This window comes from Streptomonospora sediminis (assembly GCF_054778995.1).
Genome location: NZ_BAAGYZ010000102.1, coordinates 1 through 57,671, shown reverse-complemented (window position 1 = coordinate 57,671; position 57,671 = coordinate 1). Strand labels below are relative to the sequence as shown.

The window sequence follows — 57,671 nt, the reverse complement described above, 5'->3', positions numbered from 1 at the left end:
GGATCTTTGCTCTTCCCGGTGCTCTGTATGCTTTGTCCGGAAGCGGAGCGTTTGCGGCTGTTCCACGCCGATCGCCGCATGACCTGTATATTCCCCCTGGTTTTCGATCCTCGCAGGCGATTCTACGGCCGCCGGGTGGTCTGCGGTGGCCGTCGCCCGCAGACCGGACGTCCCCGAAGCCCCATCTGCCGAAGCATTAGGACACAACGGATATTTCGGTATGGCTGAATCGGGTCCGAACCCAGGGGGCCTGCGCCCGGGGCCGGTCGTTAGGGTCAGGGCATGTTCGCTATCACCGCAGCGCGTTTCGACAAGACGAACCCCCTGTCCGGACTGGAAGCCGGCGAGCGGCCCGACCCGGCCCCGCCCGAGGGCTGGACGACCGTGCAGGTCAAAGCCGCCGCGCTCAACCACCACGACCTGTGGAGCCTGCGCGGAGTGGGCCTGGCCGAGGAACGGTTGCCGATGGTGCTGGGCTGCGACGCAGCGGGCCTGGACGAGGAGGGCAACGAGGTCATCGTGCACGCCGTCATCGGCGACCCAGACCAGGGCGGCGGCGACGAAACCCGCGACCCCCGCCGCTCGCTGCTCTCGGAGGTCCACCCCGGCACGATGGCCGGGAAAGTGGCCGTCCCGCGGCGCAACCTGGTGCCCAAACCGGCGGAGCTGTCCTTCGAGGAGGCCGCCTGCCTGCCCACCGCGTGGCTGACCGCCTACCGGATGCTGTTCGCGCGCTCCGGCCTGGAGCCCGGTTCAACGGTGCTGGTCCAGGGCGCGGGCGGCGGCGTGAGCAGCGCACTCATCCGCATGGCCGTCGCCGCGGGCCACCGCGTGTACGCCACCAGCCGCGACGACGGCAAGCGCGAGCGGGCCCTGCGGATGGGAGCCTACGGCGCGGTCGCGCCGGGGGAGCGGCTGCCGGAGAAGGCCGACGCCGTGTTCGACTCGGTCGGCGAGGCCACCTGGCGCCATTCCCTGCGCTCGCTGCGTCCGGGCGGGCGGATCGTCACCTGCGGCGCGACCAGCGGCGACGCGCCCGCGGCCGAGCTGAACCGGGTGTTCTTCCTGCAGCTTTCGGTCGTCGGTTCCACCATGGGCAACCGCGACGAGCTGCGGCGCCTGGCCGAGTTCTGCGCGCGCACCGGAGTGCGGCCCGAGGTCGACCGCGTACTGCCGCTCGACCGGGCCCGCGAGGGGTTCGCGGCGATGGAACAGGGCGACCTGTTCGGCAAGATCGTGTTCCAGGTCTGAACGGCACCGGCGGGTCGGGTTCCCGCTGATGATCATGCAGAAGTGCCCATCTCAGCTTTGATAATTGGGCATGCCTGCAGGGTCGGCGCGCCCGGCGCCCCAGCCGCCTGCGGGCCGGGCCGGTGACCGCCCGCCCCGGCCGCAGGCGGCCGCCGTCAACGCGCGGGGCCGCCGCCGCGGTTGTCGGTGTCCTCGTTGATGGCCGTGCTCCAGGGGTCGGCGGAGTCGGCGGTACTTGTCGATCCGGTTGACCCGGTTGACCCGGTCGGCCCCGCTGGTCCCGCCGACTCGGCGCCGTGTCCGTCCGGGCCCGCACCGCTGCCTGCGGCCTTGCCGTCCTGCTGCTCGCTGGTGGCGGCGCTCCAGGGGTCGGCGGAGCCGGCCGCGGTCGGTTCCCCGGCGTCCGGGCCGCTCTGGCCGCCCTGTTCGGCCTGCGTGCCGCTCCCGGCGGTCCCGGCCGTCCCGGTGGTGGCCTTGTGCTTGCCGCCGTCGCCGGTGTGCTCGCCGCGGTCCGCGTCCTGCTCGGTATCGCGCGGTCCCCAGCCGCCGACGTCGCGGCGGATGGTCTCGAAGGCGTCGTCCAGGATCCGGCGCAGGTCATGTGCCGCAGACTCGCCCACGTGGCCGGCCTCGCGGACCACGTCGCGCACGCGGTCGGAGAAGTCGCGCAGCGCCTGGTCGAACTCGGGGCGATCGGCTCCTCCGGCCCCGCCGCCGGCGCGCTTGCCCCATACGCCGAAGCCTTGGGCGAACCGCTCCCAGTCGCGTCCCCACCACGGGCCGCCGCCGGAGGCATCCTCGCCCTCGGCGCCGCTGCGGTCGCGGTCGGACTCCGCTGTGCCTGCGGCGGTGTCCGATGTGCCCGTGCCCGCCGCTGTGCCGGCGCCCGCCTCATCGCCGGTGCCCTTGGCGGCCCCGGTGCCGGCCCCGGTGCCGGTACCGGCACCCTTGGCGGTGCCCGCGGCGCGTGCCCGGGCCTCCTCGTTGCGGGCGCGGCGTTCCGTGCCGCCGAACTTCAGCTCTTCGCGCAGCGAGCTGATCGTGTGGCGCACGTCCTCGCGGACCGCCTCGGCGACGTCGCGTACCGAGTCGGTGAGCTGGCGCTCCAGGTCGTCCAGGTCGGCGCTGCGGCTGTGCAGTTCCTCGCGCCCCCGGTCGGTGAGCCGGTAGACCTTGCGGCCGTCGACCTCCTCGTGCGTGACCAGGCCCTCTTCCTCCAGCCGGGCCAGGCGCGGATAGATCGTGCCGGGCGAGGGGGAGTAGACGCCCAGGAAGCGGTCGCGCAGCAGGCTGATGATCTCGTAGCCGTGCCGCGGGCTCTCGTCCAGCAGCTTCAGCAGGTACAGCCGAAGGCGTCCGTGGCCGAAGATGGTGCTCATGCGTCGTTCCCCCTTGGGATGGCGGCGGGGGCGTCAGGCTCGCGGCGCAGCAGCGAGACAGCGCCCGAAACGGTCGTTGCGGAGACTCCGGCGGGGTCGATTCCGCTGCCGATCTTGCCGCTGCGGCTGTTGTGGGCTCGCTGGTCGTGGCGGTCCAGACCGAAGTCGGAGTCCAGTTTGCCGGTGGCCGAGCGAAGTTCGACGGCGGCGGAGGTATCGGCGGGCACCCGCAGCGTGATCCCCCCTGAGACCGACCTCAGGCGGACACGGCCCGAGGGTGCGAGGTCCACATCGGCCAGGAAATGGCCCGAGGCGCTCTTGCCGGAGAGGTCGACGAGTCGGCCGCCGGCCACGGCCACCTGCCCGCTGACGGTGTTGAACCGCAGGCCGCCTTGCAGGTCGCGGGCTGCGACGTTGCCCGAGACGGTGTTGACCTCGGCCTCGCCGGTCAGGCCGTCCAACGTTACGTCGCCCGATGCGGTGCGCGCCTGGGTCTTCGCGCCGAGCCCGGCCACGACCACCGGCGCGGAGAGTGTGGTGACCTCGACGGGGCAGTCGCGCGGAACGCGCAGGCTCACCGTTGCCGAGCGGCGGTTGATGGTGCGAAATCCCGAGAGCTGCACGGGACGCAATCGGTCGAGCAGGCCGCTACCGGTGAGGTCGTCGTAGGTGATGGTCAGGATGCCGGCCTCCTGCACCGCCAGCACGGGTTCGCCGGAGATGTCCGAGACTTCGAAGGTGACCGGGTCGTCGGTGGGCAGGATGTTCACGTGACCGCCGATCATGCGGACGTGCAGCGCCACGATCCCGTCCAGGGTGCGTGTCATCGGCTGGTCGATGGTCCAACGCGCCATCGCGAAACCTTTCGGCTCAAAGGGCTGATGGTATTCACGATATGTCGCGATCGGCCGCGCTTCAAGATATGTCGCAAGAGAGGCGGGTGCGGGAAGAACCGGGGATCGCCCCGATGCCTTCCGGGCGCCGCAGACCGGTCGCCGACCCGCAGACGACGCGGCGGGGCGACCGGGCCGTGTCTCGGCCCGATGCCCCGCCCGCATCAGCGGCTACCGGCTGCGGCGGTATGCGCCGCTCAGTCGTCGCCGTCGTCCTCGTCGTCGAGCCGCGCCAGCCAGGTGGCCAACCGCTCGACAGGGGTCTCGAACTCCGGATGGAGGTCGGTGAACGTGCGCAGCCGGTCGGCCACCCACGCCATGGAGACCTCCTCGTCGCCGCGGCGCTGTTCCAGCTCTTCGATACCCCGGTCGGTGTAGTACATCGCTGACCCGCGTTACTCGGCCGGCGGGAAAACGGTGTTGACGAGCGCCTGCTGCTCGACTTCGTGCCGCTTGCCCGAGCCCGCCGCCGGGGCGGAGCCCGCCGGACGCGAAACCCGGGTGAAGGGGCGGTCGAGCTGCTCGGAGAACACCAGCGCCACAAACGGCCACGGGCCCATGTTGGCCGGTTCCTCCTGCACCCACAGCACCTCGCCGGCGTTGGGGTAGCCCGACAGCAGCTGGCGGATCTCCTCGATCGGCAGCGGGTATAGCCGCTCGACCCGGACCAGCGCCGTGCTGGTGTCGCCGTTGCGCTGCCGCGCGGCGTCGAGCTCGTAGTAGATCTTGCCCGAGCACAGCACCACGCGCCGCACGTTCTTCGGGTCGACCCCCGAGGAGTCGGGGATGACCGGCTGGAACGCGCCCGAGGTGAAGTCGGCGACCGGCGAGGTCGCGGCCTTCATCCGCAGCATCACCTTGGTCGTGAACACCACCAGCGGACGGCGGTACTGCGACTTCACCTGCCAGCGCAGCAGGTGGAAGTAGTTCGCCGGGGTGGTGGGCAGCGCCACGGTCATGTTCTCCTGCGCGCACTGCTGCAGGAACCGCTCGATGCGCGCCGAGGAGTGGTCGGGGCCCTGCCCCTCGTAGCCGTGCGGCAGCAGCAGCACGACACTGGAGCGCTGGCCCCACTTCTGCTCGCTGGCGGTGATGTACTCGTCGATGATGGTCTGGGCGCCGTTGACGAAGTCGCCGAACTGGGCCTCCCAGGCCACCAGCGCCTCGGGGCGCACCACCGAGTAGCCGTACTCGAAGCCCAGCGCCGCGTACTCGCTCAGCAGCGAGTCGTGCACGTAGAACTTCGAGGTGCCCTTGTCGAACGCCTTCAGCGGCGTGTGGACCGCGCCGGTATCGCGGTCGACCAGCGCCGAGTGCCGCTGGCCGAACGTGCCGCGCCGGGTGTCCTGGCCCACCAGCCGGACCGGGTGCTCCTCGGTCAGCAGCGAGCCGAACGCCAGCATCTCGCCGGTGGCCCAGTCGAGAGCGTCGTCCTCGACCATCTGGGCGCGGCGCTGCAGCTGCGGCTTGAGCCGCGGGTGCGGAGTGAACCCCTCGGGCAGGGTGACCTGGGTGTCGACCACCCGCTTGAGGACCTCGTGGGAGATCGCGGTGCTGACCGAAGCGTGGTCGATGCGCCCCTCGTCGAAGACCTCGGGCTTGATCACCGCGCCAGGCTCGACCGGCTTGCGCCCGGCTTCGCGGGTCTCGGTGAAGGCGCGCTCAAGCTGCTGCTGGTAGTCGCGCAGCGCCTGCTCGGCCTCTTCGATGCTGATGTCGCCGCGCCCGATCAGCGCCTCGGTGTAGAGCTTGCGCGTGGAGCGCTTGGCGTCGATCACGTCGTACATCAGCGGCTGGGTGAAGGCCGGGTTGTCGGTCTCGTTGTGGCCGCGGCGCCGGTAGCACACCAGGTCGATGACGACGTCCTTGTTGAAGGACTGGCGGTAGTCGTAGGCAAGCTGGGCCACCCGCACGACCGCCTCGGGGTCGTCGCCGTTGACGTGGAAGATCGGCGCCTGCACCATGCGCGCCACATCGGTGGCGTAGACGCTGGAACGGCTGTCGGCCGGCGAGGTCGTAAACCCGACCTGGTTGTTGACGATGACGTGCACGGTGCCGCCGGTGCGGTAGCCGCGCAGCTGCGACAGGTTGAGGGTCTCGGCCACCACGCCCTGCCCGGCGAAGGCGGCGTCGCCGTGCACCAGCAGCGGCAGCACGGTGAACCCGTGCGGCCCCTTGTCCAGCACGTCCTGCTTGGCGCGGACGATGCCCTCGGCGACCGGGTCGACGGTCTCAAGGTGGCTCGGGTTGGCCGCCAGCGAGATCGCGATCTTGTCGCCGTCAGGGGTCTCGAAGGTGCCTTCGGTACCCAGGTGGTACTTGACGTCGCCGGAACCGTGCGCGCTGCGCGGGTCGAGATTGCCCTCGAACTCGCCGAAGATCTGCCCGTAGGACTTGCCGCAGATGTTGGCGAGCACGTTGAGCCGGCCGCGGTGGGCCATCCCGATGACGACCTCGTCCAGATCCGCCTTTGCGGCGCGGGTGATGACCCCGTCCAGCAGCGGAATCAGGGACTCGCCGCCCTCAAGGGAGAACCGCTTCTGGCCGACGTACTTGGTCTGCAGGAAGGTCTCGAACGCCTCGGCGTTGTTCAGCCGGCGCAGGATGTGCAACTGCTCGTCGCGGTTGACCTTCTCGTGCTCGCGCTCGACATGCGCCTGGATCCACTCGCGTTCCTCGGGATCCTGGATGTGCATGTACTCGATGCCCACCGTGCGGCAGTAGGTATCGCGCAGCACGCCCAGCACGTCGCGCAGCTTCATCATCTGCCGGCCGCCGAAACCGCCGGTGGGGAAGTCGCGCTCCAGGTCCCACAGGGTCAGGCCGTGCTGGAGGATGTCGAGGTCGGGGTGGCGGCGCTGGTGGTACTCCAGCGGGTCGGTGTCGGCCATCAGGTGGCCGCGGACCCGGTAGGCGTGGATCAGCTCCTGGACCCGGCTGGTCTTGTCGAGCTGGTGCTCGCCCGCCGAGATGTCCTGGGTCCAGCGCACGGGCTCATACGGCAGCCGCAGCGACCGGAAGATCTCGTCGTAGAAGCCGTCCTCGCCCAGCAGCAGCTGGTGGATGCGGCGCAGGAACTCGCCCGACTGGGCGCCCTGGATGATGCGGTGGTCATAGGTCGACGTGAGCGTCATGACCTTGCTCACCGCGAGGCGGTTCAGGGTCTCGGGTGCCGCGCCCTGGAACTCGGCGGGGTACTCCATGGCACCGACGCCCAGGATGGCGCCCTGCCCCGGCATCAGGCGCGGCACCGAGTGCACGGTGCCGATACCGCCGGGGTTGGTCAGGCTGATCGTGGTGCCCTGGAAGTCGGGCACGCCCAGCTTGTTATTGCGCGCCTTGCGGATCAGGTCCTCGTAGCCGGTCCAGAACTCCTTGAAGTCCATGGTGTCGGCGGACTTGATGCTCGGCACGACCAGTTGCCGGGTGCCATCGGACTTCTGCAGGTCGATGGCCAGACCGAAGTTGACGTGCTCGGGCTTTGCCACGCCCGGCTTGCCGTCGATCTCGGTGTAGGAGTGGTTCATCTCCGGCATGGACTCCAGCGCCTTCACCATGGCGTAGCCGATGATGTGGGTGAAGGACACCTTGCCGCCGCGTCCGCGCCGCAGGTGGTTGTTGATCACGATGCGGTTGTCGAACAGCAGCTTGACCGGCACCGCGCGCACGCTCGTGGCGGTGGGCAGCGCAAGGCTGGACTCCATGTTGGAGGCGGTGCGCGCGGGTGCGCCGCGCAGCCGCTCTTCGTTGACCTTGAGTGACTCGTCGGCGGGCTCCTCAGCCTTGGCGTCCGACGCGGTTTCGGCCTTTTTCCCATTGCCGGCGGCCGGGGCCGCGGGCTTGGACTCGGAGGTCTTGGCGGACTTGCCGCCCTTGGTGGTTCCCGTTGCACCAGGCGCTGCCTGGGTGCCCGTAGCGGATGCACCCTTGGCTGCACCGTTGGCCTGGGGAACGCCGGACTTGTAGTCGGCGAAGAAGTTCCACCATGCCTTGTCAACCGAGTTGGGGTCGTTGAGGTACTTCTGGTAGAGCTCCTCGACCAGCCACTCGTTCGGGCCGAAATCTGTCAGGGGTTGAGACGCCTCAGACGACACGGCGGAGATCGCCCTCTTCCGCAGCTCGCTTGTGAATGTGTGTATGGCGAGATGGCCGTTTCTCGGGGCGGGCTCGAAAATGCGGCGGCCCCGCAGGGTCGCCGGGACACACGCCCGGTCAGCAATCTCGGGTAACAGGCTACTTGTCCAGGCACGCCGATGGGGACCCGAGGCCGGTAACGGACTGGGAGATTGCTAACAATGATTCACAAACTGATGGGGTCTACATGACCTGACCTGCGGTTTCGTTTCCCGCGAGGTTGCCGGGGCGACGGCGTGGGCCTCGCCGAGAGTTTGCAAGCGGCGCAGGGAGTGGCGGGAGTTGCCGGTACAGGGGGTTCATCGAGGCTGCCGAAGACTGCCGGGTACGGCGCAGACCCGCTTACCGGGGCCGCGCGTGCCGCTCACCATGCCCGCCCGCCGGCGCGCTCAATCCCCATATGCACCTGAAATCGCCTGGAACCGGGTGCCCCGGGCCGGCGTCTCATCCGGTGTGTGCGGTCGGGACAGGACGGCTGCTCCGCAAGCCCGGCGAAACACGGGGGTTTCGCCGGGTTGGGGAGCAGGTCCGGACCGCACACGTTGCTGCTTCCCCGATTCCCTGCCTCCCCTCCGGGAGGCCTTTCGTCGCGCACCCGCAGGCACACCCGCGTGCGCACCCGCGCGTCTCCGCCCGCCCCGGCCGCGGCTGTGCCATCCTGCCCAGCGTTCCCGCACAGCCGCGACCGCGCACAGAGCGGCCCCTGTCCGCCGCAGCAGCCGCGCGGGAGCGGGTAGGAACCCCGTATGGTGCGGCCCGGTCCGGACGGCACGCCGCGGAGCGGATCAGCGTGGAGGAGAAATGACGGAGTTGCGGTTCGACGGGCGCGTCGCGATCGTCACCGGAGCAGGCCGCGGTCTGGGGCGTTCCCACGCCCTCGAACTCGCGGCGCGCGGTGCCAAGGTCGTCATCAGCGAGAACGCCGACGGCTTGGGTGCCCCTGACGGCGGCGCGGATACCGATCCGGCCGCTATCGCCGAAGAGACCGCCGAGCGCATCCGCGCAAAGGGCGGCTCCGCGGCGGTCAGCGTCGAGGACATCGCCACCGAGGAGGGCGCGGGCTCGATGGTCGAGTCCGCCGTCGACACCTATGGGCGCGTCGACATCGTCGTCAACAGCGCGGCCATCCTGCGCGACCGCGCCTTCCGCAACATCGGCACCGCCGAATGGGACGCCGTGGTCGGCGTGCACCTGCGCGGCGCCTTCCTGGTCACCCGGGCCGCCTTCGGCTACATGCGCGGCAACGGCTATGGGCGCATCATCAACACCACGTCGCCCTCCGGGCTCTTCGGCAACTTCGGGCAGAGCAACCTCGCCGCGGCCAAGATGGGGGTCATCGGCCTCACCAAGACCCTGGCCATCGAGGGCGCCAAATACGACATCACCGCCAACGCCATCTCCCCGCTGGCGCGGACCCAGCACACGGGCGAGGTGTTCCCCGCCGATTCCGGGGCGCTGCTGGCACCCGAGCGGGTCAGCCCGGCCGTGGTCTGGCTGGCTCACGAGGACTGCGAAACCACCGGCGAGGTCTACACCGTGGGCGGCGGGCGCGTGGCGCGGGTATTCGTCGCCGAGGGCCCCGGCGCCGAACTGGGCGAGGGCTCCGCCGAGGACCTGCGCGACCTCTGGCCCGACGCCAACGCCGAGCAGCCCTACGTCATCCCGCGCGACTTTGCCGAGCAGGCCCGCACGCACCTGCACCGCACCGCGCGCCGCCCCTGAAGCGGCCCCCGCCCGGCCGCCCCGGCCCGCCACCCCGCCCGGCTCGTACCCCTGCCCCTGCCCCCGGTTTGCGCGCACGGTCCGTCCAAGCGGCGCCCGCCCCGGCGAAATCGCGGCCTGCGGGCGGCTGCGGCAGCGGAACGCGTCGTCGGCGCCGTTGCCGGGACCGTATCGGTAGACAACCTCCCGTTTCGCCGCGGCGCCACCCTTGGCGCTTCTACGATGACGGAACGAAGCCGGGGAGGGTGACGATGAGGGAGTTCGGCGAACTGGAGGCCGCCATCATGGACGCGCTGTGGCGGTCGGACCGCCCACTGGCCGTCCGCGAGGTCCGCGAATCCATGGACTACGGCCGCGACGTTGCCTACACGACCGTCATGACCGTGACCAACATCCTGTACCACAAGGGGCTGCTGGACCGGGAGAAATCCGGGCGCGCGTGGCTGTACTGGCCGCGGGAGTCCCGCGAGGAGCACACCGCGCGGGTGATGAGCGAGGTTTTCAGCGGCTGCGGCGACCCGGGCACCACCATGCTGCGGTTCGTCGAAAGTTTCAGCGACGAGGACATGGCGCGGCTGTGCGACGTGGTCAGCGAGGTCCAGGCCCAGCGCACCCGGGCCTGGTGAGCCGCGCCCGGCGGTCCGGGCCCGCCCGCCGACCTGCCGGGCCCGCCCGCGGCCCTGCCGGCACCGGACGTCTATGCTGCCGGGTGTGGACGAACCCCTAGTCACGCGCATGCAACCGTTCGGCGAGACCATCTTCGCCGAGATGAGCCGCTTGGCCACCGAGACCGGGGCCGTCAACCTCGGGCAGGGCTTCCCCGATACCGACGGCCCCCCGGCGCTGCTGGAGGCCGCCGCCCGGCACATCCGCGGCGGCGTCAACCAGTACCCGCCCGGCCCCGGCCGGCCCGAGCTGCGCGCGGCCGTGGCGGCCGACCGCAGCCGGCGCTACGGCATCGAGCTCGACCCCGACACCGATGTCCACATCACCGTCGGTGCCACGGCCGGGATCGCCTCGGGCGTACTCGGCCTGGTCGAACCCGGCGACGAGGTCGTGGTGTTCGAGCCGATGTACGACTCCTACGCCGCCGTGATCGCGCTGGCCGGCGGCGTGCGCCGCCCGGTCACCCTGCGCCCCGACCCCGCCGACGGCGGCCGCTTCACCTTCGACCCCGCCGAACTGCGCGCAGCCGTGGGCCCGCGCACGCGGGTGGTCATCGTCAACAGCCCGCACAACCCCACCGGCACCGTGTTCACCCGCGACGAGCTCGCCGCCATCGCAGCGGTGTGCCGCGACAACGACCTCATCGCGCTCACCGACGAGGTCTACGAGCACCTGGTCTTCGACGGCGCCGAGCACCACCCGCTGTCGACCTTGCCCGGTATGGCCGAACGCACCCTGGCGGTCTCCTCGGCCGGAAAGACGTTCTCGGTCACCGCGTGGAAGACCGGCTGGGTGATGGGCCCCGAACCCCTGGTACGCGCCGCCCGCACCGTCAACCAGTTCCTCACCTTCACCGCAAACGGCGCCCTCCAGCTGGCCGTCGCCGAAGCCCTGCGCGACGAGGGCCCTTGGATACTGCGCCAGCGCGACGCGCTGCAGAGCAAACGCGACCGGCTCTGCGCAGGCCTGCGCGCCGCCGGGCTGGAGGTGCTGCGCCCGCAGGGCACCTACTTCGTCATCACCGACATCCGGCCCTTGGGCTACACCGACGGCGTCGAACTGGCGCGGGCGCTGCCCCGCACGGCCGGGGTCGCCGCGGTACCCGCCCAGGTGCTCTACGACAACGTCGACGAAGGCCGCCACCTGGTCCGGTTCGCCTTCTGCAAACGCGACGAGGTGCTCGACACCGCGGTGGACCGGCTGGTCGGCGCACTGAACGGCTGACACGCCCGCCGCCCCCCGCTGCACCGCCGCACCGGCAGCCGCCGGGCGGCGGCGACGACAGATAGGACCGCGCTTGACCACGACCATGCCCGCCGACCTGCTCAGCGCGGCCGAGGCCGCGAAGGGCTTCATGCCCACCGGCGAGGGCCTGGCACTGCACGCCGCCGCGCTGGCCCACGCCCGCCTCGGCCCCCTCCTGGAGATCGGCACCTACTGCGGCAAGTCGGCGGTCTTCCTCGGTGCGGCGGCACGGCAGGCCGGCGGTACCGCGGTGACCGTCGACCACCACCACGGCTCCGAAGAGCACCAGCCCGGCTGGGAGTACCACGATCCCGGCATGGTCGACCCGGTCACCGGCAGGCTCGACACGCTCGGCGAATTCCGCCGCACCATGGCGGCCGCCGGGCTGGAGGACCACGTCGTCGCGATCGTCGGCCGCTCCGCCGACGTCGCCCGGCTGTGGGCGGTGCCGCTGGGGATGCTGTTCATCGACGGCGGCCACACCGAAGAGGCGGCCCAGACCGACTACGAGTCCTGGACCCCGCACCTGGCGCCCGGCGCGGTCCTGGCCATCCACGACGTCTTCCCCGACCCCGCCGACGGCGGCCGCCCGCCCTACAACGTCTACCGCCGGGCGCTCGACAGCGGCGCGTTCACCGAAACCGGCGCCCACGGCTCGCTGCGGCTGCTGCGGCACACCCGCTGAGGGCCGGCGGCCAAGCTCCGGGCGCCGGCGCAGCACCGCCCGCAAGCGCTCACAAGCGCTCACAAGACCTCCGGATGCGAATGGTGCCGGGACGCGTGCGCCTACCGGGACGCCCGGTCCCGCAGGGCCCCGCGGGATCCGCAAAGTCCGCCGAAACCGTAATTCCCGCGGGCGGTTCGGGAACAATGGATCCATGGGCCGACGCTCCCTCCCGAAGGCGCTGGCCGCCGGCGCGCTCGCCTGCGCGGTGAGCGGTTGTGTCACCGCGCCCGATGGCGGCGGTGCCCCAGCGGCGGAGTCCTCGGCGGCCGGCACCCCCACCGGCACCGCCCGCCCCTCCGAATCGCCGCAACCGCCCGCCGCCCAACCCACCGGCGGCCGCCCCGATACCCCCATCCCCACCCCCGAGTCCGTCCCCGAGGACCCCGCCGACCTGGTTGCGGCCATCGAGGAGGCCGTGCTCACCCGCGGCACCGCCCACTACTCCGCCACCGCCTCGCTCAACGGGCTGCGCCGCGCCCGCGCCGAGGGCGGCTACGCCTTCCACGGGCCCGACGACATCGACTTCACCGCCCGCCTCGACATGACCAGCCGCGAAGGCGACGACTACGGTGCCCGCGCCGTGGCCGCCGGCGGTTCGGTCTACCTGAAACCGCCCACCACCGAGGGCATGCCCGCGGGCACCACCTGGGTCCGGCGCTCCCGCGCCGACTTCGAGGACCCGCCGCGCCCGCGGGCCCTGTACAGCGAGGCCATCCGCTCCATCGCCGGGATCCGCGACTGGAGCATGATCGCCGGCGCCGCCGACCTCGTCCCGGCCGGCGGCCGCACCGTCGGCGGGGTGCGCACCACCGGCTACCGCGCCACCTTCGCCGTGCCCGAAGGCATGCGCCATGTCGGCGGTACCGGCGGGGCCTGGCGCGTCCTGCAGGACCTCTATGCCCAGGGCGTCGCGGAGATCTCCTTCACCGTGTGGGTCGACGACCACTACCTGCCCCGGGTGATCCTGGCCGACATGGACTCCGCCGAAGGCCCCGCCCACGTCGAGATGGAGTTCGACGACTGGGGCTCGCGGGTCGACCTGTCGGCGCCGCCCGGCGACACAGTGTGGCGGCGCTCATGACCGGGTTTCCCTACGGAATCGGTGTATCGGCACACGCGCTGAGGACATAGGCTCTGGCACAGACGCGACAACAGCTCAACGACGTGCGGACAAGGGGTGCAGGAACAGGTGACCACCAACGGCGCGGCGCAACGGGTCGACCAATTCACACTGGACAACGGACTACGCCTGGTGACCGCGCCGGCGGCGACCCCGCAGGTTGCCGCTGTCAACCTGTGGTACGGGGTCGGCTCCCGCTTCGAGTCCCCGGGGCGCACCGGATTCGCCCACCTCTTCGAGCACCTGATGTTCCAGGGCAGCGGCAACGTGGCCAAGGGCGAGCACTTCGACGCCGTTGAACGGCTCGGCGGCGACATCAACGCCTCCACCTCCACCGACCGCACGAACTACTACGAGACCGTGCCCGAGCACGCGCTCGACCTCGTGCTGTGGCTGGAGGCCGACCGGCTGGCCACCCTGCGCGAGGGCATGTCCCAGGAGGTCCTCGACAACCAGCGCGACGTGGTGAAGAACGAGCGGCGCCAGCGCTACGACAACCAGCCCTACGGCACCGCGCTGGAGCGCATCCTGCGGTTGGGCTACCCCGAGGGCCACCCTTACCACCACGCCACGATCGGCTCCATGGCCGACCTGGACGATGCCGACCTCGACTACGTGCTCGACTTCCACCAGCGCCACTACGGCCCCGACAACGCCGTGCTGACCGTGGTGAGCAACCTCGACCCCCACGACGTGCGCGACCGCGTCGAGCGCCACTTCGGCGCCATCCCCGCCCGCACCGCTGCGGCCGAGGCGCCCGACGCCTCCCTCACGGGCCTGCTCGGCGGTCCGGTCTCCGACCGCGTGAGCGAGAGCGTGCCGGCGCCGGGCGTCTTCCTGGGCTACCGGGCCGCCCCCTACGGCGAACGCGACTTCGACGTCCTGCACTTGGCCTCGGCCGTCCTCGGGCAGGGCCAGGGCAGCCGGCTCTACCGGCGCTTGGTGCTGGAGCGCGGCCTGGCCGCCGACGACGGCGGCTCCTCGGCCGACCTGCTCCCGTTCCGCTACACGCCCAGCCTGATGCTGGTCAACATGATCGCCCGCGAAGGCGTGAGCGGCGACGAGCTTGAGGCCGCGATGATCGAGGAGATCGCCACGCTGGCCGACGGTGTCACCGACGAGGAGCTGGAGCGGGCCCGCGCCGTCCTCGAACGCGACCACCTGCAGGCGCTGTCCCACCCCAGCGGGTTGGCCGACAGCATCGGTGCCAACACCCAGCTCTTCGACGATCCCGAACTCGCGTTCACCTGGCCGCAGCGCTGGAGCACCATCACCACCGACGACGTCGTGGCCTTGGCCAAGCGGCTGCTGGTGCCCGAGAACCGGCTGTCGGTGCGGTTCGACCCCGAGACCCGCGAGTCCGCCACTCCGCCCGCGGACGAATCCGCGGCCTGACCCGCCGCGGGCGGGCGCCGCGGCCGGTGCGGCCGTCGTGCGCGCCCGCCCGGCCGTTCGCCCCGCTCCTCGCCCGGACCGCGGTCAGGGCGCTATGCCAGGTCCTTCACATCCGCAGAGAGAGAGTCGTTACCCGCATGCTGCAGACCCGACCCGTACTCGGTGCCCCGAAGTCCTACGCCTTCCCCAAGCCGCGGCGGCTGTCCGTGGGCGGCGGCACGGTCGTCGCCATCGACGTCCCCGGCCAGACATTCGCCTCGGTGCGCCTTGTCCACCTGGCGGGGGGCGCCGCCGAGCCGGCGGACCGCATGGGGGTCGCCGCGCTCACGAACGAGGCGCTGGAGGACGGCGTACACGGCAACAGCTCGCTGGCCCCGGCGCTGGAACGGCACGGCGCGGAATGGGTCTCGCGGGTCACCTGGGACAGCTTCGTCACCGGGGTCGACGCTCCCGCCGGCCGGCTGGAGGACGCCACCGCGCTGCTGGCCGAGGCCGTCCGCGCCCCGGCGCTGCGCGACGAAGACGTGCTGCGCCGCCGCGACCAGATCCTGGAGCGCTTCTGGCTGGACGCCTCGGTGCCCGCCACCCTGGCCACCCGCGCCATCGGCGGGCAGCTGTTCTCCGGGCGCTACGCGACCCCGCTCAGCGGCGCGCCCGAGCGGCTCAAGCACATCAGCCCCGAAACCGTGCGGGAGTTCCACGCCGCCTCGGTGGCGGGTGTCGCCGGCACCCTGGTGGTGGTCGGCGACCTGTCCGGGGTGGACCTTGAGGCGCTCGGCAGGACCGTGTTCGGCTCGGCCGAGCCGGCACCGCGGCCGCAGCTCACCGTTCCCGAGCCGGCCGCTGAGGGCCTCCCGCGGGTGCTCATCCTCGACCGCCCCGACTCGGTGCAGTCGGCGCTGCTGATGGCCCACCGCGCGCCCGCACGCTCGCAGATCGACCTGCCGCGGGCCGACGGGGTCAGCGACGTGCTGGGCGGCATGTTCACCTCGCGGCTGAACATGGAGCTGCGCGAGCGCCTGGGCTACACTTACGGGGTGGGCTGCCGGTTCGACCTGCGGCGCGACAGCGGGGTTTTCCTGATCAGCACCCAGGTCGACACCGAGACCACGGCGCACTCGCTGACCGCCTCACTGGCCGAGGTCGCCCGGCTGCAGCGCGAGGGTGTCACCGAGGGTGAGCTGTCCGCGGTGCGCGAGTCCAACACGGTGGGGCTGCCGGTGGCCTACTCCACGGCGCGCAGCCTGGCCGGGGCCCTGGTCGAGATGGTCGTGCACGACCTGCCCGAGGACCACATCGACCGGCTGCGGGCGGGCTTCGAGGGCCTCACGGCCGACGACCTGGTCGCCGCTGCCGGCGAGTACCTGAAGCCGCGCGAGATGGTCACGGTCATCGCGGGCGACGCCAAGCGGCTCGAAGGGCCGCTGAGCGAAGCGGGCGCGGGACCGGTCACCGTGCGCGACCCCGAGACACTGTGGAGCTGACAACCGCGGGGAGCCTGATCCGCGGTATGCCGCCCGGTTGACGGCGGCGAGTGACGAATTGGCAAAAATCGGTCGAAACTCAGCATGGGTCCACTTGGGGAGGACATAACAAAACCGAACCTAAAAGACGGTGATCAGGCAACCACCTGCTTGGATGCGGGCAGTGCCTGGTATAAACGAGGATCTGTGCACGTGCGGCACGGAGCTCGCTCACCGTTGCCGACCGATGCGACTGATATGAGCCCGCAGGAGGCCACTGTGGCCGTGATGAGACTCGATGACTGACCGTGTCCTCCATTGAGAACCCCGAAGCGGAGCGGCCCGGGGCCGACGGACCCGACCACGGGTCCGAACACGCCCACGAGCCCGCAGCCGCCGCGGCAGTCGACACCGCGAGCCCCAAGCGTGTACTCAAGGGGCGCTACGAACTCTCCGACGAGATCGCCCGCGGCGGTGTAGGCACCGTCTGGCTGGCCACCGACCTCGTGCTGGACCGGCAGGTCGCGGTCAAAGAGCTGCGGCTGCCCAGCGACCTCAGCGCCGCCGAGCGCGAGAGCCTGCTGCAGCGCACCACCCGCGAGGCGCGGGTGGCGGCCCGGCTGGCCCACCCCGGTGTGGTCACCGTGCTCGATGTCGTCGACGAGGACGACCGCCCGTGGATCGTCATGGAGTACATCGAGGCGCGCACCCTCGCCGACATCATCGACGTGGCCGGGCCGCTGCCCTACCAGCGCGTCGCCGAGATCGGCCTGCAGCTGATCGATGCGCTCAAGGCCGCCCACGACGAAGGCATCGTGCACCGCGACGTCAAGCCCGAGAACGTGATGATCAGCGAAGGCGGCCGGGTGGTGCTGACCGACTTCGGCCTGGCCGCCTGGACCGGCGAGTCCGCGCTGACCAGTTCGGGGCGGATCATCGGCTCGCCCTCCTACATCCCGCCCGAGCGCGCCAAGGCCGGACCGGTGGGCTCCGAGTCCGACCTGTGGTCGCTGGGCGCCACGCTCCACGCCGCGGTCGAAGGCCGACCGCCCTACGACCGCAAGGGCTACATCCGCATCCTCAAGGGCGCTGAGCTGGAGGAACCCGCGGCCGCCGAGAACGCGGGGCCGCTCGCCCCGGTGCTGGCGGGGCTGCTGCACGTGCAGCCGGGCGACCGCCTCACCGCCGACAACGCCACCAAGATGCTGCGCATCGCCGCGCTGGCGCCCTGGGCGCCCGAGACCAGTCCCGAGACCGCGGCCAAGACCGCGGCGACCGGATCGCACCCGATCGTGCCGCGCCCGGCCCGCGAGGGCGGCCGCGGCGGCGCAGCCGATGACGGCGGGAGCGCAGCCGGCGGCGGGGGCGCGCAGACCGCCGACGAGGAGGGCGACCAAGGCGGCCAGGAGCCCGGCGAGGACCGCGGCGGCGAGTCCACTGGGGAATCCGGCGAGGACACCGGTGAAACCGGCGAGGACGGCGGCGGGGACTCCGCGGCGGAACCCGCCGGCGGCTCCGCGGCCGAACCCGCCGGCGGCTCCGCGGAACCCGCCGCCGAGGACGGCGGCGATTCCGAGTCCGCCCGCGAGCACTTCCGCCAAGGCGCGCAGGTGCTGCGCGAGTCCTTCCACGACTCGGTGTCCGACCTGCACGGGCAGGTCTCCGACTCGGTCTCCCACCTGCACGACCGGCTCCAGCGCCACCGCCCCGAATCGGTCGGCGACCTGCTGACCTCGATCCGCGACTCCACCGACACCCTCGGCCTGACCAGTTCGGGCAAGCACCGCGGCGCCAGCTCGGTCCCGGTGATCATCGCCGTGGCCGCCGGTGTGCTGCTGCTCCTCGGCGTCGTGCTGTGGGCCCTGCTGTTCCGCACCTAGTGCCCTGATTGATCAGTTGGGTGATCCCGGTGAGCATGCGGTTATGCCGTGATACCGGCCCGGATCACGGCATTTCCGCATGATCGTTTCCGCGCACCGCCCCGGAACCGGGCATAAGGGATTACGCGGGCACCCGCCCGGGTTCCGCGGCCGTTGGTGCCGCTTTCCTGCGCAGGCCACCCGCCGCCCGGCCGCGGACAAGGCCGCACAGTGGATCCGAGCCGCCGGCCGGCCACCCGGTGCGGGCGCCCGACCTGCCACCGCCGACCCCGCCGCCGTCCCCGCGGCACAGCTGGATGGGCATAGCTGCACCAGACCGGATATCCGGTGGGCGGCGCGCCGCGGCCGTGCGCCCCTCCGCGCACCGAAACCGCGGGTTACAGCTTGCCGGGCGCGGTCAGCGGTCGGGGATGAGCGTGACCACCGACATCCCCGCCCGGCTCGACCGGTTGCCGTGGCAGCGCTGGCACTGGCTGGTCCTTGCGGGCCTCGGCAGCGTCTGGATCCTCGACGGCCTCGAAGTGACCATCGTCGGCTCGATCGGTTCGCGTATCACCGAGCCCGGCAGCGGGCTGAATATCACCGAGGGACAGGTGGGCCTGGCCGCCTCGGTCTATGTGGTCGGTGCCTGCCTCGGCGCCCTCTACTTCGGCCACCTCACCGAGAAGTACGGCCGCCGTACGATCTTCCTGGCGACACTCGGGGTCTACCTGGCGGCGACCGTGCTGACCGCGTTCTCCGGCAATGCGCTGTGGTTCTACGCCTGCCGGTTCTTCACCGGGTTCGGCATCGGCGGCGAGTACGCGGCCATCAACTCCGCGATCGACGAAATGGTGCCATCGCGGGTGCGCGGCCGGATCGCGCTCATGGTCAACGGCTCCTACTGGCTGGGCGCCGCACTGGGCGCGGCGATGGCCTACCCGCTGCTCAAGCCCGACATACTGCCGGAGTTCCTGGGCTGGCGGCTGCTGTTCGCCGTCGGCGGCGTCCTGGGGCTGATCATCCTCGTGGTGCGGCGCATCGTGCCGGAGAGCCCGCGCTGGCTGATCATCCACGGCCGCGGAGGGGAAGCCGAGCGGGTGGTGCGCGGCATCGAGGACGAGGTGGCGCGCGAAGCCGGCCGCAAGAAACTGGCGGAACCCCAGGGCACGCTCACGCTGGAGCAGCGCAGCAGCACCACCTTCCGCGAACTCGCCCGCACCATCGTCTCGACCTATCCGCGGCGCACCGCGGTCGGCTTGGCGCTGTTCGCGGGGCAGGCGTTCCTGTACAACGCGGTCTTCTTCACACAGGCCCTGGTGCTGGCGACGTTCTTCGGCGTGACCTCGGGTACGGCACCGCTCTTCCTGATCCCGATGGCGCTGGGCAACTTCCTGGGCCCGGTGCTGCTGGGCCCGCTGTTCGACACGCTCGGCCGCAAACCGATGATCGCCGGGACCTACATCGGCTCCGGCCTGCTGCTGGTCGGCACCGGGATGCTGTTCCAGGCCGGCGTGCTCACCGCGGTGACGGTGACCATGTGCTGGAGCGTGGTGTTCTTCTTCGCCTCCGCCGGCGCCAGTTCGGCCTACCTGACCGTCAGCGAGATCTTCCCGATGGAGACCCGTCCCCAGGCAATCGCGCTGTTCTACTCGGTCGGCACCGCCCTGGGCGGCATCCTGGGCCCCGGCCTGTTCGGCCGGCTGGTGGAAAGCGGCGAGGTCTCCCAGGTGGCGTTCGGCTACTTCCTCGGCGCCGGCCTGATGATCGCCGCCGGCGCCGTCCACTGGATCATCGGCCTGGAGGTGGCCCGCCGCTCACTGGAGGACATCGCCGACCCGCTGAGCAAGAAGCCCATCACCTCGACCTGAGAACCACCGGTCGCGGCGTCGGCCGTCTCCGATGGGACCGCACCCCGGAACCGCGAAGGCACGGGTGCGGGCACGCCGGCCCGCGCCCGTGCCGCCGCCGCGGATCACGCCGCGTCGTCGCAAGCCGTTGCGGTGGATTCGGCCTCCCACGCGGCGGTCTCCGCCTCGATTTCCCGGGCCCGCATCCGCCGGCGCTCGATCGCGTCCCGGCCGAGGGTCAGGCGGGTGGGCAGCTTCTCGCCGCGCGCCACCTCCCAGATCAGCGCGGCACCCTTCACCGGGTCGCCCAGCTGGGTGTGGTTGGCCGCGCCGGCCCAGTCCAAGGTGTCGTGGGCGGGCGTGCCGTCGTAGGCCGCGATGCGGTGGGCCGGAGTCGACAGCGAGCTGCCGTCGAGGAAGTCGGTGCGGAACACGCCCGGCTCCACGACCATGCTCTGAATGCCGAACGGCCCCAGCTCAGCGGAGAGCGCCTCGCTGATCCCCGCGACGGCGAACTTGGAGGCGCTGTACATGCTCACCCCGGGTTCGCCTTCGAAACCCGCCCGCGACCCGATGTGGACGATCTTGCCGCTGCCGGCGGCGCGCATGGCCGGCAGCACCGCGCGGGTCACCGAGACCAACCCGAACACGTTGAGGTCGAACAGCGAACGCGCCTCCTCGTCGGTGACCTCCTCCAAGGCGCCGAGGAGCCCCCGGCCCGCATTGTTCACCAGCACGTCGATGCCGCCGAAGCGTTCGATGGCCGCGCCGACTGCGCGCTCGGCGTCCCCGGCGCGGGTGACGTCGAGTTCAGCGGTGAGGACCCGTTCGGACCGGGTGAGGTCCTCCGGCAGGTCGGCGGGCCGCCGGGCCGTGGCCACGACCGCGTCACCGCCTGCCACGGCCCTGCGCGCGATCTGCAGCCCCAGGCCGCGGGATGCTCCGGTGATGAACCAGGTCGGCATTTGGTCGCCCTTTCGTGTCTCGGCAAGTTGCGGAAACGGAAGTGGAAGCAGTGGCGGAGCCGGCTGGAACCGGCGCCGCCCCGCGGTGGGCGCGGTCGGAACCCCGCCCAATGGCCACTGAACCAGCGCAACCTGCGCCGCAGGCGGCTGAGCAGGGCCCTCTCGGTCGGGGGACAACCGTGCGGGGGACGGACAGGGCCACCTTTGCCCGCGGACGCGAACCGGCCGGCAGGCACACTGGAAGGATGAGCCGCAACGACATCAGCTCGGGACTCGCGGACTTCCTGCGCTCAGCCCGTGCCCGGCTTCGCCCCGACCAGGCCGGACTCGGCTTGGACGACACCGCGCGCCGCCGGGTACCCGGCTTGCGGCGCGAGGAACTGGCCCGGCTCGCCGGTGTGAGCGTGGATTACTACACGCGCTTGGAGCAGGGCCGCAGCCGCAGCGCCTCACCGGAGGTCCTCGACGCCCTCGCCGACGCGCTGGAGCTTGACGCCGCCGAGCGCGCCCACCTGCACACGCTCGCCACCCGGCCCCGCACGCGGCCCCGGAAACCGGCAAAGCCGCAGCGGGTCCACCGCGCCACACTGGACCTGCTGGAGGTCCTCGACCGCGGCTGCCGGCCGGCTTTCGTGCTGGGCCGCCGCCTCGACGTCCTCGCTCACAACCGGCTCGCCGCGCGGCTGATCACGGATTTCCGCGCCATGCCCGCCGCGGAGCGCAACCAGGCGCGGTTCGTCTTCCTCGATCCCCATGCGCGCGAGCTCTACCGCGACTGGCCGGCGGTCGCCGCGGACACCGCCGCCATGCTGCGTCTCGACGCCGGCCGGTACCCTGCCGACCCGGCCCTGAGCACGCTGGTCGGCGACCTCTCCATCCGCAGCGAGGAGTTCCGCCGCCACTGGTCACAGCACCGGGTCCACCGGCGCACGACCGGATCCAAGGGCTACCATCACCCGCTCGTCGGCGACCTGACCGTCACCTACCAGGCTTTCACACCCGGCGACGACGCCGACCAGACCCTGTTCGTGTACAGCACGCCGCCGGCGAGCCCGTCCGAGGCGGCCCTGCAGATCTTGGCGGCCTGGGAACGGCCGGGCGCAGACCCGGCCGAAACCGCCGGCCAGGGCCGGGCCGAGGCACGGTGACCTCGCAAAGTGCGGTCCCGATTGGGTGGTCCGGAGGCGGGTTCCCGGGGCGGGGGGTTCGGGGGGTCGTCCCCCCGGATGGAATGACGAGGCGACCCGGCGAGCAAGCACAGCTTGCGAGCAGGGCCGCCCAGAGACGAGTGGGGCCGGCGGGATTCGAACCCGCACTGTACAGGTCCTAAACCTGGCGCCTCCTGCCGTTGGGCTACGGCCCCCTCGGCGACCTCGCGCACGCAGGCCCCCGATGGGGCAGCGGCCGGGTCGTCCGTCTGAGGGTGGCACCGGCCGGGCGCAAGCGCAAGTGCGAAATCCGGCCGGTGCGTGTCCGTTCGGACCCGGACGGTCAGCCGAGCTGCAGTTCCCGCTTGACGCGGTCGACGTGGCCGGTGGCCTTCACGTTGTAGAAAGCCTTGGCCACGGTGCCGTCGGGGTCGATGACGAACGTCGAACGGATGACGCCCTGCACCACCCGGCCGTAGTTCTTCTTCTCGCCGAACGCGCCGTAGGCCCGCAGTACTTCCTTGCCCGGATCGCTCAGCAGCGGGAAGGTCAACTGCTCCTGCGTGCTGAACTCGGCCAGCCGCTCGGGGGAGTCGGGCGATACGCCGAGGACGGTGATGCCGGCGCTCTCGAATTCGCGCAGGTTGTCGCGGAAGTCGCAGGCCTCGGTGGTGCAGCCGGGAGTCATCGCGGCCGGGTAGAAGTACAGCACCACGCGTTTGCCGCCTGCGGCGAGCACCTCGCCGAGGCTGACGTCGGTGCCGTCGGCCGCGGTGAGGCTGAACTCGGGCGCGGGATCGCCGGCGCGCAGCCGGACACTCGACTCGCTGGACTCGCTCACTGGTCTCCTCGCCTGGTCGTGCTCTGTCGTGCCCTGCGGGTTCGAACGGGCACTCGCCGCGCGGCTCCGGCGGAGCCGCCGCGTGCGTGGCCCACCCTATGCGCTCGCGGTTTGCGGCTCCTGCGCGCCGCAGGCGGCAGCGGGGGTGCGCCGGGGCCGACCGGACATCGCCTATGGTGGTCGGCACCTGCGCAATCGGTGAGCTCCCCAGGGGCGGGCTGGCTTGCGTAGACTCGTGCGGCACACGCCGGGCCCCGCGCCCGGCAGGCGTCCGCAGGGCTAGGAGCACATCCGCTTCGCGTGTGGGAGTTCGAACCGACAATGACTGGTTTCACACTGGACGAGGTCAGGGAGCGCACGCTGCGGCCGCGCGACTCCTGGTGGACGGTATGGCTGGTCGACCCCATCGCGGTCCGGGCGGTGCGCGCCATCGCCGCACGCACCTCCATCACGCCCAACCAGCTCACCGTCACCGCGCTGTTCCTCGGCCTGGGCGCGGCGGCGGCGTTCTCCGTCGGGCAATGGCAGTTCCTGCTGCTCGGCGCGGTGCTGTACTACCTGGGTTTCGTGGTCGACTGCATGGACGGCAAGCTGGCGCGCCTCGCCGACCGCGAGAGCCTCTTGGGTTCGTGGATGGACTACGTCTTCGACCGCTTCCGAGTGCTGGTGTGCGCCATCGCGCTGATGGGCGGCCAGTACGTGATGACCGGCTGGGTGGGCTTCGTCTGGCTGGCGCTGGCCGTGGTCTTCGTCGACATGCTGCGCTACCTCAATGCGCTGCAGGTCTACAAGGTGCGCCGCGAAATGCGCTCGCACCTGGCCGCGGCACTGGAGCGCGCCCGGGCGACCCTGTCGATGCTTGAACCCGACCCTGCCGATCCCGGCACCGCAGAGCACGGCGCGGAGGCAGGCGGCATCGACGGACCGCGGAACACCCGGGCAATGAGCGACCAGGGCGAACAGGCGGTGCTGCGGCACGGCATTTCCGTGCTGGAACACATCCTGCACACCCAGACCGAGAAAGAGAGCCGCTACGACCGCGAGGCGGGCAAACACCCCGACGTGCGGCTGCCGCGGATCGACCTGCACCAGGAGTTCCACACCCGTTTCCCCTGGTACGAGCGGTTCTGGGGGTTCCTGCGCGAACGGCGCATCCGCACCCACCTGATGAGCGGCATCGAATTCCAGATAGCCGTGTTCGTCGCGGCGCCGCTCATCGCGATGTTCTCCTACCCCGCAATGGCCGGTTTCGTCGTCGCCGCCGGTGTTTTGCTGCTCGCCTTCGAGGCCGCCCTCGTCTATAAACTGTGGTTGTCCACGCGGGACTTCTTCCGCGTAGTGGACGGCATCGAAGGCGCCTTGGGCTTCCCGCCCACCAACGACGACACGGTCGGCGCGCAGCAGGAGCCGGATGCCGACCCAGGCCCCTCTCAGGCGACGCTGCGATAGCGGAAGGAAGCGCTTTATGGAGGAACGCGACCCCGCGGCGCGACCGCGGGATTTCGCGGTTGTGCAGGCGGAGATCGAGCGGACGCAGCGGCGGCTGACCGCCGCCGTCGACGGCATCGCCGACCGCACCAAACCGGCCAACATGGCTCGGCGCAGTTGGGAACGTGTCCGCGGCACCGGCTCCCACCTGGCCGAAGAGGCTCGGGCACTGGTGGTCGGCGGCAAGGCCGTGCGGCTGGACAGCCAGGTGGTAGATCCACCTGAGGGCAGTGTCCGGCTGCAGGGCGACGAAGAGGTGGTCTCCACCTACACGTCGCGCAGCCGCATCGCCCCGGAGGTGCTGATCCTCGGTGCCGGAGTAGGGCTGGCCGTCACGGTCGGCGTGGTCGCGATGGTGCGCCGGCGCCGCCGCGGGTGATCTGCAAGGCACCTGCCCGCGCGCTGCGCGCCGCATGCGCACCGCACTGGAGCCCGGGACCGGCCGCGGTCCCGGGCTCCAGCGTGTCCGGTGTTGCGTCCGGTGGCGACCGCCGCTCAGCGGCATATGCGCTGCGCACCCGGTTGCCGTTCCGCCCCCGCCTCCCGCGCGGCTAATCTGGAAACCCGGCTCCACCAGCCGCCGCGAACATCCGGGAGACCGTCCCATGAGCGCCCCTTCGAGCGACCGCGAATACGTCCTGACCCTGTCCTGCCGCGACGCCCCCGGCATCGTGGCGGGCGTGGCCGACCTGCTGGCCCGCAGCGGGTGCAACATCACCGAGAGCCAGCAGTACGGCGACCCCTACGCCCAGCGGTTCTTCCTGCGGATGGAGTTCACCGCGCCCGGCCCGGGTCTGGACGGCGGCGAGGACACCCTGCGCGGCTCGTTCGCCGCGCTGGCCGCCGGCTTCGGCATGGAATGGGACCTGCGTCCCCGCGACGTGCGGCCGCGGGTGCTGGTGCTGGTGTCCAAGTTCGGGCACTGCCTCAACGACCTGCTCTACCGGCAACGCAGCGGCCTGCTTGAGGCCGACATCGCCGCAGTCGTCTCCAACCACCCCGATCTGGAGTTCCTGGCCCGCTCCTACGGCCTGGACTTCCACCATCTGCCGGTCAGCTCCGGCAACAAGGCCGCGCAAGAGGCCGAACTGCTGCGGCTCGCCGACGCCTACGACGTCGACCTGGTCGTGCTCGCCCGATACATGCAGGTGCTCTCCGCAGAGCTGTGCGCGAAGATGTCCGGGCGGATCATCAACATCCACCACTCGTTCCTGCCCAGCTTCAAAGGCGCGCGCCCCTATCACCAGGCGCACGCGCGGGGGGTCAAGCTGATCGGCGCGACGGCCCACTACGTGACCGCCGACCTCGACGAGGGGCCGATCATCGAGCAGGAGGTCTCGCGGGTCGACCACACCCACAGCCCTGAGCGGCTCACCGCGATCGGCCGCGACCTGGAGTCGCTGGCGCTGGCGCGCGCGGTCAACTGGCACGCGCAGCGCCGGGTGCTGCTCAACGGCGAACGGACCGTGGTCTTCCGCTGACCGGCCGGACACCGCTGCGGGGTGCCGCTGGGGCCGGTTCGGCAATGCTTTGGAAAATATCCGGCGATCGGCCGCATGGTCACGCTTCGGCCGTTGTTGATCACCCTGTGTAGCGGTAGAGTGTCAAGCGTTCAGTCGTCGAGCCGGTGCGGCCCGCAGCTCGGGCGAATCGGCGTGCCAACCGCGCCTTTCGCCGGTATCCGGCCTGCTCCGGCCACCACCGGCGCGCAACGGCCCACCGGCCGCGGCGCAGGCGGAAAATCCGGGGTGCGGTCCGAGCGCACGCACTCGGTGCCCACCGCACCGGGCGGTGGCCAATGCGCCCGCAGACCGCGACCCGCACCGGGCGCGGTCCGCGCACCGCCGGCGCCATCCGCCGCGCCGCGCCCGCCGCATCGGGCGGTCGGCGATGCGCACCCACCACGACTGGTCAATCCGCTCAGGGGGGAATCGACAGTGACAGACACCAGCGCCGAACCCAAGGTCCCGGGCGCCCGCGAGAGCGCCCAGACCAGCGCCACCCGCAACGGCGGCCGCGAGCTGGTCACCGCCAACGGCCGCACCTCCATCGCCGATCACGTCGTCGCCAAGATCGTGGGCATGGCCGCACGCGAAGTCGGCGGCGTCTACCGCATGGGCGGCGGCGCCGCCCGGGCCTTCGGCGCGGTCCGCGACCGGGTTGCCGGAGCCGCCGGCGGCTCCGGTTCCGGCTCCGGCGGTGCGGCGCGCGGCGTGACCGTCGAGGTCGGCGAACGCCAGGCCGCCGTCGACATCGACCTCGTCGTGGAGTACGGGGTGGCCATCCCCGACCTCGCCGGGGCAGTGCGGCGCAACGTGATCACCGGTGTCGAACGTATGACCGGGCTGGAGGTCACCGAAGTCAACATCACCGTCGACGACATCCACCTGCCCGACGACGACACCGGCGAGTCCGGCGGAACCGAAAACTCCGCCGACACCGAGCCGCGGGTGCGCTAGGCGTGCCCACCGACCAGCCCACCGACCAGTCCGGCGGCCGGTCCGGCGCACAGCAGCCCGGTTCCGGCGGAACCGACAGCTCTGCCGACACCGCCGCCGACACCGCCGACCCCGGCGCCGCCGAGGCCCGCGCGATCGCCGCGCGGGTGCGGGCGGTGCCCGGAGTCGCCGAGCTGTCGGCGGGCCCGTTCGCCACCGCGGCCACACCCGAACCCGGCGGCCGGGTCGTGGGGGTCGCGGTCCGCGAGACCGATGTCGAGGTCGGTGTGGTCGTGCTGCCGGACCGGCCGATCCCCGATATCGCCGCCGACATCCGCGCGGCCGTAGGCGCGGCCGCCCGCGGGGGCGGCGGCCGCGCCGTACATGTCACGGTCGCCGACCTGGCCGAAACACCTGGCGCCGGATCCGGCAACGACCGCCCACTGGGCGGCGCTGACCCCGGCGGGGCGGGCACTGCAGGTACGGCGGCCGGCGGCGCGGACCCCGGCGGCGCAGCGCACTAGCCGGCAGTGGAGCAAAGGAGCAATGTGACCGAAGATCCGCGTGCATTCCGGGCCTGGGTCCGCGCGAACCACCCGGACCGCGGCGGCGACCCCGAGGCCTTCGCCGAAGGGCTCCGGCGCAGGCGCGGCGGCACGGGCGGCGGTACCGGCGGTACCGGCGGTACCGACAGTAACGGAAGTACGGGCGGTACGGGCGAAACCGGGGGAGCCCCCGGTGCCGGGGATGCCGGCGGCACCGGCCATACCGCCCCTGCCGCCGACCGCCCCGCCGCAACCGCGGTCCACCGCTCGGCGCGGGGGCCGGTGGGTTGGATCGTCGACCGCATCCGCCGCAGCAGGCGCGGGCGCGCACTGCGGCGCCGCCTGCGGTGAAAGCCTGGCAGGCCTGACAGGAGGGAGACACCCATGTGGCCCGTCGTCGGACTGGCCTTCGGGGCCGTATTGGGACTCGCCGGCGCATTCGGCGGATTCCTGGCGTTCGCCCTGGTGCTCGTGCTCGGCGTGGCCGGGTTCCTCGCCGGGCGGGCGTTCGAAGGGGAGATCGACATCTCCGAGCTGTTCACGCGCCGCGGGTGAGGGGCGCCGGTGTTCAGGAGCGAATCGAGGTTCCGGCAATGACCGCAGCGGCTTCGGCGATCGCCGAGACCCGTCCGCAGTCGGCGGTGGCCACACCGGCCGACGAGCGGGGCGAGACCGTCATCGGCGCCGACATCGTCGCCAAGATAGCGGCCCGGGCGGCCACCGAGGTCGCCGGCGTCGTCGGCGCCGACCGTGCCGGCCGGCGGGCCGGCAGCGGGTCCGGGCGGCCCCGGGCGCGCGCCCGGCTCACCGGCAACGGCAGCAGCGCCACTCTGCGGCTGCGCATCGCGGTCGGCTATCCGCGGCCCGCGCGCGACATGGCACGGCGGGTACGGGCGCACACCGCCCACAGGGTGCAGTACATGACAGGAATGTCGGTGCGCCGCATCGACATCGAGATCGCAGAGTTGGTGCGTGGTAGCCGCGCGGAATGACACCGGCCGCCCGGGCGGGCCCGGCGCCGATGCGAAGGGGGAGGACGATCGCCTATGACAACCGTCGAGGACGCGCTGGGCCGGCCGGACCCGGCAGCCGCCCGGCGTGCGCGCCGCGTGGCCGTGCACACCTTCCGGCCGCGGCGCTCGTGGCCCGCGCTGATCGTGGGCGCACTGGTCCTGGGCATCGCCGCTCTGGCCGCCGCCGAGGTCGCCTCGGCGCTGGCGGGCGCACCCATGCGCACCGCGGTCACCTCAACCGCAGGCGAGTACGCCGCGGGGGCGCGCTGGAGCGACCCGGTCGTGCAGATCGCCTCGGCCGTTGCCGCCCTGATCGGGCTGGTGCTGATCGCGGTGGCGGTGGTTCCGGGCCGCGGCCGGTTCACGGCGCTGCGCACCGACGACCCCGCCCTGGTCGTAGGGCTGTCGCGGTCGGCACTGCGGCGTACGCTCGCCGCGGCCGCCCGCAACGTCGGCGGCGTGCGCAAGGCCCACGTGTCGGTGGGGCGCCACCGGGTCCGGGTGCGTGTGCACACCGACCTGCGCGAGGCCCCCGAACTGCGCGGCGAGGTCGCGGCCGCGGTGCAGTCGCGGCTGTCGCGGCTTGCGCCGATCTACGGGTTCAAGGTGACGGCTCACGTACGGTATGCGAAAGCGTGAGGGTTGATGAGGTCGGATACCAAAGCGGTGCGCAGACCGGCGCGCGGCAACAGGTGGGGACTCGCCCTGGTCGGGGTGCTGCTGGTCGCGGTAGGCGCGCTCGCCTTGGCCGCGGGCCGGGGACTGCTCGGGGCGCGGCCCGCGTCGATGGCGCCGGCCGAGGCCGCGGCGGCGGCCGGTCTCAGCGGGGCCTGGCTGCCCTACGCCGTCGCCGCGGCCGCGGTGCTGGCGGGGCTGCTCGCCCTGCGCTGGATGTATGTGCAGGGGCGCAGTGCGGCGGTGGGCCGGCTGGTCGTCGAGCCCGACTGCCGCGAAGGCACCACCGAGATCCCCTCGGGGGCGGCACGCGGCGCGTTCGAGGACCAGGTGGGCGAGTACACGGGTGTGCGCCGGGCGCGGGCGCAGATGACCGCGTCGCAGCACGCGCCGCGCATCCGGCTCGACCTCACCGTCGACGACGACGCCGACGTCGGTGCGCTGTGGCAGCGGGTACGCTCCGAGGCGCTGGCGGACCTGCGCGAGGCACTGGAGCTGGAACGCCTGCCGGCGGTGATCCGCCTATCGATGGCGGCGCCGCCGAAAAATCCGCGGCGCCGGGCGGTGTGAGGCGGCCGCGGTGTTTGAGGGGTGGTCCGTTCGGTTACCTGGCACGGCAACACCGGCGGTGCGCTGAGCCGACGGCGTACCGCGGGCACACAGACCAACCAGGATGAGCGGTGCTGGAGGCCTTCGGGGGGAGCCTCCGGCACCGCTCTCGTTTGTACCCCCGGGGCGGGGTGGGGCCGTGCGGTTCAGCCCTGCAGTTCCCGCAGTACGGTTTCGGTGTCGGAGAGGTCGGCGAGCACGGTCGCGGCGCCCGCCGCGCGCAGTTCGGCCGCGCCGACCAGGCCGGTTGCCACGGCCAGGATGCGGGCACCGCCGTACAGGGCGGCCCGCACGTCGTTGGGGGAGTCGCCGACCAGCACCGTGGTATCTGCGGTGAACGCGGTGCCGGTGGCCTCTCGGACGCGGTTGCGGGCGATGCCCACGAGCTCGGGGCGGTCCATGTGGTCGTCGCCGTAGCCGCCGAGGGAGAAGTCGACGTACTGGTCCAGGCCGAAGGCGGCGAGCTTGCGTTCGGCGTTGCTCCGGGTGTTGCCGGTCAGCAGCGACGAGACGGTGTCGGGGTCCGCCGCGCAGCGCTGCAGGGCCTCCGCGGCGCCCGGCAGTACGCGGCCGCGTTGGGCGAGTTCGGCGGTGCGGGCCTCGAACATCGCGTCGTGGACGGTGAGGAACCGGGCAAAGGAGTCGCCGGTGGGTACCAGTCCGTTGGCGAGTTGGGTCTCGTGGAACCACTGCCACTCGGTGCGGCCGGGACCTCTGGTGTCGGTGTGTGCGGCCAGCCCGCTGAACCGGGCGAAGGCTGCGGAGAACACCTCGGCGCCGAACCCGTCGACGTCGATCAGGGTCTTGTCGATGTCCCACAGCACCAGGCGCTTGCCCACTCGGATCCCCCTGCAGTCCTCGCGCGTTTTGCGGTGCGGGCGGTCCGCCGTTGCCGTGCCGGCGCCGTTGCGGTCGGCGCCCGTGCGCGCCAGCCGCCACGTTAGCCCACCGGTGCGTTGCGTGCCGCGCACCACCCCCTCCCACTGGACAGGTGCGCCCACTCTGAGGATAGGCTTACCTATCGACCGCTTGCCTGCCGGTCGGCGGCGCCGCCTCCCGCGCTGCCGCGGGCCGCCGGCCGCCGCGTCCCGCCGAGAAGCGAGAAGGAGGTCTGATGCCGGGCAGCCACCCGCTCGCCGGGGTTGTGGACTGGATCAACGAGCGCGACCTGTACTTCAAGACCGACCTGCTGGCCGCGCACGACCCCGAGCCCCAGGGTGCGCAATGGCTGCGGATGGACCGGATCCCCGAACACGTGCCCGCGCTCCTGGACCGGATGAGCGAACAGGCCTGCCAGGGCTACCGCATTTCCGCGTCCGCGTTCCTCGCCGGCGATCTGGGCCGCCAGGTGCTCACCTTCGCCGCCATGTCGGCCTACCTCACCGGCCGGGTGCCGCACTTGGCCGCGCACCTGGTGTGGGTGCGGGTCACCGAGTCCGGCAGGTTGGACCGGATGGCCCTGCGCCAGGACACCACCGCCGTGCTGGACGGCGACCCTGCAGCCGGGGCCGCCGGAACGGCCGGGCATCCCGGAGTGGTGACCGCGGCCTCCGACCGCGACTTGGACGAGTGGTTCGTCGGCACCGCCGCCCGGACACTTGATCCCGCCGTCCACGCGATCCGCACCACCACCAGGTTCGGGCTGCGCCCGCAGTGGAGCCTGGTCGCCGACGCAGTGCACCAAGCGCTGCTGCTGGTCTCCAACGAGGTCGGTGCCGACCAGGCCGCCGCCTGGCAGCGGGCGAGTTCCATGGTCGAGTGCCTCAACGGCGACCGCTCGCGGGTCGCACCGCGCCAGCGGCCCTTCCCACTTGCGCTGGCCGGACGCCCCGCGCACCGGCCGGAGCGGATGTTCATGGTCGCCGGCGGCTGCTGCTTCTACTACCGGTTCTCCGGCGGCCTGAAATGCGCCACCTGCCCGCTGACCAGCGACGGCGAGCGCGAACGCCTGCTGCGCAGCCATTACGAAGCCCAGGCCCAACCTGGTACGGCAACCGCTTGAGCTCTGTTCGGGGGCGCGGTCACCGACCCTGCAGAAAGCCCGGAATTCAACGCTGGGACCGGCATTTCTGCATGATCGTCAATGGGAACCCGAGCGCGGGCCGGCCACCCGCCGGACGCCCGGGGGCATCCGGGGGGTGCGCCCGGTGCCGCCGGAGTGCGGAACCGGGCGCCGGGCCGGTCAGCTGATCGGCCGCGGGGTCGGTCAACCGAAGTCCACATCGGAGCAGAGGTAGTAGTTCTGGTCCATGTGGGAGGCCTTCCAGATCGTGAAGACCACGTGGCGACCGTCGTAGCCCGACGTGTTGACCGGGATGGTGGTCATCTCGGCCGGCGGGTAGCTGCCGGTGGTCTTGACCAGGTCCAGGTCGTCCCAGCCCAGTGCCTCGCTGGTGGGGTCGTAGCTGTTCTTGCTGACGTAGATCCGGAAGTAGTCGGCGCCGTGCTGCGCCTGGTCGTTGAGAGTCACGCTGAAGTTGTCGCTGACGTCGGTCGTCTGCCACTCGCCCGGGGTGTCCAGCGACGCGTAGCGGCTGTTCTGGGTGTGTCCGCCACTGCAGAGTTGGCCATTGGGGATGGCGCCCTCGTGGTTGTCGTTGACGTTGTTGCGGTACAGGCCCCGCCAGTTCCACATGGCGTTGGGGTTGTCCTGCCAGGCCTGCCAGCACATGGGGTCCTGCTGGGCCATGTCGGGGTTCTGGTGGTCGTCGCCCCAGCGTTCCCAGCAGCCGTAGTTGCGGCTGGCGGGGTCGATGATCGAGCCGTGGGCGGCGGCGCCGCCGGCCAGGGGGACCATGCAGGCCAGGGCGCCTGCGCAGGCGGCGGCGGTGGTCAGAGCACGCCGGGCGGCGGCGTGGGTGGTCGACTGCATTGCGCTGTCTCCGTTTCCCGGTTGGGGGATGGTCCGGTGGGCGGGAGCGCTCCCATGTACATTGGTAGTTACCCGCCGAAACCGGCGCGAAACACTCCGTTCCGGAATCTGCCGGAACTTTGCCCCGCCTCGCCGCCCGCCGGTACACGGATCTCCGGTGGCGCCCGGAGCCGGGTGCGCACCGTTGCGGCGCACCCGGCCCTGCCTTGGCCTCAGCCCGGCGCCGCCCCCGGCCGCGCCGTCCGGACACCGCGGCTCAGCGCACCTCGATGAAGGTGTCCGCCTTGCGTGGTGGCCGGTCCTTGGGGCGCTCGGCCGCGTGCCCCACGGCCACCGCGCCCATCGGCTGCCAGTCATCGGGCAGGTCCAGCACCGAGCGGACGATGTCGGGACAGAACATCGTCGAAGACACCCACGCCGAACCCAGCCCTTCCATGGCCAGCCCGACCAGCAGGTTCTGCACGCCGGCACCCATGGCCACCAGGAACATCGACCGCTCGGCGGCCGCGCGGCGCTCGTCGGGGTAGGGGTGGGCACCGTCGGCGACCAGGCACGGCACCACCAGGTACGGCGCGCCGCGCAGCACGTCGCCCCGGCGGGTGCGCCGCACGATCTGCTCCTCGCTGAAACCGTCGCGCACCAGGTCGGCCACCCAGGCCGCGAGCATGTCGTCCAGCAGCCGCGTACGTGTCTGCGGCGACTCCACCAGGACGAAGCGCCACGGCGTGGTGTGGTGGGGCGCCGGCGCGGTGACAGCGGCGGCCACGGCCCGGCGCACCGCCTCGGGATCGACCGGGTCGCCGGTGAACTCGCGGACCGTGCGGCGTGCGGGGACCACGTCGCGCGAACCGTAGCGGAACAGGTCCTCGTCGGCGGGCCGGACCAGCTCAGCGGCGCCCGGCCCGTCGTGGTCGGTGACCAGGTGGCCCAGGCCCCGCACGACGGCCACCGGCACACCCGCGGCCTTGCCCTTGACCAGTTCGCCGGCGGCGGTGATCTCGTCGGCGACCGCCGAGAGGGTCACCTCCAGCACGTTGCCGTGGGAGTCGGTACTGCCGCGCAGGTCCTGCAGCGCCCCGATACCCGCGGCCCCGATGGCCACGTCGGTCTGGCCCATCCGCCACGGCCGCCCGAACGTATCACTGAACAGCACCGCGACCCGCACGCCCAGCCGCGCCCGCAGGCCCGCGCGCAGTGCGCGCGCCGAGGCGTCGGGGTCCTCGGGCAGCAGCAGCACGCGCCCCGGCTCGACGTTGGACGAATCCACCCCGGCGGCGGCCATGACCAGGCCGGTGCGGGTCTGCACGATACGGGTGGAGCCGCGCCGGGCCACCACGCGGTCGGTCTCGGCGTCGATCGCGGACTCGCGGTCGGTCTCGGCGATGCGGCCCTCGGCCTTGCTGGCGATCTTGGAGGTCACCACCAGGACGTCGCCGTCGCGCAGATCGGGCGCAGCCGCGGCGACCAGTTCGGCGAGGTCGTCGCCGGGCCGGACCTCGGGCAGGCCGGCGACGCCGTGCACGCGCAGTTCCGCGGCGGGTCCGGGGGCGGGTTCGGCGCTCGGTGTCGGTGTCATGCCCGCTGTCCCTTCAGTTCCACCGCGAGGTCCAGGGCGGCCCGGGCGATCGCGGTGGTCGCCTCGGGGCCGCTCATGTACAGCGGCAGCGAACGAACGGCGACGCCGTCAACGGCCGCGCCCTCGTCGGCCTTGTCGACCAGCCACCCGTCCAGCAGGCTGGGGCCGTAGTGCTCGGCCACGGCCTGGGCGCTGGTCTGCACACCGATCGCCTGCAGGCAGGCGTCGGCCATGCCGCGCACCGGCGCGTCGCCGATGATGGGGGAGACACCCACCACGGTCGCCTGTTCGAGCGCCGCGCGCACCCCGGGCACGCCGAGGATCGAGCCGATGCTGACGACCGGGTTGGAGGGCGGCAGCAGCACCGCGTCGGCTTCGGCGATCGCCTGGAGCACACCGGGCGCCGGCGCGGCGTCCTCTGCGCCCGTACCGACTATCTCCCGGGCCGGCAGCGCGGCGCGGTGGCGGATCCACCACTCCTGGAAGTGGATGGCGCGGCGCCCCCCTGCATCGTCGTCGACGACGACGTGGGTCTCGACCCGGTCGTCTGTCATCGGCAGCAGCCGGACCCCCGGGCGCCAGCGGTCGCACAGCGCCTCGGTGACAGCGGACAGGGGGTAACCCGCGGCCATCATCTGCGTGCGGACGATGTGGGTGGCCACGTCGCGGTCGCCCAGCCCGAACCAGGTCGGCTGCATGCCGTAGGCCGCGAGCTCCTGTTTGACGGCGAAGGACTCGTTGTCGCGCCCCCACCCCTGGTCCTCGTTGATCCCGCCGCCGAGGGTGTACATCACAGTGTCCAGATCCGGACAGATGCGCAGTCCGAAAAGCGTGATGTCATCGCCGGTATTGCCGATGACCGTGATGGTGGGGTCGTTGTCGGAGGGGTCTGCGCCGACCCCGAGAGCTGTTTTGAGGCCGCGCAGGAAGCGTGCGCCCCCGATACCGCCGGCTGGTACGACTATCCGCATAGGCTCAAGTCTGGCAGGCTGTGCTGGTGTATGTGCCATGCTTCGCGCCGCGTGCGCAAAGCGGCGGACCCGGCGGCGCGCAACGACTCACCCCGCACCGCCTTGGGGCGGCCCCAGTGCGCCGGAGCCGGGAGTTTCGGTCCTGAGACACGGCCCCGGCGCAGTGCGGCGGCATAGATAGCATGCCTCGGCCGGATCGCCGACGGCATTGGGCCGCGAAAGCGCCGGCATCTTCCACACCGGGGTGCTTCCACGGCCCCGCCGGCCCCTGATCGCGCCCGGGCGGCGATTTCCGGGACGACCGCTCTTGACAATCCGTTGATATGCAAGCTTCCACCGGCGCGCGCGACGCGGCGGCGCGAAGCACCGGAGGGGAACCTCTCTTGAACAACGAAGCACTCAACCGCCTGCGGGTACCCGCTGCCTGGGCGCTGCTCAGTGCTGTGGGCCTGCACATGCTCGGCGGCCTGATCTACATCTTCGGCCACGGGGTCACCTACGACGCCACGATCGTGGGCAACTTCAGCAGTACGGGGTCGTCGAACTTCTACAGCCCGCTGCTGATCGGGTTGCTCGTCGCGGCGGTCGTCCTGGTGGCCACGGCACCGGTGAAGACCTCCGTCAATTTTCCAGTGGTGCTCGTCGCGCTGATCATGACCGGCATCGCGGCCCTGATGGGCCTCATCGGCCTGATCATGGGTTTCATCAACGCCAACGAGACCGGTGAACTGGCCGACGGGTTCACCTCGTTCCTGTCGATCGCTGGCGAACTGGCCATCATCGCCATTGCCGGGCTCTTCATGATGCGGGTGTTCAGCGACCAGACGCTGGTCCCGCGCTCGGCTCCCCAGGGCGTCCCGATGGGCCAACCCGGGTTCCCGCCGCACACCGGCGGCCAGCAGCAGTTCGCGCCGCAGACCGGGGCCCAGCAGTCTTTCGCCCCGCAGCCCGGCTACGCCACGGGCGGGCAGCCCGCCTACCAGCAGCAGCCCCAACAGCAGGACTGGGGCGCCGCCCAGCAGCCGGCCTACGGTGGTGCACCTGCCGCCCAGCCGGGCATGTACGACCCCAACCAGTCGGGTGCTTACAGCAACCCGGGCCAGCCGGGCGGCTACGACCCCAACCAGCCGGGCATGTACGACCCCAACCAGTCGGGTGCTTACAGCAACCCGGGCCAGCCGGGCGGCTACGACCCCAACCAGTCCGGCGCCTACAACAACCAGCAGCAGTACGCCGACGTGCCGGCCGCCCAGGGCTACGCCCCGCAGGAACCGCAGGCCCAGCAGCCCTACGGCGGCGACCCCGCCCAGCAGCAGCCCTACGCCCAGGGCTGGGGCCAGCAGCCGGCCGACGCCTACCCGCAGTCCCCAGCGGGCCAGGACCCTTACCAGCCCGGCTACTCCCAAAGCGGCGGCCAGCAGAGCTACGGCCAGGAATGGCAGCAGCAGGGCTACGGGCAGACCTACCAGCCCGGCTACGACCCCTACAGCCAGCAGCCCTATCCCGGTACCGGCGGCCAGCAGCCGTACGCGACCGGCGCCGGGCAGCCCGATTACAGCGCCGGTACCGGCGGCCAGCAGCCGTACGCGACTGGGGCCGGCCAGCCCGATTACAGCGCCGGCAGCGGCGGACAGCCCGCCTACGGGTCGCCGTACGACCCCGCCCAGTACGCGCCCGCCCCCCAGCCCGGGGCCGACGCTGAGCAGGCGGCCCAGGACGCCATGCAGTACGGCTGGTACCAGCAGCCCGGCGAGCAGCCCGCCCCGGCGGCCGAACCGCGGCGCGACACGCCGCTGGATTCGTTCTTCTCCGAGGAGAGCGCCACCGAGAAGACCGCCCAGATCGACCCGGTCTTCGGGGCGGGATACGGCCAGCAGCACGGCGAAGGCACCGACACACCGCAAGGCTGGTACCGCGACGACGACCGCCGCTGACCTCTTCCGGTTCCGGCCGATCCGCCCCCGGCGCATTGGCCGCACGCGACAATTGCGTGGTAATCCACTGGATCCGACACGACGGGTAGACGCCCGGCGGTTGTTTGTTACATGATATTCAGGGGATTACCACGCAGTGCGCTTGACGTATAGCGACTCCCACGCGTGTAATTTTCAGGTGTGATTCCACCCTCCCGGGGGTCGAATGGGAGGGTACATCTAGGGGGGCAATAGGAGGTGCGCATGAGCGAGGTCATCCCGCTGGCGCACGGCGCAGACGAAGATCTGGGCTGGCAGGAGCGCGCCCTGTGCGCGCAGACCGACCCCGAGGCGTTCTTCCCCGAGAAGGGCGGCTCGACGCGGGAGGCGAAGAAGGTCTGCTTGTCATGCGAGGTGCGGGCGGAGTGTCTGGAATACGCGCTGGAGCACGATGAGCGCTTCGGCATCTGGGGGGGACTCTCCGAACGCGAGCGGCGGCGGCTTAAGAAAGCAGCCGGCCAGGATTTCGATTTCCTCGCCGACATGCTGTGACCGCGGCCGGCAACGCCGAACGCGTGCCCTGGGTTTTTGCCCGGGGCACGCGTTTTTTTATCCGCGCTTTACACTTTGGCTGGTAGAGGGGTGGCAATGTAAGTGCGGCGCCGGCCGTAACCGCCCGCCCTCGGCCGGGCGAAAGTGCACGTAAACGGTCGCAGGTGGCGTAAGGTGATCTGCCGACACCCCCGGCCGCGCAACGCCCCCCGCAGCACCTGCAGCGGCCGCCCGCCTTGACCTCGAACCCCGAGAGCGAACACCAGCCGTGCTACCCCTGGACCCGGCTCGCCACATCGTCACCGCCGTCATCGTCACCCACGACGGTGCCCGATGGCTGCCGGAGACCCTGGAAGCCGTCCGCGAGCAGTCACGGCCAGTGCAGCGCGTCACCGGAGTCGACACCGGAAGCCGCGACCGCAGCGGCCGCATCCTCGCCGACTTCATCGCCCCCGACGCCATCACCACGCTGGACCGCTCCACCGGCTTCGGCGACGCCGTACGCGCCGCCCTCGACCTCCCGCGCGCCCGCGCCGCCTTCCCCGGCGCCGCACCCGACGCCACCGAGTGGATCTGGCTGATCCACGACGACTGCACCCCCGAACCCGACGCGCTCCAGCACCTGCTGCTGGCCGCCAACGACGACCCCCGCGCAGCCGTACTCGGGCCCAAACTCCGCGACTGGTTCGACCGCCGGCTGCTGGTCGAAGCCGGCGTGACCATCGACGGGGCCGGGCGCCGCGAAACCGGCCTGGAAGCGCGCGAGTTCGACCACGGCCAGCACGACGGCACCCGGCCCGTGCTGTCGGTATCCAGCGCAGGCATGCTCGTCCGCCGCGACGTGTGGGACCAGCTCGACGGCTTCGACCGCGTCCTGCCCATCTTCCGCGACGACATCGACTTCTGCTGGCGCGCCGGCGGCGCAGGCCACCGCGTCCTCATCGTCACCGACGCGGTCGCCTACCACGCCGAAGCCGCCGCCCGCCGCCGCAGGCGCATCAGCGCCGCGAGCGACCACCCCCGGCGCCTCGACCGCCGCAACGCGATGCTCGTGCTGCTGGCCAACCTGCCGCTGGGCGGAATGGCCGCCGCATTCGTGCGCAACACGTTCGCGTCCGTGCTGCGGGTGCTGATGTACATCCTCGCCAAGCAGCCCGCCAACGCCTTCGACGAAGCCGTCGCCATCGGCGCGGTCTACCTCATGCCCGGCCGGCTCATCCGCGCCCGCCTGCGCCGCCGCCGCGACCGCAGGCGCACCTACAGCGCCATCCGGCCGTTTTTGGCCCGCGGCGTGGCGCTGCGGCAGTTCACCGACACCGTCGCCAACCTGTTCGCCGGCACCCCCGGCATCGACACCGCAGGCCGCCACCAGGCCGTCACCGCACCCCCGCCCGACGACGAAGACCCGCTCGACGACAACCACAGCCTGCTGCGGCGCGCACTGACCAGCCCCGGGCTGCTGCTGGTCACCACGCTGACCATCGTCACACTGGTCGCCGAGCGCTCACTGCTGTTCGGCGAAGGCCTCTACGGCGGCGCGCTGCCCCCGGTCCAAGGCGGAGCCGCCGACCTGTGGCGCCTCTACCTCACCGGCCGCCCCGATGTCGGCGCCGGAGCCGGCGCACCCGCCCCGCCCTATGTCGGCCTGCTCGCGCTGCTGTCCACCCTGCTACTGGGCGAACCGTGGCTGGCCGTCACCGTCATCCTGCTCGGCTGCGTGCCGCTGGCCGGGTTCACCGCCTACCTGCTGGCGCGCCGAGTCCTCAACTTCCGCCCCGCCCAGGTGTGGATGGCGGGCTCCTACGCGCTGCTGCCCATGGCCACCGGGGCGGTCGCCCAAGGCCGGCTGGGCACGGCACTGGTCCACGCACTCCTTCCCGTGCTGGGCATCCTGCTCACCCGGATGCTCAACCTCCCGCCGCGACAGTCGCGGCGCACCGCCTGGGCACTGGCCCTGTCCATCGCCGCCGGAACCGCATTCGTGCCGCTGCTGTGGCTGCTGGCGCTGGTCACCGGGGTACTGGTAGCGGTCGCCTTCGGCCACCTCGGCCGCCGCCTCTACGCCAGCCTCGCGATCGCCCTCGGCGCGCCCCTGGTACTGCTGCTGCCCTGGTCGCTGGAGCTGTTCCTGCACCCGTCGCTGTGGCTGCTGGAAGCCGGCCTCCACCGGCCGGAGCTGTCGGCGCCCCCGCCCAGCGCCGAACAACTGCTGATGCTCTCGCCCGGCGGCCCCGGCAGCCCGCCGATCTGGATCACCGCCGGATTCCTCGCCGCCGCACTGTTCGGCCTGCTGCTCCTGCGCCACCGCATGCTCATCGCCGCGGGCTGGAGCGTCGCCCTTTTCGGCATCCTGGTCGCCATCGTGGTCAGCCGCGTCCCCGTCGCACCCTGGTACGGCGGCCCCGCCGCCCCCGCCTGGCCCGGGGTCGCACTCGCCTTCGCCGCCACCGCGATGCTGCTGTCGGCGGCCACCGCCGCACAGTCCTTCGGGGTGATGTGGGCCATGGGCAGGCTGCGGCGCGTATTCGTCGTCGGCGCCGCCGCACTGGCCCTGACCACACCCGTGTGCGCCGCCGGCGTATGGATGTGGCAAGGCGCCCACGGGCCGCTGACCGGCCAGGGCGCACCCGCCATCCCCGGGATGCTGGGCGCCCTCAGCGGCGACGCCCGCCACGCCCGCACCCTCGTCATCTCACCCGAAGCCGAAGGCCCCGTGCGCTACGCGGTACTGCGCGGGCGCGAACCCCGCATCGGCGAAGGCCAGATCCCCACCTCCGAACCCACCCGCCTGGTTCTGGACCGGATCGTCGCCGGCATCGCCGCCGGACAGGGCGGAGACCAGGCCCGGCAATTGGGCCGGCTCGGCATCGGCTTCGTGCTCGTACCGCGCCCGCCCGCCTCCGACACCGGCGCCGCCACCCCAGTCGACACCCTCGACGGGGTGCCCGGCGTATCCCGGGTGCTGCTGACCGAACGGTTCGGCCTGTGGCGGCTCGACGAACCCACCGGGCGGCTGCGAGTCACCGGCGGCGGCGAAAACGCCGTCCTCAAACAGCAGAGCGGCGGCGACACCCCCGCAACGGCTTACACCGTGCCCGCGGGCACCGCCGACCGCACCTTGGTCCTGGCCGAACCCGCCGGCACCGGATGGAGCGCAACACTGGACGGCGAACCGCTGCCCGCCGGCGCCACCGACAGCGGACTGGCAACCTTCGACCTGCCCGCCGGCGGCGGCCGGCTGCAGCTCGACAAGTCCGACCCGCTGCGCCAGGGATGGCTGCTGGCCCAAGGCGTGCTGCTGGCCCTGGTCGCGGTCCTCGCGCTGCCGGGCGTACGCACAGAGGAGGATCTGCGCGAGGAAGCCGCCCAGCCCGCGCCGCGCCCGCGACGGCCGCGCCGCCCGCCGCTGTCGGGACTGCGCTCCTCCACCGGCGCCCGCGCGGCGGCCACCCGCGGCCACCGCAGCCGCGGAACCCGCCGCGCCGACGGCCGCGGCTCCCGGCATGCCGGCGACACACCCGGCACCCGCGGCGGCAACGGCGCGCACGGCGAAGGGAGCGACCAGTGAGACTGATCGTCGAGAACCGCTTCGCCCTGCTGGTCCTGGTCCTCATCGCGCTGACCGCACTGTTCGGCGTCGCCGCGGTCACCCGCACCGTCGGCGCCGAACCGGGCGGAGCCGAGTCCCCGGCCGCCGCCCCCGTCCAGTCGGCGCTGCGGATGTGCCCACCGCCCCAAGGCGACGACCGCACGACCCGCGCCGCGGCGCTGGCGACCGGCTCCGGCGGCAAGGGCGGCGGCCGGCTGTCGGCCGCCGAGAACACCGCAGACGCCGACACCGTCGGCGACCCCGCCGCGGCCGGGTCGCCGTGGAGCGCCGACACCAGCGGCGCCGAACAGTCCACCGCCGTCTCCGCCGAAGGCCCCTCCGCCGCCGGGCTGGACGTCACGCAGACCACGCTCGGCGATGAAGGCGCCTATGCCACCGAGGTCCGCTGCGCCGAGCCCGGTATCAGCACCTGGTTCGCCGCACCGGGCGGCACCGACCTGGAGGAACTGCGGCTGCTGCTGGCCAACCCGGACCAGGACGCCGCCACCGCCAACGTGGACGTCTACATCTCCGGCGGCCCCGTCTACTCCGACGAGACCCGCGGTATCTCCGTCGAAGGCCGCGGCAGCAGCGAGATCGAGCTGACCGACCTGATCCAGGGCAGCCGGGCGGCCGTCGTACACGTCCGCACGAACTCGGGCCGGGTGGCCCCGGCGCTGTTCGCCGACCGCGGCGGCAGCGGCCAGGACTGGGTGCCGCCCACGACCGCGCCGTCGCGCACCCATGTCATCCCCGCCATCCCAGCGGGCAAAGGCAACCGGCGGCTCATCGTCGCCGCACCCGGCGACACCCCGGTCACCGCCGACGTGCGGCTCTACACCGACGAAGGCCGCGTCGAACACGACACCCTGCAGGACCTGAGCGTGCCGCCGGCAGCGGGCGCCTTCCTCAGCCTTGAGGGGCCGCTGGGCAAACAAGCGGGCACCGCGGTGGTCAAGGCCGACCGTCCCGTGGTGGTGGGCGTGGCCGCATCGCGCTCCGGCGGCGACGACACCGCCTACACGGCCGCGGCACCGCCGCTGCAGGGCCCGCTGAACGGGACCGCCGTGGTCCCCGCCAACCCCGAGGACACCTTCACCCAGCTGGTCTTCGCCGCCTTGGACGGGCCCGCGACCGCTGTGGTGTCACCGTTCGGCGCGGACGGCGGCGGCGAACCCGAGCGGGTCAAGCTCAAGGCAGGGCGCACCACCGTCTTCGACGCGGCCCCGCCGGAGGACGCCCAGGCGTTCACGGTGCGCATCGACGGCGACCGGCCGGTCCATGCCGGGCGGGTGCTGACCCACGAGAGCGGGGGCAGCAGCGCCATGTCCGCCCTGCCGCTGCTGCCCGCACCCGCCGAGGTCGCGTTGCCGCCCGTGGAGGACTCGCTCACCGCGATCGTGGAGTAGCTCCCCTCGTTTACCTGGGACTGCACCGCGGCTGCGGGCACCGCGATTGCGCAGCGGCCGGTACCGGCCCCCGGAGGGAGCGGTCCGCTTGGCCCGCCTGGCCCTGGTGGACGGCGGCGGCGCGGCGGCAAGGCAACGACCGGCGTGGCTTGGGAACACCGAAACGCCGACGGGCGCTGGGCGCTGTCGGCGGTGCCCCGCGGAGGTGCTGAACACGCAAACGGGGGCGGCCCCGGTTCCGGCGGTCAGGTTTCGGGGTCGACGGTCTCAGGTTCCAACCCGAGCAGGTTGGCGACCTCCTCGACCACGGTGTCGTAGACGAGCAGGGCCATCTCCTCGGGCTCGCGGGTGCGGACCTCGACCGGCCTGCGGTAGACGATGATGCGCGCCTGCCCGGCACCGGCGGATTCCAACCGCGAGAAAGGTATGCCGTCCTCGGCTGTGACCCCGCGGGGGACCCGGGGGACGTCCTCGACCAGGAACTCGACACTGGCGAGCTCGCGCGCCCAATGGCGCTCCAAGCGCTCGACGGCATCGAGCACGAGGTCGTCGAAGACTTGCGCCCGGGTGCGGCTCATGGGTAGTTCAGGCGGCGCCAAGGGTCCGCGGACACCACGCCCGCGCCGGTCTCGACGTCGTACTCGGTCGGCTTGAGCCCTATCAAGGTGCACTCGTCGCACAGTCCGAGACTATGCCATCCGCGGCCGACTTGCAGCACCCGCGGCGGATCGCCTTCATCTGCAGGACACAGCGGAGGGACGCTGGCGTGCGGCGGGGGAAGGGCATAAGGTCGATGCCCGTGAGCGTCGTCCGACGCTGCTCGCGCACAGCGTGCCGGCAGCCCGCAGTCTTCACGCTCACTTATGTCTACGCCGACTCCACGGCCGTGCTCGGTCCGCTCGCCGCCTACGCCGAACCGCACTGCTACGACCTCTGCGCCATGCACGCCGATCGGCTCACCGCTCCCCGCGGTTGGGAGGTCGTGCGGCTGCCCGCCGACTCCTCCGCCGGCCCGCCCGGCAGCGACGACCTTGAGGCGTTAGCCGACGCGGTACGCGAGGCCGCCCGCCCGCCCGCCGCCGACAGCCCTGTCGGCCAAGGCGTCGAAACCAACCGGCGCGGACACCTGCGGGTGGTCAAATCCGCCGAAAACCAAACGCAGCACGATCCCCCCTCCGCACCGCCCTCCGCCCGGCCCGGCCACGACGCCTAACCCGGTGCCGCGGCGCTGCACCCCGGCCGGTGCCCGCACTGCGTTGCCACCCGGGATCCGCGGGCCCGCAGCGCGCCCTTGATAGCTTGGGACCACGTGGACGGCACCCGCCCCGCGAGCCGCACCCGTTGCGCCGCGCCAGGGGCACCGCCCGCGACAGCCCCGATTACGACCGGATCCGGAGCAACGTGTGGGTGACCTCGGCGACATCTTCAAGGCTTACGACATCCGAGGGGTCGTACCCGACACTCTCGACGCCACCCGAGCACGCGCGATCGGTGCGGCATTCGCGCGCACGGTCGGCGGCCCCACCGCGGTGGTCGCCTACGACATGCGGCCCTCCTCGCCGGAGCTGGCCACGGCCTTTGCCGAAGGCGTGTGCGGGCAGGGCGTCGATGTGGTGATGGCCGGGCTCGGCTCCACCGACATGCTCTACTTCGCTGCGGGCCACCTGGACATGCCCGGCGCCATGTTCACCGCCAGCCACAACCCCGCCCAGTACAACGGGATCAAGATGTGCCGGGCCGGCGCCGCTCCCGTAGGCTCCGACAGCGGGCTGGAGGAGATCCGCCGCCTCGCCGAACGCGGCGTACCCGAGACCGAAGGCGTTCGCGGCACCATCACCGAGCGCGACCTGGTCACCGAGTACGCCGGCTACCTGCGCTCCCTGGTCGACCTGTCGGACTGCCGGCCGCTGCGGGTCGCCATCGACGCCGGCAACGGCATGGGCGGCTACACCGTCCCCGCCGTGCTGGGTACCGAACGGTTGGGGCCGCTGCCGCTGTCCATCGACCCGCTGTACTTCGAGCTCGACGGCACCTTCCCCAACCACCCCGCCAACCCGCTCGACTACGCCAACCTGGTCGACCTGCAGGCCAGGGTGCGCGAGACCGGAGCCGACATCGGGCTGGCCTTCGACGGCGACGCCGACCGCTGCTTCGTGGTCGACGAGCGCGGCGAACCGGTCCCGCCCTCTGCGATCACGGCGCTGGTCGCGGTGCAGGAGTTGGCCAAGGAGCCCGGCGCCACCGTCATCCACAACCTCATCACCTCCAACTCCGTGCCCGAGGTCGTGCGCGAGCACGGCGGCGAACCGGTGCGCACCCGGGTGGGCCACTCCTTCATCAAGGCGACCATGGCCGAAACCGGAGCCATCTTCGGTGGCGAGCACTCCGCCCACTACTACTTCCGCGACTTCTGGCGGGCCGACACCGGTATGCTCGCGGCGATGCACGTGCTGCGCGTGCTCGGCAACGACACCCGCACGCTCTCGGAGATCACCGCGGAGTACACGCGCTACGCGGCCTCCGGCGAGGTCAACTCCGAGGTCGCCGACCAGCAGGAGCGGGCGGCTGCCGTCGAGCAGGCCTATTCCGGCCGGGCGGCCGGGATCGACCACCTCGACGGGCTGACCATCACCCTGGCCGACGGCTCCTGGTTCAACCTGCGCGCCTCCAACACCGAGCCGCTGCTGCGGCTCAACGTGGAGGCCCCCGACTCCGCCGCGATGGCCGGGCTGCGCGACGACGTGCTCGCCATCATCCGCGCATGACCGGGCGCCCGGCGCCCAACGACCACCAGACGGGAATACCGCGATGACCGCGAAAATCGACGACTGGCTGCTGGAGATCCTGGCCTGCCCCAAGAGCAAGGCGCCGCTGCGGCTCGACGAAGAAGCCGGCGAACTGGTCTGCGACGAAAGCGGACTGGCCTACCCGATCCGCGACGGTATCCCGGTGCTGCTGGTGGACGAGGCCCGCGTCATCGACTGAAGCCGTTGCGGTGCCGGTGCCGGGCCGCTGCGGCGGGCCGGCACCGGTCCGGCCCGGTAGGGCAGGTCGGGCCCGCTCCGGCGGGCCCGGCGCGGCCTGCTTCGGCGGGCCCGGCGCGGCCTGCTTCGGCCGCAGTATGCCCCTGGCCCGGCCCTGCAGCGGCGGTCGGCCGAGCGTGCACCGGTTGCCGGTACCGCCCGCGGCCCGAGCGGCGCCGGCAATGGCGAAGGGAACCCATGGCCCACGAGTTCGACGAGTTCCGGCTGGACGACCCGCAGGCCGGGGCTGATGCGCTGCGCGGCGCCGCCGCAGCGGCGGCGCGGCTGCGGGCCGCGCGCACGGCCGCGAACGAAGCACCGCTGCAGGCCCTGACCGACGAGGGGCGTCCCCGCTCCATCGTGGTGGTCGGCGGCGGCGCCGCGGGTTCCGCCGGCGAGATCCTCGCCGCGGTGCTCGGCACCGGCTGCCCCATCCCGGTGGTGACCGTGCGCGACTACCGGCTGCCCGGCTGGGTCGGCAGCCACGATCTGGTCGCCGCCACCGCGTCCACAACCGGCCAGATTCCCGAATGGGTGCGCGAGTGCGCGGCCGAGGCCGTGCGGCGCGGCTGCCGTTTCCTGGCCATCGGCCCGCGGGACAATCCCCTCGCGGCGATCGCCGAGCAGGGCCGCGCCCCCTCCATCGTGCTTCCCCAGGTCGCAGCGGGCCCCGAATCACCCTGGGAGCCCGCGGTCGCGCTGCTCGGAGCGGCCGAGCGGGCCGGGCTCGCCGCACCGCCCGAGGCCGCCTACGAGGCGGCGGCTGCGCGTCTGGAGCAGGCGGCCGTCGACTACGGGCCCGCCATCGAAAGCTGGGAGAACGAAGCGAAGACCGCGGCGATCGGTATCGCCGGCAGTATCCCGCTGGTGTGCGGCGGAACACCCGTCGCCGAGGCCGCGGCCGGCTACTTCGCCTCCCGTTGCGCGGCCGTCGCCGGATATCCTGCGGTCTGCGGCCGGGCGCCCGCAATGCTCGACGGCCAGATCGCCGTCGCACACGGGCCGTTCGGCGGCACCGGCCCGCGGTCGATCTTCGACGACCCTGTTGAGGACCCCACCGCGGCCATGCGGCTGGTCCTCCTGCGCGATCCGGAGGAAGGGCCCGCAGCAGCCCGCGACCTGGCGGCCGCCGCGGACACCGTCCGTGAACAAGGCCTCGGCGTCAGCGAATTCTCCGCGCCGCAAGCAAGCGCAATGGAACGAATCGCCGGTTTGATCGCTCTAATCGATTACGCCACTGTGTACATAGCCGTCGCCTACGGCGCGGATCCGCTAGCCCATCCGCTGGTCGTGCGTTAGCGCCAGCCACGACCGCATCTGGAGGAGATCGATGCCCGGTCCCGAGTCGCTGTCGCCGAACGACCCCGCCTCGTTCGGCGGCTACAGCGTGGTCGGACGCCTGGGGAAAGGCGGCCAGGGTGTGGTCTATCTCGGCCGCAACGACGAGGGCGAGGAGTTCGCCATCAAGGTCCTGAACGACCAGTGGTCGCAGGACGACGATCTCCGCAAACGGTTCGCCAAGGAGGTGCGCGCGGCCCAGAAGGTCGCGTCGTTCTGCACCGCCGCGATCCAGGACGCCCAGCTCGACCAGGATCCCCCCTACGTCGTCTCCGAGTATGTGCCCGGGCAGTCGCTGCAGGAGGTCGTGGCCGCCAAGGGACCGCACAAGGGGGCGTCCCTGCAGCGGTTGGCGGTCTCGACGGCGACCGCGCTGGTGGCCATCCACCAGGCGGGCATCGTGCACCGCGACTTCAAGCCAGGCAACGTGCTGCTGGGCCCCGACGGCCCCCGCGTGATCGACTTCGGGATCGCGCGCATGTCCGACGGCACCGCGACCATGACCAACTCGATCGTGGGAACCCCCTCCTACATGGCCCCCGAGCAGATCGAGGGCCAGGAGATGACCCCCAAGGTCGACGTGTTCGCCTGGGGCTGCGTCATCGCCTTCGCGTCCACGGGCAACGCGCCGTTCGGCACCGACAGCGTGCCCGCCGTCGTGCACCGCGTGGTCAGCGCGCCGCCCAACCTGGAAGGGCTGCCGGAGTCGCTGGTGGGCATCGTGCAGGCCTGCCTGGACAAGGACCCGGCCCGCAGGCCCACCGCCCAGGAGCTGCTGATGCGGCTATTGGGCCACGAAAGCGCGGTCACCGCCGACGCCGCGCTCCACGAGGGCGCGCGCATCGCCGAGGCGGGGCCGATCAGCGGACCGCAGACCCCCGCGTCCGGCCCGATGGCGCCGCCCGCACACGGCCACCCGAGCGGCCCCGGCGGTCCGGCCACCCCGCCGCCCAACCCCAGCGGGCCGCAAACCCCCTACCCGGCCCACTACACCGGCCAGGGCGGCCCCATGGCCCCGCCGCCGACCGGCCCCCAGCAGGCAGCGCCGCAGCAGGGCGGTTTCCCGCCGCACCAGCAGATGGGCCCGGGGCCGCAGATGCCGCCCAACCCCAACATGACCGGCGCGCCCCGCGGACCGATGACACCCACCCCGCCCCAGGCCGGCGGCCCCAACACCATGTACGGCAACCCCGGCATGACCAACCGGCCGCCGCCGAACATGCAGCAGCACCCCAACCAGCAGCCGCAGCGCCGGGTCGAGGACCCGATCCTGTCCAAGGGCTGGGTGGTCCCGGCGGTGCTGATCGCCATCATCATCCTGCTGCTGGTGCTGTTCCTGGTGGCGCTGAGCTCGAACTAGGCCCCTTAGAAGTCCTGCTTGTCTGTTTGGTCCGGTCGACGCACCGATGATCATGCAGAAATGCCCAAATATCAAAGCTCAGACGGCATTTCTGCATGCTCGCCACCGACCTGCACAGCCGCCGTCAGTACTGCGCCGTCTGGGTCAGTTGGCCGACGGAGCGGGAGAGGACGTCGTCGACGAACGCCTCCACCTCGGGCCAGCGGTCGTCGGCGCCGTCGGTGGGGACCAGGGTCACGCAGTCGGCGCAACCCGGCTCCAAGACGTCGGTGGCGCCCTCGTCGGTGGTCATCCGGCCGTCCGCGGTAACCGCGAGCACGCCGGTTGCGGCCGAACCCACCTCCTGGACGAACACGAGCAGCTGCAGTACGCCGTCGGCGAGGTCGACGTCGAGTGCGGCCTGCCACTCGTTGGCGCCCGGAGTGAACAGCGCGCGCTGGGCGGCGGTGTCGCGGCGTTCGCCCGGCGAGGGGGCGACGGCGTCGCGGGCCGGGCCGCGGGCCGGCTTTGTCGTGGTCGCGGTTGCGGAGTCGCCGGTCGGCTCGTCGGCGGTGCGCCCGGACGACGGGGCCGCAGCGGAGGACGGTGAGGTTTCGGGAGTAGCCCCCGTGCCGCCGGGTTCGGTGGTGCCCCCGAAGAACCCGCGTGAGGACGAGCCGCCGGGTACGCGGTCCTCGCCGCCCGGAGGCGTGAACGCGGGTCCCCCCGTCGAGCTGCTGACCACCGCCCGGGACCCGGGGTCCAGTTCGCGCAGCACCAGGCGCAGCGAGGCGCAGCGCACCCGCAGGTGCTCGACTATGCGGCGGTGGACCGCCGCGGCGAGGCGGCCCCGGTCCTTGCGTGCGGTGGCCGGGTTGCGCGTCGGGCGGCTCAGTTCCCAGCGCAGGGCAGCCGCCTCCAGATCCGCCAGTTGCAGGACGAACGCGGTCAGCCGGTCGTCGGCGGCACGCGGTGCCGGAACGGTTGCCGCCGACGGCGGTCCGACCGGCGACGGTGCGGGCTCGCCCGGCGGCGCGGCGACGCCCGGCGGGGGCGGCGGTGCGGGAGCGGTGGGCTCCGGCGCCGGCGGGCAGCGCCGGTCGATCGCGGGCGGCGGGAGGTCGGAGCGCATCAGCGACAGGGCGGCGAGCCACCACGGGAGCGGGCGCAGGTGCGGTGGCGGGCCGTCCGTATCGGCGGGTGTGCCGTTGACCGGGTCGGCGCCCGGGTTGCCGGCGGGGCCGGATTCGAGGGCGTCGCTGCAGGTCAGGAAGAGGTGCGCCGCGCGGATCACCGGGTGGGTCTCGACCGCGGCGGCCTCGGCGAGCACCTCGCCGATTCCGGACGGCGCGGGTAGCGGCGGGGCGAAGTCGGGCACACCGTGCGCGAGGGCCTCGAAGTACTCCGGAGTCAGCCGCACGCCGGAGCGGCAGTCCGCGGCCATCGCGAGGAACGCGTCCTCCTCGGCAGCGAGGGTTTCGGCTGGCCGGTTGTCGGCGCCGGCCAGCAGCCGCAATGTTTCGACGCGCCAGCGGGCGCTGGCGCGGTCGACGGCGGGATCGTTGCCGCTGCGCCCGTAGCATCGGCGTTCCGTCCACACCTCGCGCAAGCGGTCGAGGTTCGCGAGCCGCCTGCGTACGGTGTCCGAGAAACGTTCCGGACCAAGGGTGCGACCGCGTTGTCGGGTGTCCACGATGTCACCGTAGCCAGCGGTACGGCGGATAAAACCCGGCTAGTAGTGATCCTTCGGAGAAAGCGCGCAAAGTAGGGCGGCAGTGGGATTCGGCGCTGGCCTCGGGGGTTCCGGGCCGCTCGGGTGCTCCGGGCGGCGGGCCGACGGGGTGCCGTGGTAACCGCGGTGCTGCACGGGCGCTGCGGGCGGCGGGCGGGTGCTTCGCGGTGGGCGCCGGAGATCCCGGGTACACCGGATATCTCGGGGATTCCGGGGATGCGCCGGTCGGTGCGGTGGCTCGGGCGGGCGCGGCCGGTGCGGCAGGTCCCCGCGGTGCGGCTAGCGCGGTCGGCGCGTGGAGTGCGGTCGGCGCGGTCGAGACAGCAGGCATAGCTGAAAAACCCCCAAATCCGGAACAACCACGTGTTGTGGCCAATGGTTCACCTTTAATCCTTGGTCTGTTAACCCGAATACACAATGATCATTCCGCGGTGCCATGCTGCTGGGCGACACGCGGAGCGGTCGGCGGATCCGTGCACCAGGACCTGCGGTTCGGACCTGGGCTCGGGGCCGGATCGGTGGTCTCCCGAGGGTTGCGGTTCCGGCGGGGCGGTTGTGCACAGGCCGGGAATTCTTCTGGTGCCGCCGGTGTGCGGGCGGGTTGACTAGAAGTAGGGGTTCCCCCCAAGCGCAGGCCCCGGTCCGTCCGTTTTTTGCGGGCCGGTCCATTCCGTGTGCCCGCGTGCCTGTGTGCTCGTCCACCCGAACGCGGTAATCTGCGATCCGCACCGGACCCGGACCACCCCCCGCCCCGCTCGTGCCGGCGGCACCCGCGCCGGACAACCGGCGGTGTGCTTCGGGCGTCTCCGACGGTGTTCCGCATTTGCAACCACCGGCGCTTTGCGCCACGCCTCGCCGCGAGACCCGCATGCCTCCGGCACGGACAGTGAATGAGGTAGCCGTCCCCGTGCAGTCGTCGTCATCATCCGGTGCAGTCGCACCCCCGCCCGCCCCCGCGTCCAGCACCGAGGAGCCACCGAGCGGCGACCGCCCGGCCCCGGCCGCCGGGTCGGGCTACCGCCCCGAGATCCAGGGGCTGCGGGCCGTGGCGGTGCTGCTCGTCGCGATCTACCACATTTGGCTGAGCCGCGTCTCCGGCGGCGTGGACGTCTTCCTGCTGCTCACCGGCTTTTTGATCACTGGTTCGCTGCTGCGTACGGCCGAACGCCGCGGCAGGATCGACTTCGCCGCGTTCTGGACCCGGCTGGCCAAGCGGCTGTTCCCGGCATCCGCGGTGGCGCTGGCCGGCATCCTCGTGGCGAGCTACCTGTTCCTGCCCTCCACGGTCTGGCGCGACACGATCTCCGGAGTGATCGCCTCGGCGCTGTACTTCGAGAACTGGAACCTGGCGCTCAACTCGGTCGACTACCTCGCCCAGAACAGCACCGCCGGCCCGGTGCAGCACTTCTGGTCGCTGGCGGTGCAGGGCCAGTTCTACCTGCTGTGGCCGGTCGTCATCACCGCGGCGGCACTACTGGCGCGCGCCGCCGGCCGGCCGCTGCGCCGCGTCGCGGGCGTCGTGCTCACGCTGGTGTTCGCCGCCTCACTCGCCTACTCCGTGTTCATGACCGGAGCCAACCAGCCCTGGGCCTACTTCGACACCGGCGCCCGCCTGTGGGAGCTCGCGCTGGGCGGTCTGCTCGTCCTCGCCCTCCCGCACATACGCCTCTACCGCTGGCTGCGGGTACTGCTGGGCTGGGCCGGCCTGGCGGCGCTGGTGGGCTGCGGGCTGCTGATGCAGGTGTCCACGCTCTTCCCGGGCTACATCGCGCTATGGCCGACCCTGGCCGCCGCCGCGGTGGTCGTCGCCGGCACCACGAACTCCGCAGTGGGCGCCGACCGGCTGCTCAACTGGCGCCCCATGGGCTACATCGGCGACCACGCCTACGCCCTCTACCTGTGGCACTGGCCGGTGCTGGTCTGCTACCTCGCGGTCACCGACCGCACCCAGCCCAGCCTCACCGGGGGCTGCCTCATCCTCGCGGTGTCGATGGTGCTGGCCGTGGCGACACGGTGGATCGCCGAGAACGGTGTCGACGCGTTCACCCGCGCCCGCCCGGGCAAACTGTGGTCGCTGTCGGTCGGCGCCGCATTCATCGTCCCGGTGCTGGCGGCGGCGGGCGTGTGGTCGGGCTATCTGGCCGAACAGCAGCGCCAGCAGGAACTCGCCGCCGCGCAGACCACGAACTACCCGGGCGCGGCGGCGATCGACTCCTCGGCCGCCGCGGCATCCCCGAAACCGGCGCAGAACCCGGTGCCCATCAACCCCGACCCCGCCAACGCCGCCGAAGACGTGCCGGCCACCTACGCCGACGGCTGCAACCAGGAGATCCGCGGCTCGGAGGTGCTCACCTGCACCTACGGCCCCGACGACTATGAGCACACGATCGCACTGGTCGGCGCCTCCCACGCCGCCCACTGGTTCCCGGCGCTGCAGGAACTGGCGCACGAAAAGCGCTGGCGCATCGTGAACATGATCAAGGGTTCGTGCCTGTTCACCGGCACCGAGCAGATGCGCGACGGCAAGGTCTACAACTCCTGCATGGAATGGAACGCCGGAGTCATGGCCGAGTTGCAGGAACTGCACCCCGACGCCGTCTTCACCAACGCGACCCGCACCAACCTCGACCCCGAGTCCGGGTTGGTGGGCGAAGTGGTCGTCGACGGCTACGTGCAGCGCTGGCGCGAACTCGACGCGATGGGCATCGACGTGATCGCCGTCCGCGACACCCCGCGGCTGGACTTCAACGCCCCCGAATGCCTCGCCGAGGGCGCACCCGACGAGTGCATCGGCCAGCGCAGCCACTCCATGGCCCGGGTCTCACCGCTGAAACTCCTGCGGAACGCCCCTGGCCAGGTCCCCGGCAACGTCACGTTCCTGGACTTCACCGACCAGCTCTGCCAAGGCAACGAGTGCCCGACGGTGATCGGCAACATCCTCGTCTACTGGGACAGCGCGCACATCACCACCACCTACATGCGCAGTCTGGCCCCCACCCTCAAGACCCGCATCGAGGCGGCCACCGACCTGTAACGGGACGCGGCGCGGGTTGCCACACGGCCGCGATCGGATGCGGCGATCTGGCCGATCTTTCCCCGCGGGAGACCGGACGGACTCTGTATTGAAAAGCGCAACGCATGCTGTGGTGGCGAACAAGGCCACGACCGGCGAGGATGGCATCGAGACAGGAGGGACAGTGATGGACGACATTCGGTTCACCATGGGTGTCTCGACGGTCAGCGGTGCCGCTCGCCTTCTCGATGTGCAGCGGCAGACCCTGGCCGGTTGGGCCGGCACGAAGGACGGCAGCCCGCCCCTACTCCACGTCCTCGAAAAAACGACGGACGAGGCAGTGGCGACGATGCCCTTCATCGCTCTCGCTGAGGCCCACGTGCTGAACGCGCTGCGCGATGCCGGGGTCCGACCACATAAGATCCGGCCGGCTCTGGAGCACCTGCGTAGCGAGTTCGGGGAGTATGTCCTGGTGGCACCCGAACTCGCGACGGACGGGGTCGACGCCCTCTGGGATCTCGCCCGTTCGGAGCCAGGGCAGGGGCTTGTCGAAGGACGTACGGGGCAGCATGTGATGCGCGAAATAGTGCAGGACTATCTGAAATATATCACGTGGGCGGACGACAAATTCCCGGAGAGCCTCCGGATCATGCGGTTCGAACCTTACAACGTGGTCGTCGATCCGCACAGATTCTTCGGACAGCCGTATTTCGCCGGTTCCGGGGTCCGTGTGGCCGACGTGGTCGGGATGCTCCGAGCCGACGAGGACCCCGAGGTGGTGGCCGATGAGTTCGGGCTCGACCTCGACACCGTACGGGGTACCGCACGCATCTCACTGGGCCGAGCCGCCTGAGTTCTACCTTGGCGCCAATATCGCCGGCCGGTCGATCCGGAGATGCCTGGTCGACCTGGGTTATGTCGTCCATACGCCGGCGGAGCTCTACGGAAGCATTGAATCCGCCGACGGCCGAAGTGACGAAGATTGGCTGGCCAGGATCTCCCCTTATGGCTGGGCGGTCATCGGCAAAGACGAGAAGATCCTGCAGCGTCCCCACGAGTTGGCGGCGTACAGGGCGGCGAAAGTCCACATGTTCCTATTGCCGAACAATGTCAAAAGGGACGTGCTGATTGAGATCCTGCACACGAATCCCAAGGAGATGTGCGTGAATGCGACGGGAAGGGTTCCCGGTGTCTGGCGGCTTCGGCGGCACAGCATGGAGCCCTTGTAGTCCCCTCCGGAGTTCCGGGCAGAAACCGTCCGAACCGCGTGCCTTCACCCGCGGCACCTCAACGAGGTGGCTGCCCGTCCGATGGCGGCCGGGCCCCCTGCTGCGGACTCTGCCCGCGGTGCTGGAGCAGGCGCAGGGCCTTCTGCTTCTCGAAGTCCATCGCGCGGGCCGGGGCCGGGGCCAGGCGGCCGACCCGTTCGCCGAAGGAGCGGACCTGGGCCAGGATCGCGGGTTCGGCGAGCACGCGCAGCGCGAAGGCCAGTGCCGCCGGGGGGATGTCGTAGGTGTTTTCGAGCTCCAGGCCCGCCGATACCGCGCTGAGGTCGTTCTCGCTGAAGCGGCGGTGGCGGTGTCCGCGCCCGGTGGGCTGCTCCTTGGTCGGCGGGACCAGCCCGAGGGCCTCGCGGTAGCGCAGCATGCGAGGGGTCGTGCCCAGGCGTTCCGCAGCGGTGGAGATCGGCACGGCAGGCGGTTCCGGGTCGGCGGGGCGGCCCTGGCGCCCCGGGTAGCGGTGGCCCGCGGGGGCGTCAACGTGAGCGGAGTCACCGCGGCTCTCACGAGCGGGGTGCTCCGGTGGGCCGAACGGCGCGGAATGCGAGGTTGCCGCGCGGTTGTCTGGATGCGCCATGGGTGGCAACCCTAGCCGTTCCACCCGATTGCGACCAGCAAATCTGACACTGGAACGTCAAATCCTTCGCTGTGGTCGTGCCCTGGGGCGCTGCCCCGTTCTAGACTCGGTCCGCATCCACCAGGAGGAGTAAACACGCATGTCCTTCGACTACAAAGTCGCTGACCTGTCCCTGGCCGAGTTCGGACGCAAGGAGATCCGGCTGGCCGAGCACGAGATGCCGGGCCTCATGGCCACGCGCCGCGAGTACGGCCCCTCTCAGCCGCTCAAGGGCGCGAAGATCATGGGCTCTCTGCACATGACCGTGCAGACCGCGGTGCTCATCGAGACCCTGGTCGCGCTCGGTGCGGAGGTCCGATGGGTGAGCTGCAACATCTTCTCCACCCAGGACCACGCCGCCGCCGCCACGGTGGTCGGCCCCAACGGCACCCCCGACAACCCCCAGGGCGTGCCGGTCTATGCCTGGAAGGGCGAGACCCTCGAAGAGTACTGGTGGTGCACTGAGCAGGCGCTGACCTGGCCCGGCGGCGAGGGTCCCAACATGATCCTCGACGACGGCGGCGACGCCACCATGCTCGTGCACAAGGGCGCCGAGTTCGAGAAGGCCGGCGCTGTGCCCGCCCCCACCGCTGAGGACCCCGAAGAGTTCCAGGTCTTCCTCAAACTGCTCAAGCAGAGCGTTGCGGCCGACCCGCAGAAGTGGACCCGGGTCGCCTCGCGCATCAAGGGCGTCACCGAGGAGACCACCACCGGCGTGCACCGTCTCTACGAGATGCACCGCGACGGCAAGCTGCTCTTCCCGGCGATCAACGTCAACGACTCGGTCACCAAGAGCAAGTTCGACAACAAGTACGGCATCCGCCACTCGCTGCCGGACGGCATCATGCGTGCCACCGACGTCCTCATCGGCGGCAAGATCGCGGTCGTCTGCGGTTACGGCGATGTCGGCAAGGGCTCGGCCGACTCCCTGCGCGGCCAGGGCGCCCGCGTGGTCGTCACCGAGATCGACCCGATCAACGCCCTCCAGGCCGCGATGGACGGCTACGAGGTCGCCCGCGTCGAGGACTATGTCGCCACCGCCGACATCTTCATCACCACGACCGGCAACTTCGACATCATCACCGCCGACCACATGTCGCGGATGAAGCACCAGGCCATCGTCGGCAACGTCGGCCACTTCGACAACGAGATCGACATGGCCGGCCTGGAGAAGATCCAGGGCATCGAGAAGACCGAGATCAAGCCGCAGGTGCACGAGTACCGGTTCTCCGACGGCCACACCATCCTGGTGCTGTCCGAAGGCCGGCTGCTCAACCTGGGCAACGCCACCGGGCACCCGAGCTTCGTGATGTCCAACAGCTTCACCAACCAGACGATCGCCCAGATCGAGCTGTTCACCAAGCCCGGCGAGTACCCGCTGGACGTCTACGTGCTGCCGAAGCTTCTCGACGAGAAGGTCGCCCGGCTGCACCTGGACGCCCTCGGCGTGCGGCTGACCGAGCTCAGCAAGGAGCAGGCCGCCTACATCGGCGTCGACGTCGCCGGCCCCTACAAGCCCGACCACTACCGCTACTAAGCGGTACCGGGCACAGGTCCTGGGATAATCCCCGGATGGCATTCCCGCATAGCGACGTCGCGGACCTCGGCCTGGCTCAGGCCGGGGTCCGCCGCGTCGAATGGGCCGAGCGCGCAATGCCGGCGCTACGCAAGGTGCACGACCGCTTCGCGGCGCAGCGGCCGCTCGAAGGCATGCGTATCGCCGCGTGTATGCACGTCACGGCCGAGACCGCCAACCTGCTGCGGGCACTGAGCGGCGGCGGCGCCGAGATCGCGCTGGCCGCCTCCAACCCGCTGTCCACGCAGGACGACACCGCGGCCGCACTGGTCGCCGAGTACGGCATCTCGGTCTACGCGCGGGCGGGAATGGACCCCGCCTCCTATGACCGCAACCTGGTCACCGTCCTCGAACAGCGCCCGCACCTGCTGCTGGACGACGGTTGCGACCTGGTCAACATCGCGCACATGGAACGTCCGGAACTGCTGTCGCAGGTGGTGGGCGGCTGCGAGCAGACCACCACCGGTGTCATCCGGCTGCGGCGGATGAGCGCCGAGGGAATGTTGAACGTGCCCATGGTCGCGGTCAACGACACCGCCACCAAGCGGATGTTCGACAACCGCTACGGAACCGGCCAGTCGACCCTGGACGGGATCATGCGCGCCACCAACGCGATGATCGCCGGGCGCACCGTCGTGGTCGCCGGGTTCGGCTACTGCGGGCGGGGCCTGGCCGAGCGCGCCCGCGGCCTGGGCGCGCGCGTCATCGTCACCGAGGTCGACCCGGTCAAGGCGCTGGACGCGGTGATGCAGGGCTACACCGTGCTGCCCATGGACGAAGCGGCCCCGGTCGGCGACGTGCTGGTGACCGTCACCGGCAACCGCGACATCATCCGCGCCGAGCACCTGGCGTCGCTGAAGGACGGCGCGGTGCTGGCGAACTCCGGCCACTTCGACGTCGAGATCGACCTGCCCGCCCTGGAGGCGATGGCGGTGGACATCCGGCGCGAGGTGCGCCCGCAGGCCGACGAGTACGTGCTCGCCGACGGCCGCCGGATCGTGCTGCTCGCCGAGGGGCGCCTGGTCAACCTGGGTGCCGCCGAAGGCCACCCCGCCGCCGTGATGGACATGTCCTTCTCGGTGCAGGCGCTGACCGTTGCCTGGCTCGCAGGGGCCCACGCCGACCTGGCCGCGGGGGTGTGGGAGGTACCCGCCGGGATCGACACGGAGGTGGCCGGCCTGGAGCTGGAGGCGTTGGGCGTGGGAATCGACCGCCTAACCCCCGACCAGCACGACTACCTCAACTCCTGGCGGGAGTGAGGCCGCCTGCCGTTGGACACGGGTCCGCTCGGCGGCCTTGCCCGCGGCCGGCCCGCGGGCGGTCCGGACGGGAAAGCCGGCAGTGACGGCCGCAGGCGGCCGCGCCGGGCGGTCACCGGCCGCGTGCGCCCCACTGCTGCTGCGGGGGACCCGCCGGGCCGGACGGCGACGGCGGCGGCAGCGGACC

The 57,671-nt window shown here is 71.7% G+C and carries 49 protein-coding genes and 1 tRNA gene; 36 read left to right on the top strand and 14 right to left on the bottom strand.

Annotation, left to right across the window (positions count from 1 at the left end):
- Window positions 1-282: 282 nt before the first annotated feature.
- A complete protein-coding gene (locus tag ACYVD5_RS19630; protein WP_461002544.1) occupies window positions 283-1,251 on the top strand; it encodes a zinc-binding dehydrogenase in 969 nt (322 codons plus the stop codon).
- Between the two features lie 155 nt (window positions 1,252-1,406).
- Here the strand turns inward: ACYVD5_RS19630 and ACYVD5_RS19625 are convergent, their stop codons facing one another.
- The 4 genes from ACYVD5_RS19625 to ACYVD5_RS19610 form a co-directional block, all read right to left on the bottom strand.
- A complete protein-coding gene (locus ACYVD5_RS19625) occupies window positions 1,407-2,630 on the bottom strand; it encodes a PadR family transcriptional regulator (protein WP_461002543.1) in 1,224 nt (407 codons plus the stop codon).
- A complete protein-coding gene (locus ACYVD5_RS19620; protein ID WP_461002542.1) occupies window positions 2,627-3,484 on the bottom strand; it encodes a DUF4097 family beta strand repeat-containing protein in 858 nt (285 codons plus the stop codon). Before ACYVD5_RS19620 ends, ACYVD5_RS19625 begins: the two co-directional genes overlap by 4 nt.
- A 236-nt stretch (window positions 3,485-3,720) precedes the next feature.
- Window positions 3,721-3,906: a DUF6104 family protein gene (locus tag ACYVD5_RS19615; protein ID WP_461002541.1), complete on the bottom strand. Its 186-nt coding sequence runs from the start codon at window positions 3,904-3,906 to the stop codon at window positions 3,721-3,723.
- 12 nt (window positions 3,907-3,918) lie between these two features.
- Entirely contained in the window at window positions 3,919-7,617 is a 3,699-nt protein-coding gene (locus tag ACYVD5_RS19610; RefSeq protein ID WP_461002540.1) for a multifunctional oxoglutarate decarboxylase/oxoglutarate dehydrogenase thiamine pyrophosphate-binding subunit/dihydrolipoyllysine-residue succinyltransferase subunit, read from the bottom strand.
- An 841-nt stretch (window positions 7,618-8,458) separates the two neighbouring features.
- Here ACYVD5_RS19610 and ACYVD5_RS19605 point away from each other — a divergent pair.
- From ACYVD5_RS19605 to ACYVD5_RS19565, 9 genes are all read left to right on the top strand, one after another.
- Window positions 8,459-9,379, top strand: coding sequence for an SDR family NAD(P)-dependent oxidoreductase (locus tag ACYVD5_RS19605; RefSeq protein WP_461002539.1), 921 nt, complete (start codon window positions 8,459-8,461; stop codon window positions 9,377-9,379).
- A gap of 251 nt (window positions 9,380-9,630) precedes the next feature.
- On the top strand, window positions 9,631-10,005 hold the full coding sequence (locus ACYVD5_RS19600; RefSeq protein ID WP_461002538.1) for a BlaI/MecI/CopY family transcriptional regulator: 375 nt from the start codon (window positions 9,631-9,633) through the stop codon (window positions 10,003-10,005).
- Between the two features lie 85 nt (window positions 10,006-10,090).
- The gene (locus tag ACYVD5_RS19595; protein ID WP_461002537.1) at window positions 10,091-11,269 is read left to right on the top strand and encodes a pyridoxal phosphate-dependent aminotransferase; all 1,179 of its coding nucleotides are present in this window, start codon (window positions 10,091-10,093) and stop codon (window positions 11,267-11,269) included.
- A gap of 85 nt (window positions 11,270-11,354) precedes the next feature.
- Entirely contained in the window at window positions 11,355-11,975 is a 621-nt protein-coding gene (locus ACYVD5_RS19590) for a class I SAM-dependent methyltransferase (protein WP_461002572.1), read from the top strand.
- A gap of 193 nt (window positions 11,976-12,168) precedes the next feature.
- Entirely contained in the window at window positions 12,169-13,098 is a 930-nt protein-coding gene (locus tag ACYVD5_RS19585) for a hypothetical protein (RefSeq protein WP_461002536.1), read from the top strand.
- A gap of 108 nt (window positions 13,099-13,206) precedes the next feature.
- The gene (locus ACYVD5_RS19580; protein ID WP_461002535.1) at window positions 13,207-14,532 is read left to right on the top strand and encodes a M16 family metallopeptidase; all 1,326 of its coding nucleotides are present in this window, start codon (window positions 13,207-13,209) and stop codon (window positions 14,530-14,532) included.
- A gap of 137 nt (window positions 14,533-14,669) precedes the next feature.
- Window positions 14,670-16,016, top strand: a complete 1,347-nt coding sequence (locus ACYVD5_RS19575) for a M16 family metallopeptidase (RefSeq protein ID WP_461002534.1) — start codon at window positions 14,670-14,672, stop codon at window positions 16,014-16,016.
- Window positions 16,017-16,303: 287 nt separating this feature from the next.
- On the top strand, window positions 16,304-17,875 hold the full coding sequence (locus tag ACYVD5_RS19570; protein ID WP_461002533.1) for a serine/threonine-protein kinase: 1,572 nt from the start codon (window positions 16,304-16,306) through the stop codon (window positions 17,873-17,875).
- 410 nt (window positions 17,876-18,285) lie between these two features.
- Window positions 18,286-19,725: an MFS transporter gene (locus tag ACYVD5_RS19565; protein ID WP_461002532.1), complete on the top strand. Its 1,440-nt coding sequence runs from the start codon at window positions 18,286-18,288 to the stop codon at window positions 19,723-19,725.
- A 104-nt stretch (window positions 19,726-19,829) separates the two neighbouring features.
- Here the strand turns inward: ACYVD5_RS19565 and ACYVD5_RS19560 are convergent, their stop codons facing one another.
- Window positions 19,830-20,669 carry an SDR family oxidoreductase gene (locus tag ACYVD5_RS19560; RefSeq protein ID WP_461002531.1) on the bottom strand — a complete coding sequence of 280 codons (840 nt, stop codon included), beginning with the start codon at window positions 20,667-20,669 and terminating at the stop codon, window positions 19,830-19,832.
- Window positions 20,670-20,914: 245 nt separating this feature from the next.
- On the opposite strand from ACYVD5_RS19560, the gene ACYVD5_RS19555 reads away from it, so the two are divergent.
- Window positions 20,915-21,817 carry a helix-turn-helix domain-containing protein gene (locus ACYVD5_RS19555; RefSeq protein ID WP_461002530.1) on the top strand — a complete coding sequence of 301 codons (903 nt, stop codon included), beginning with the start codon at window positions 20,915-20,917 and terminating at the stop codon, window positions 21,815-21,817.
- Between the two features lie 141 nt (window positions 21,818-21,958).
- Here the strand turns inward: ACYVD5_RS19555 and ACYVD5_RS19550 are convergent.
- Together ACYVD5_RS19550 and bcp are read right to left on the bottom strand one after the other, a co-directional pair.
- Window positions 21,959-22,032: transfer RNA gene (locus ACYVD5_RS19550), tRNA-Leu, on the bottom strand.
- A 128-nt stretch (window positions 22,033-22,160) separates the two neighbouring features.
- Window positions 22,161-22,658 carry a thioredoxin-dependent thiol peroxidase gene (bcp, locus tag ACYVD5_RS19545; protein WP_461002529.1) on the bottom strand — a complete coding sequence of 166 codons (498 nt, stop codon included), beginning with the start codon at window positions 22,656-22,658 and terminating at the stop codon, window positions 22,161-22,163.
- A 321-nt stretch (window positions 22,659-22,979) separates the two neighbouring features.
- On the opposite strand from bcp, the gene ACYVD5_RS19540 reads away from it, so the two are divergent.
- The 10 genes from ACYVD5_RS19540 to ACYVD5_RS19495 all read left to right on the top strand — a co-directional run bounded on the left by ACYVD5_RS19540 (window position 22,980) and on the right by ACYVD5_RS19495 (window position 29,387).
- Window positions 22,980-24,107, top strand: coding sequence for a CDP-alcohol phosphatidyltransferase family protein (locus ACYVD5_RS19540; RefSeq protein WP_461002528.1), 1,128 nt, complete (start codon window positions 22,980-22,982; stop codon window positions 24,105-24,107).
- Between the two features lie 16 nt (window positions 24,108-24,123).
- Entirely contained in the window at window positions 24,124-24,525 is a 402-nt protein-coding gene (locus tag ACYVD5_RS19535; RefSeq protein WP_461002527.1) for a DUF3618 domain-containing protein, read from the top strand.
- A 226-nt stretch (window positions 24,526-24,751) separates the two neighbouring features.
- A complete protein-coding gene (gene purU / locus ACYVD5_RS19530; RefSeq protein WP_461002526.1) occupies window positions 24,752-25,627 on the top strand; it encodes a formyltetrahydrofolate deformylase in 876 nt (291 codons plus the stop codon).
- Window positions 25,628-26,083: 456 nt separating this feature from the next.
- Window positions 26,084-26,605, top strand: a complete 522-nt coding sequence (locus ACYVD5_RS19525; RefSeq protein WP_461002525.1) for an Asp23/Gls24 family envelope stress response protein — start codon at window positions 26,084-26,086, stop codon at window positions 26,603-26,605.
- Window positions 26,606-26,607: 2 nt separating this feature from the next.
- Window positions 26,608-27,108: a hypothetical protein gene (locus ACYVD5_RS19520; RefSeq protein ID WP_461002524.1), complete on the top strand. Its 501-nt coding sequence runs from the start codon at window positions 26,608-26,610 to the stop codon at window positions 27,106-27,108.
- Between the two features lie 24 nt (window positions 27,109-27,132).
- Window positions 27,133-27,480, top strand: a complete 348-nt coding sequence (locus ACYVD5_RS19515) for a hypothetical protein (protein ID WP_461002523.1) — start codon at window positions 27,133-27,135, stop codon at window positions 27,478-27,480.
- Window positions 27,481-27,513: 33 nt separating this feature from the next.
- Window positions 27,514-27,684: a hypothetical protein gene (locus tag ACYVD5_RS19510; protein ID WP_461002522.1), complete on the top strand. Its 171-nt coding sequence runs from the start codon at window positions 27,514-27,516 to the stop codon at window positions 27,682-27,684.
- A gap of 38 nt (window positions 27,685-27,722) precedes the next feature.
- Window positions 27,723-28,121: an Asp23/Gls24 family envelope stress response protein gene (locus tag ACYVD5_RS19505; protein WP_461002521.1), complete on the top strand. Its 399-nt coding sequence runs from the start codon at window positions 27,723-27,725 to the stop codon at window positions 28,119-28,121.
- 54 nt (window positions 28,122-28,175) lie between these two features.
- Entirely contained in the window at window positions 28,176-28,781 is a 606-nt protein-coding gene (locus ACYVD5_RS19500; protein ID WP_461002520.1) for a DUF6286 domain-containing protein, read from the top strand.
- A gap of 6 nt (window positions 28,782-28,787) precedes the next feature.
- On the top strand, window positions 28,788-29,387 hold the full coding sequence (locus ACYVD5_RS19495) for an alkaline shock response membrane anchor protein AmaP (protein WP_461002519.1): 600 nt from the start codon (window positions 28,788-28,790) through the stop codon (window positions 29,385-29,387).
- Window positions 29,388-29,572: 185 nt separating this feature from the next.
- Here ACYVD5_RS19495 and ACYVD5_RS19490 read toward each other — a convergent pair whose 3' ends face one another.
- Complete coding sequence (locus tag ACYVD5_RS19490) at window positions 29,573-30,427, bottom strand: HAD family hydrolase (protein WP_461002518.1); 855 nt, start codon at window positions 30,425-30,427, stop codon at window positions 29,573-29,575.
- A gap of 113 nt (window positions 30,428-30,540) precedes the next feature.
- On the opposite strand from ACYVD5_RS19490, the gene ACYVD5_RS19485 reads away from it, so the two are divergent.
- Entirely contained in the window at window positions 30,541-31,428 is an 888-nt protein-coding gene (locus ACYVD5_RS19485) for a hypothetical protein (protein WP_461002517.1), read from the top strand.
- Between the two features lie 204 nt (window positions 31,429-31,632).
- On the opposite strand, the gene ACYVD5_RS19480 is transcribed toward ACYVD5_RS19485, so the two are convergent.
- The 3 genes from ACYVD5_RS19480 to cofD all read right to left on the bottom strand — a co-directional run bounded on the left by ACYVD5_RS19480 (window position 31,633) and on the right by cofD (window position 34,845).
- Window positions 31,633-32,298 carry a lytic polysaccharide monooxygenase auxiliary activity family 9 protein gene (locus ACYVD5_RS19480; protein WP_461002516.1) on the bottom strand — a complete coding sequence of 222 codons (666 nt, stop codon included), beginning with the start codon at window positions 32,296-32,298 and terminating at the stop codon, window positions 31,633-31,635.
- A gap of 256 nt (window positions 32,299-32,554) precedes the next feature.
- The gene (locus ACYVD5_RS19475; protein WP_461002515.1) at window positions 32,555-33,874 is read right to left on the bottom strand and encodes a coenzyme F420-0:L-glutamate ligase; all 1,320 of its coding nucleotides are present in this window, start codon (window positions 33,872-33,874) and stop codon (window positions 32,555-32,557) included.
- Window positions 33,871-34,845, bottom strand: coding sequence for a 2-phospho-L-lactate transferase (gene cofD / locus ACYVD5_RS19470; RefSeq protein ID WP_461002514.1), 975 nt, complete (start codon window positions 34,843-34,845; stop codon window positions 33,871-33,873). Before cofD ends, ACYVD5_RS19475 begins: the two co-directional genes overlap by 4 nt.
- A gap of 383 nt (window positions 34,846-35,228) precedes the next feature.
- Between cofD and ACYVD5_RS19465 the strand changes: the two genes are divergently transcribed.
- From ACYVD5_RS19465 to ACYVD5_RS19450, 4 genes are all read left to right on the top strand, one after another.
- On the top strand, window positions 35,229-36,779 hold the full coding sequence (locus ACYVD5_RS19465) for a hypothetical protein (RefSeq protein ID WP_461002513.1): 1,551 nt from the start codon (window positions 35,229-35,231) through the stop codon (window positions 36,777-36,779).
- A 243-nt stretch (window positions 36,780-37,022) separates the two neighbouring features.
- Window positions 37,023-37,310, top strand: coding sequence for a WhiB family transcriptional regulator (locus tag ACYVD5_RS19460; protein WP_040272150.1), 288 nt, complete (start codon window positions 37,023-37,025; stop codon window positions 37,308-37,310).
- A gap of 268 nt (window positions 37,311-37,578) precedes the next feature.
- Window positions 37,579-40,878 carry a glycosyltransferase gene (locus ACYVD5_RS19455; protein WP_461002512.1) on the top strand — a complete coding sequence of 1,100 codons (3,300 nt, stop codon included), beginning with the start codon at window positions 37,579-37,581 and terminating at the stop codon, window positions 40,876-40,878.
- Entirely contained in the window at window positions 40,875-42,308 is a 1,434-nt protein-coding gene (locus ACYVD5_RS19450; RefSeq protein ID WP_461002511.1) for a DUF5719 family protein, read from the top strand. The genes ACYVD5_RS19455 and ACYVD5_RS19450 overlap by 4 nt, the downstream gene beginning before the upstream one ends.
- 245 nt (window positions 42,309-42,553) lie before the next feature.
- Here the strand turns inward: ACYVD5_RS19450 and ACYVD5_RS19445 are convergent, their stop codons facing one another.
- A complete protein-coding gene (locus ACYVD5_RS19445; protein WP_461002510.1) occupies window positions 42,554-42,979 on the bottom strand; it encodes a metallopeptidase family protein in 426 nt (141 codons plus the stop codon).
- A 128-nt stretch (window positions 42,980-43,107) separates the two neighbouring features.
- Between ACYVD5_RS19445 and ACYVD5_RS19440 the strand changes: the two genes are divergently transcribed.
- From ACYVD5_RS19440 to ACYVD5_RS19420, 5 genes are all read left to right on the top strand, one after another.
- Window positions 43,108-43,521 (top strand): DUF3499 domain-containing protein, encoded by a 414-nt coding sequence (locus ACYVD5_RS19440; RefSeq protein WP_461002509.1) that lies wholly within the window; start codon window positions 43,108-43,110, stop codon window positions 43,519-43,521.
- A 190-nt stretch (window positions 43,522-43,711) separates the two neighbouring features.
- Complete coding sequence (locus tag ACYVD5_RS19435; RefSeq protein WP_461002508.1) at window positions 43,712-45,073, top strand: phosphomannomutase/phosphoglucomutase; 1,362 nt, start codon at window positions 43,712-43,714, stop codon at window positions 45,071-45,073.
- A 43-nt stretch (window positions 45,074-45,116) separates the two neighbouring features.
- Entirely contained in the window at window positions 45,117-45,293 is a 177-nt protein-coding gene (locus ACYVD5_RS19430) for a Trm112 family protein (RefSeq protein WP_461002507.1), read from the top strand.
- Between the two features lie 236 nt (window positions 45,294-45,529).
- Window positions 45,530-46,630 carry an SIS domain-containing protein gene (locus tag ACYVD5_RS19425; protein WP_461002506.1) on the top strand — a complete coding sequence of 367 codons (1,101 nt, stop codon included), beginning with the start codon at window positions 45,530-45,532 and terminating at the stop codon, window positions 46,628-46,630.
- Window positions 46,631-46,661: 31 nt separating this feature from the next.
- On the top strand, window positions 46,662-48,029 hold the full coding sequence (locus tag ACYVD5_RS19420; protein ID WP_461002505.1) for a serine/threonine-protein kinase: 1,368 nt from the start codon (window positions 46,662-46,664) through the stop codon (window positions 48,027-48,029).
- A 124-nt stretch (window positions 48,030-48,153) separates the two neighbouring features.
- On the opposite strand, the gene ACYVD5_RS19415 is transcribed toward ACYVD5_RS19420, so the two are convergent.
- Complete coding sequence (locus ACYVD5_RS19415) at window positions 48,154-49,701, bottom strand: hypothetical protein (protein ID WP_461002504.1); 1,548 nt, start codon at window positions 49,699-49,701, stop codon at window positions 48,154-48,156.
- A 946-nt stretch (window positions 49,702-50,647) separates the two neighbouring features.
- Here ACYVD5_RS19415 and ACYVD5_RS19410 point away from each other — a divergent pair.
- The 3 genes from ACYVD5_RS19410 (at window position 50,648) to ACYVD5_RS19400 (ending at window position 53,982) form a co-directional block, all read left to right on the top strand.
- Complete coding sequence (locus ACYVD5_RS19410; RefSeq protein ID WP_461002503.1) at window positions 50,648-52,774, top strand: acyltransferase family protein; 2,127 nt, start codon at window positions 50,648-50,650, stop codon at window positions 52,772-52,774.
- Window positions 52,775-52,883: 109 nt separating this feature from the next.
- Window positions 52,884-53,606: a DUF433 domain-containing protein gene (locus ACYVD5_RS19405; RefSeq protein WP_461002502.1), complete on the top strand. Its 723-nt coding sequence runs from the start codon at window positions 52,884-52,886 to the stop codon at window positions 53,604-53,606.
- Complete coding sequence (locus tag ACYVD5_RS19400; protein ID WP_461002501.1) at window positions 53,539-53,982, top strand: PIN-like domain-containing protein; 444 nt, start codon at window positions 53,539-53,541, stop codon at window positions 53,980-53,982. Before ACYVD5_RS19405 ends, ACYVD5_RS19400 begins: the two co-directional genes overlap by 68 nt.
- 58 nt (window positions 53,983-54,040) lie before the next feature.
- Here ACYVD5_RS19400 and ACYVD5_RS19395 read toward each other — a convergent pair whose 3' ends face one another.
- Window positions 54,041-54,400 carry a MerR family transcriptional regulator gene (locus tag ACYVD5_RS19395; RefSeq protein ID WP_461002571.1) on the bottom strand — a complete coding sequence of 120 codons (360 nt, stop codon included), beginning with the start codon at window positions 54,398-54,400 and terminating at the stop codon, window positions 54,041-54,043.
- Between the two features lie 349 nt (window positions 54,401-54,749).
- On the opposite strand from ACYVD5_RS19395, the gene ahcY (ACYVD5_RS19390) reads away from it, so the two are divergent.
- Both ahcY (ACYVD5_RS19390) and ahcY (ACYVD5_RS19385) read left to right on the top strand, forming a co-directional pair.
- On the top strand, window positions 54,750-56,186 hold the full coding sequence (ahcY, locus tag ACYVD5_RS19390; RefSeq protein ID WP_461002500.1) for an adenosylhomocysteinase: 1,437 nt from the start codon (window positions 54,750-54,752) through the stop codon (window positions 56,184-56,186).
- 35 nt (window positions 56,187-56,221) lie between these two features.
- Entirely contained in the window at window positions 56,222-57,484 is a 1,263-nt protein-coding gene (gene ahcY, locus ACYVD5_RS19385) for an adenosylhomocysteinase (protein WP_461002499.1), read from the top strand.
- Window positions 57,485-57,671: the final 187 nt, after the last annotated feature.

Coding starts and splice junctions, on each gene's coding strand:
- ACYVD5_RS19630 (WP_461002544.1), top strand. CDS start 283: ATGTTCGCTATCACCGCAGCGCGTTTCGACAAGACGAACCCCCTGTCC.
- ACYVD5_RS19625 (WP_461002543.1), bottom strand. CDS start 2,630: ATGAGCACCATCTTCGGCCACGGACGCCTTCGGCTGTACCTGCTGAAG.
- ACYVD5_RS19620 (WP_461002542.1), bottom strand. CDS start 3,484: ATGGCGCGTTGGACCATCGACCAGCCGATGACACGCACCCTGGACGGG.
- ACYVD5_RS19615 (WP_461002541.1), bottom strand. CDS start 3,906: ATGTACTACACCGACCGGGGTATCGAAGAGCTGGAACAGCGCCGCGGC.
- ACYVD5_RS19605 (WP_461002539.1), top strand. CDS start 8,459: ATGACGGAGTTGCGGTTCGACGGGCGCGTCGCGATCGTCACCGGAGCA.
- ACYVD5_RS19600 (WP_461002538.1), top strand. CDS start 9,631: ATGAGGGAGTTCGGCGAACTGGAGGCCGCCATCATGGACGCGCTGTGG.
- ACYVD5_RS19590 (WP_461002572.1), top strand. CDS start 11,355: ATGCCCGCCGACCTGCTCAGCGCGGCCGAGGCCGCGAAGGGCTTCATG.
- ACYVD5_RS19585 (WP_461002536.1), top strand. CDS start 12,169: ATGGGCCGACGCTCCCTCCCGAAGGCGCTGGCCGCCGGCGCGCTCGCC.
- ACYVD5_RS19575 (WP_461002534.1), top strand. CDS start 14,670: ATGCTGCAGACCCGACCCGTACTCGGTGCCCCGAAGTCCTACGCCTTC.
- ACYVD5_RS19565 (WP_461002532.1), top strand. CDS start 18,286: ATGAGCGTGACCACCGACATCCCCGCCCGGCTCGACCGGTTGCCGTGG.
- ACYVD5_RS19560 (WP_461002531.1), bottom strand. CDS start 20,669: ATGCCGACCTGGTTCATCACCGGAGCATCCCGCGGCCTGGGGCTGCAG.
- ACYVD5_RS19555 (WP_461002530.1), top strand. CDS start 20,915: ATGAGCCGCAACGACATCAGCTCGGGACTCGCGGACTTCCTGCGCTCA.
- ACYVD5_RS19540 (WP_461002528.1), top strand. CDS start 22,980: ATGACTGGTTTCACACTGGACGAGGTCAGGGAGCGCACGCTGCGGCCG.
- ACYVD5_RS19535 (WP_461002527.1), top strand. CDS start 24,124: ATGGAGGAACGCGACCCCGCGGCGCGACCGCGGGATTTCGCGGTTGTG.
- purU (WP_461002526.1), top strand. CDS start 24,752: ATGAGCGCCCCTTCGAGCGACCGCGAATACGTCCTGACCCTGTCCTGC.
- ACYVD5_RS19510 (WP_461002522.1), top strand. CDS start 27,514: ATGTGGCCCGTCGTCGGACTGGCCTTCGGGGCCGTATTGGGACTCGCC.
- ACYVD5_RS19505 (WP_461002521.1), top strand. CDS start 27,723: ATGACCGCAGCGGCTTCGGCGATCGCCGAGACCCGTCCGCAGTCGGCG.
- ACYVD5_RS19500 (WP_461002520.1), top strand. CDS start 28,176: ATGACAACCGTCGAGGACGCGCTGGGCCGGCCGGACCCGGCAGCCGCC.
- ACYVD5_RS19495 (WP_461002519.1), top strand. CDS start 28,788: ATGAGGTCGGATACCAAAGCGGTGCGCAGACCGGCGCGCGGCAACAGG.
- ACYVD5_RS19485 (WP_461002517.1), top strand. CDS start 30,541: ATGCCGGGCAGCCACCCGCTCGCCGGGGTTGTGGACTGGATCAACGAG.
- ACYVD5_RS19480 (WP_461002516.1), bottom strand. CDS start 32,298: ATGCAGTCGACCACCCACGCCGCCGCCCGGCGTGCTCTGACCACCGCC.
- ACYVD5_RS19475 (WP_461002515.1), bottom strand. CDS start 33,874: ATGACACCGACACCGAGCGCCGAACCCGCCCCCGGACCCGCCGCGGAA.
- cofD (WP_461002514.1), bottom strand. CDS start 34,845: ATGCGGATAGTCGTACCAGCCGGCGGTATCGGGGGCGCACGCTTCCTG.
- ACYVD5_RS19460 (WP_040272150.1), top strand. CDS start 37,023: ATGAGCGAGGTCATCCCGCTGGCGCACGGCGCAGACGAAGATCTGGGC.
- ACYVD5_RS19430 (WP_461002507.1), top strand. CDS start 45,117: ATGACCGCGAAAATCGACGACTGGCTGCTGGAGATCCTGGCCTGCCCC.
- ACYVD5_RS19425 (WP_461002506.1), top strand. CDS start 45,530: ATGGCCCACGAGTTCGACGAGTTCCGGCTGGACGACCCGCAGGCCGGG.
- ACYVD5_RS19420 (WP_461002505.1), top strand. CDS start 46,662: ATGCCCGGTCCCGAGTCGCTGTCGCCGAACGACCCCGCCTCGTTCGGC.
- ACYVD5_RS19400 (WP_461002501.1), top strand. CDS start 53,539: ATGAGTTCGGGCTCGACCTCGACACCGTACGGGGTACCGCACGCATCT.
- ACYVD5_RS19395 (WP_461002571.1), bottom strand. CDS start 54,400: ATGCTGCGCTACCGCGAGGCCCTCGGGCTGGTCCCGCCGACCAAGGAG.
- ahcY (WP_461002500.1), top strand. CDS start 54,750: ATGTCCTTCGACTACAAAGTCGCTGACCTGTCCCTGGCCGAGTTCGGA.
- ahcY (WP_461002499.1), top strand. CDS start 56,222: ATGGCATTCCCGCATAGCGACGTCGCGGACCTCGGCCTGGCTCAGGCC.